Annotated in this window: 56 protein-coding genes (1 of these 56 running past the window's edge); 50 read left to right on the top strand and 6 right to left on the bottom strand. The window is 48.1% G+C overall.

Translation table 11 applies throughout. The annotated features are described in order from the left end of the window. Positions 1-1783 carry the 5' portion of a Na+/H+ antiporter subunit A gene (locus tag ACTRXH_RS09650; RefSeq protein WP_474281919.1) on the bottom strand. It extends 623 nt beyond the left edge of the window, so only the first 1783 of its 2406 coding nucleotides appear in the window; the start codon lies at positions 1781-1783; the stop codon falls past the left edge of the window. Between the two features lie 365 nt (positions 1784-2148). On the opposite strand from ACTRXH_RS09650, the gene ACTRXH_RS09645 reads away from it, so the two are divergent. The 12 genes from ACTRXH_RS09645 (at position 2149) to holA (ending at position 12868) form a co-directional block, all read left to right on the top strand. Beyond that, positions 2149-2667: a YqeG family HAD IIIA-type phosphatase gene (locus tag ACTRXH_RS09645; protein ID WP_474281967.1), complete on the top strand. Its 519-nt coding sequence runs from the start codon at positions 2149-2151 to the stop codon at positions 2665-2667. Further along, the gene (gene yqeH / locus ACTRXH_RS09640; RefSeq protein ID WP_474281917.1) at positions 2664-3767 is read left to right on the top strand and encodes a ribosome biogenesis GTPase YqeH; all 1104 of its coding nucleotides are present in this window, start codon (positions 2664-2666) and stop codon (positions 3765-3767) included. The genes ACTRXH_RS09645 and yqeH overlap by 4 nt, the downstream gene beginning before the upstream one ends. Next, positions 3768-4619, top strand: a complete 852-nt coding sequence (gene aroE, locus ACTRXH_RS09635) for a shikimate dehydrogenase (RefSeq protein ID WP_474281915.1) — start codon at positions 3768-3770, stop codon at positions 4617-4619. Beyond that, positions 4612-4905 carry a ribosome assembly RNA-binding protein YhbY gene (gene yhbY, locus ACTRXH_RS09630; RefSeq protein WP_322525738.1) on the top strand — a complete coding sequence of 98 codons (294 nt, stop codon included), beginning with the start codon at positions 4612-4614 and terminating at the stop codon, positions 4903-4905. The genes aroE and yhbY overlap by 8 nt, the downstream gene beginning before the upstream one ends. A 16-nt stretch (positions 4906-4921) precedes the next feature. Continuing rightward, the gene (locus ACTRXH_RS09625) at positions 4922-5497 is read left to right on the top strand and encodes a nicotinate-nucleotide adenylyltransferase (RefSeq protein ID WP_474261758.1); all 576 of its coding nucleotides are present in this window, start codon (positions 4922-4924) and stop codon (positions 5495-5497) included. Next, on the top strand, positions 5484-6047 hold the full coding sequence (yqeK, locus tag ACTRXH_RS09620; RefSeq protein WP_474281913.1) for a bis(5'-nucleosyl)-tetraphosphatase (symmetrical) YqeK: 564 nt from the start codon (positions 5484-5486) through the stop codon (positions 6045-6047). The genes ACTRXH_RS09625 and yqeK overlap by 14 nt, the downstream gene beginning before the upstream one ends. Positions 6048-6060: 13 nt before the next feature. After that, positions 6061-6417, top strand: coding sequence for a ribosome silencing factor (gene rsfS / locus ACTRXH_RS09615; RefSeq protein ID WP_474261760.1), 357 nt, complete (start codon positions 6061-6063; stop codon positions 6415-6417). Positions 6418-6483: 66 nt separating this feature from the next. Continuing rightward, positions 6484-7233 carry a class I SAM-dependent DNA methyltransferase gene (locus tag ACTRXH_RS09610; RefSeq protein ID WP_474281911.1) on the top strand — a complete coding sequence of 250 codons (750 nt, stop codon included), beginning with the start codon at positions 6484-6486 and terminating at the stop codon, positions 7231-7233. 127 nt (positions 7234-7360) lie between these two features. Beyond that, positions 7361-7984: a helix-hairpin-helix domain-containing protein gene (locus tag ACTRXH_RS09605; RefSeq protein WP_474261762.1), complete on the top strand. Its 624-nt coding sequence runs from the start codon at positions 7361-7363 to the stop codon at positions 7982-7984. Between the two features lie 72 nt (positions 7985-8056). After that, positions 8057-9346 (top strand): homocysteine synthase, encoded by a 1290-nt coding sequence (locus ACTRXH_RS09600; RefSeq protein WP_474281909.1) that lies wholly within the window; start codon positions 8057-8059, stop codon positions 9344-9346. Between the two features lie 114 nt (positions 9347-9460). Next, positions 9461-11758, top strand: coding sequence for a DNA internalization-related competence protein ComEC/Rec2 (locus tag ACTRXH_RS09595; RefSeq protein ID WP_474281907.1), 2298 nt, complete (start codon positions 9461-9463; stop codon positions 11756-11758). A gap of 90 nt (positions 11759-11848) precedes the next feature. Then, on the top strand, positions 11849-12868 hold the full coding sequence (gene holA / locus ACTRXH_RS09590; RefSeq protein WP_474261765.1) for a DNA polymerase III subunit delta: 1020 nt from the start codon (positions 11849-11851) through the stop codon (positions 12866-12868). Between the two features lie 30 nt (positions 12869-12898). On the opposite strand, the gene rpsT is transcribed toward holA, so the two are convergent. Beyond that, the gene (gene rpsT, locus ACTRXH_RS09585; protein WP_091611924.1) at positions 12899-13165 is read right to left on the bottom strand and encodes a 30S ribosomal protein S20; all 267 of its coding nucleotides are present in this window, start codon (positions 13163-13165) and stop codon (positions 12899-12901) included. A gap of 233 nt (positions 13166-13398) precedes the next feature. Here rpsT and lepA point away from each other — a divergent pair, with 233 nt between their 5' ends. From lepA to ACTRXH_RS09435, 30 genes are all read left to right on the top strand, one after another. Continuing rightward, positions 13399-15222: a translation elongation factor 4 gene (gene lepA, locus ACTRXH_RS09580; protein WP_474261766.1), complete on the top strand. Its 1824-nt coding sequence runs from the start codon at positions 13399-13401 to the stop codon at positions 15220-15222. 59 nt (positions 15223-15281) lie between these two features. Continuing rightward, the gene (gene hemW, locus ACTRXH_RS09575) at positions 15282-16424 is read left to right on the top strand and encodes a radical SAM family heme chaperone HemW (RefSeq protein ID WP_474261767.1); all 1143 of its coding nucleotides are present in this window, start codon (positions 15282-15284) and stop codon (positions 16422-16424) included. A gap of 79 nt (positions 16425-16503) precedes the next feature. After that, positions 16504-17538 (top strand): heat-inducible transcriptional repressor HrcA, encoded by a 1035-nt coding sequence (hrcA, locus tag ACTRXH_RS09570; protein ID WP_474261768.1) that lies wholly within the window; start codon positions 16504-16506, stop codon positions 17536-17538. A 93-nt stretch (positions 17539-17631) separates the two neighbouring features. Continuing rightward, positions 17632-18216: a nucleotide exchange factor GrpE gene (grpE, locus tag ACTRXH_RS09565; protein ID WP_474261769.1), complete on the top strand. Its 585-nt coding sequence runs from the start codon at positions 17632-17634 to the stop codon at positions 18214-18216. Between the two features lie 37 nt (positions 18217-18253). After that, positions 18254-20101, top strand: a complete 1848-nt coding sequence (dnaK, locus tag ACTRXH_RS09560; protein ID WP_474261770.1) for a molecular chaperone DnaK — start codon at positions 18254-18256, stop codon at positions 20099-20101. A 171-nt stretch (positions 20102-20272) separates the two neighbouring features. After that, a complete protein-coding gene (dnaJ, locus tag ACTRXH_RS09555) occupies positions 20273-21397 on the top strand; it encodes a molecular chaperone DnaJ (protein ID WP_322525752.1) in 1125 nt (374 codons plus the stop codon). A gap of 18 nt (positions 21398-21415) precedes the next feature. Beyond that, entirely contained in the window at positions 21416-22360 is a 945-nt protein-coding gene (prmA, locus tag ACTRXH_RS09550; RefSeq protein ID WP_474281905.1) for a 50S ribosomal protein L11 methyltransferase, read from the top strand. Between the two features lie 11 nt (positions 22361-22371). Beyond that, on the top strand, positions 22372-23130 hold the full coding sequence (locus ACTRXH_RS09545) for an RsmE family RNA methyltransferase (protein WP_474281903.1): 759 nt from the start codon (positions 22372-22374) through the stop codon (positions 23128-23130). Next, on the top strand, positions 23127-24461 hold the full coding sequence (gene mtaB / locus ACTRXH_RS09540; RefSeq protein ID WP_322525755.1) for a tRNA (N(6)-L-threonylcarbamoyladenosine(37)-C(2))-methylthiotransferase MtaB: 1335 nt from the start codon (positions 23127-23129) through the stop codon (positions 24459-24461). The genes ACTRXH_RS09545 and mtaB overlap by 4 nt, the downstream gene beginning before the upstream one ends. Positions 24462-24489: 28 nt before the next feature. Next, a complete protein-coding gene (deoC, locus tag ACTRXH_RS09535; RefSeq protein ID WP_474281901.1) occupies positions 24490-25158 on the top strand; it encodes a deoxyribose-phosphate aldolase in 669 nt (222 codons plus the stop codon). Between the two features lie 130 nt (positions 25159-25288). Further along, complete coding sequence (rpsU, locus tag ACTRXH_RS09530) at positions 25289-25462, top strand: 30S ribosomal protein S21 (RefSeq protein ID WP_022794945.1); 174 nt, start codon at positions 25289-25291, stop codon at positions 25460-25462. Between the two features lie 20 nt (positions 25463-25482). Further along, positions 25483-25929, top strand: a complete 447-nt coding sequence (locus tag ACTRXH_RS09525; RefSeq protein WP_474281899.1) for a GatB/YqeY domain-containing protein — start codon at positions 25483-25485, stop codon at positions 25927-25929. Positions 25930-26100: 171 nt separating this feature from the next. Beyond that, positions 26101-27453 carry an NfeD family protein gene (locus tag ACTRXH_RS09520; protein ID WP_474281897.1) on the top strand — a complete coding sequence of 451 codons (1353 nt, stop codon included), beginning with the start codon at positions 26101-26103 and terminating at the stop codon, positions 27451-27453. 1 nt (position 27454) lies between these two features. Then, a complete protein-coding gene (floA, locus tag ACTRXH_RS09515; RefSeq protein WP_022794948.1) occupies positions 27455-28465 on the top strand; it encodes a flotillin-like protein FloA in 1011 nt (336 codons plus the stop codon). A gap of 34 nt (positions 28466-28499) precedes the next feature. Further along, the gene (locus ACTRXH_RS09510) at positions 28500-29126 is read left to right on the top strand and encodes a hypothetical protein (protein WP_474261775.1); all 627 of its coding nucleotides are present in this window, start codon (positions 28500-28502) and stop codon (positions 29124-29126) included. Positions 29127-29285: 159 nt separating this feature from the next. Continuing rightward, a complete protein-coding gene (locus ACTRXH_RS09505) occupies positions 29286-30290 on the top strand; it encodes a PhoH family protein (protein WP_322525760.1) in 1005 nt (334 codons plus the stop codon). A 16-nt stretch (positions 30291-30306) separates the two neighbouring features. After that, positions 30307-30768 (top strand): rRNA maturation RNase YbeY, encoded by a 462-nt coding sequence (gene ybeY / locus ACTRXH_RS09500; protein WP_474261776.1) that lies wholly within the window; start codon positions 30307-30309, stop codon positions 30766-30768. Beyond that, positions 30752-31135, top strand: a complete 384-nt coding sequence (locus tag ACTRXH_RS09495) for a diacylglycerol kinase family protein (RefSeq protein ID WP_474281965.1) — start codon at positions 30752-30754, stop codon at positions 31133-31135. The genes ybeY and ACTRXH_RS09495 overlap by 17 nt, the downstream gene beginning before the upstream one ends. A 16-nt stretch (positions 31136-31151) precedes the next feature. After that, positions 31152-31547, top strand: a complete 396-nt coding sequence (locus ACTRXH_RS09490; RefSeq protein WP_474261777.1) for a cytidine deaminase — start codon at positions 31152-31154, stop codon at positions 31545-31547. A 29-nt stretch (positions 31548-31576) separates the two neighbouring features. Then, a complete protein-coding gene (era, locus tag ACTRXH_RS09485) occupies positions 31577-32479 on the top strand; it encodes a GTPase Era (protein WP_091611883.1) in 903 nt (300 codons plus the stop codon). 27 nt (positions 32480-32506) lie between these two features. Then, entirely contained in the window at positions 32507-33256 is a 750-nt protein-coding gene (recO, locus tag ACTRXH_RS09480; RefSeq protein WP_474281895.1) for a DNA repair protein RecO, read from the top strand. A gap of 299 nt (positions 33257-33555) precedes the next feature. Further along, positions 33556-34446 carry a glycine--tRNA ligase subunit alpha gene (glyQ, locus tag ACTRXH_RS09475; protein WP_474261877.1) on the top strand — a complete coding sequence of 297 codons (891 nt, stop codon included), beginning with the start codon at positions 33556-33558 and terminating at the stop codon, positions 34444-34446. Further along, a complete protein-coding gene (gene glyS, locus ACTRXH_RS09470; protein WP_474281893.1) occupies positions 34436-36520 on the top strand; it encodes a glycine--tRNA ligase subunit beta in 2085 nt (694 codons plus the stop codon). The genes glyQ and glyS overlap by 11 nt, the downstream gene beginning before the upstream one ends. Positions 36521-36564: 44 nt before the next feature. After that, positions 36565-37197: a transcriptional regulator CcpN gene (ccpN, locus tag ACTRXH_RS09465; protein WP_474281963.1), complete on the top strand. Its 633-nt coding sequence runs from the start codon at positions 36565-36567 to the stop codon at positions 37195-37197. Between the two features lie 15 nt (positions 37198-37212). Next, the gene (locus ACTRXH_RS09460) at positions 37213-38028 is read left to right on the top strand and encodes a pyruvate, water dikinase regulatory protein (protein WP_322525764.1); all 816 of its coding nucleotides are present in this window, start codon (positions 37213-37215) and stop codon (positions 38026-38028) included. Between the two features lie 12 nt (positions 38029-38040). Then, complete coding sequence (locus tag ACTRXH_RS09455; protein WP_474281891.1) at positions 38041-38508, top strand: DUF188 domain-containing protein; 468 nt, start codon at positions 38041-38043, stop codon at positions 38506-38508. A 24-nt stretch (positions 38509-38532) separates the two neighbouring features. After that, on the top strand, positions 38533-40359 hold the full coding sequence (gene dnaG / locus ACTRXH_RS09450; protein WP_474281889.1) for a DNA primase: 1827 nt from the start codon (positions 38533-38535) through the stop codon (positions 40357-40359). Positions 40360-40581: 222 nt separating this feature from the next. Next, the gene (gene rpoD / locus ACTRXH_RS09445; RefSeq protein WP_022794962.1) at positions 40582-41697 is read left to right on the top strand and encodes an RNA polymerase sigma factor RpoD; all 1116 of its coding nucleotides are present in this window, start codon (positions 40582-40584) and stop codon (positions 41695-41697) included. Positions 41698-41782: 85 nt separating this feature from the next. Further along, positions 41783-42502 carry a tRNA (adenine(22)-N(1))-methyltransferase gene (locus ACTRXH_RS09440; RefSeq protein ID WP_474281887.1) on the top strand — a complete coding sequence of 240 codons (720 nt, stop codon included), beginning with the start codon at positions 41783-41785 and terminating at the stop codon, positions 42500-42502. Next, a complete protein-coding gene (locus tag ACTRXH_RS09435) occupies positions 42499-43608 on the top strand; it encodes a Nif3-like dinuclear metal center hexameric protein (RefSeq protein ID WP_474281885.1) in 1110 nt (369 codons plus the stop codon). The genes ACTRXH_RS09440 and ACTRXH_RS09435 overlap by 4 nt, the downstream gene beginning before the upstream one ends. 38 nt (positions 43609-43646) lie before the next feature. Here ACTRXH_RS09435 and ACTRXH_RS09430 read toward each other — a convergent pair whose 3' ends face one another. Further along, complete coding sequence (locus ACTRXH_RS09430; RefSeq protein WP_474261784.1) at positions 43647-44591, bottom strand: 4-hydroxy-3-methylbut-2-enyl diphosphate reductase; 945 nt, start codon at positions 44589-44591, stop codon at positions 43647-43649. A gap of 248 nt (positions 44592-44839) precedes the next feature. Between ACTRXH_RS09430 and ACTRXH_RS09425 the strand changes: the two genes are divergently transcribed. Both ACTRXH_RS09425 and ACTRXH_RS09420 read left to right on the top strand, forming a co-directional pair. Then, positions 44840-46138: a DEAD/DEAH box helicase gene (locus tag ACTRXH_RS09425; RefSeq protein ID WP_474281883.1), complete on the top strand. Its 1299-nt coding sequence runs from the start codon at positions 44840-44842 to the stop codon at positions 46136-46138. 11 nt (positions 46139-46149) lie between these two features. Continuing rightward, positions 46150-47052, top strand: coding sequence for a deoxyribonuclease IV (locus tag ACTRXH_RS09420; protein WP_474281881.1), 903 nt, complete (start codon positions 46150-46152; stop codon positions 47050-47052). A gap of 128 nt (positions 47053-47180) precedes the next feature. Here the strand turns inward: ACTRXH_RS09420 and ACTRXH_RS09415 are convergent, their stop codons facing one another. Both ACTRXH_RS09415 and ppx read right to left on the bottom strand, forming a co-directional pair. Beyond that, positions 47181-49289, bottom strand: coding sequence for an RNA degradosome polyphosphate kinase (locus tag ACTRXH_RS09415; RefSeq protein ID WP_474281878.1), 2109 nt, complete (start codon positions 49287-49289; stop codon positions 47181-47183). 96 nt (positions 49290-49385) lie between these two features. Then, positions 49386-50963, bottom strand: a complete 1578-nt coding sequence (ppx, locus tag ACTRXH_RS09410; RefSeq protein ID WP_474281876.1) for an exopolyphosphatase — start codon at positions 50961-50963, stop codon at positions 49386-49388. Positions 50964-51155: 192 nt separating this feature from the next. Between ppx and ACTRXH_RS09405 the strand changes: the two genes are divergently transcribed. The 4 genes from ACTRXH_RS09405 to ACTRXH_RS09390 are packed head-to-tail and all read left to right on the top strand — an operon-like array spanning position 51156 to position 54140. After that, positions 51156-51932, top strand: coding sequence for a metal ABC transporter ATP-binding protein (locus ACTRXH_RS09405; RefSeq protein ID WP_474281874.1), 777 nt, complete (start codon positions 51156-51158; stop codon positions 51930-51932). Beyond that, complete coding sequence (locus tag ACTRXH_RS09400; protein WP_474281872.1) at positions 51932-52810, top strand: metal ABC transporter permease; 879 nt, start codon at positions 51932-51934, stop codon at positions 52808-52810. The genes ACTRXH_RS09405 and ACTRXH_RS09400 overlap by 1 nt, the downstream gene beginning before the upstream one ends. A 48-nt stretch (positions 52811-52858) precedes the next feature. Next, on the top strand, positions 52859-53719 hold the full coding sequence (locus ACTRXH_RS09395; protein ID WP_474281870.1) for a metal ABC transporter permease: 861 nt from the start codon (positions 52859-52861) through the stop codon (positions 53717-53719). After that, positions 53697-54140 (top strand): Fur family transcriptional regulator, encoded by a 444-nt coding sequence (locus ACTRXH_RS09390; RefSeq protein WP_462868963.1) that lies wholly within the window; start codon positions 53697-53699, stop codon positions 54138-54140. Before ACTRXH_RS09395 ends, ACTRXH_RS09390 begins: the two co-directional genes overlap by 23 nt. A 76-nt stretch (positions 54141-54216) precedes the next feature. On the opposite strand, the gene ispG is transcribed toward ACTRXH_RS09390, so the two are convergent. Beyond that, positions 54217-55344, bottom strand: coding sequence for a flavodoxin-dependent (E)-4-hydroxy-3-methylbut-2-enyl-diphosphate synthase (gene ispG / locus ACTRXH_RS09385; RefSeq protein WP_079476828.1), 1128 nt, complete (start codon positions 55342-55344; stop codon positions 54217-54219). A 315-nt stretch (positions 55345-55659) separates the two neighbouring features. Here ispG and ACTRXH_RS09380 point away from each other — a divergent pair, with 315 nt between their 5' ends. Both ACTRXH_RS09380 and ACTRXH_RS09375 read left to right on the top strand, forming a co-directional pair. Then, positions 55660-56559 carry a DUF1002 domain-containing protein gene (locus tag ACTRXH_RS09380; protein WP_474261793.1) on the top strand — a complete coding sequence of 300 codons (900 nt, stop codon included), beginning with the start codon at positions 55660-55662 and terminating at the stop codon, positions 56557-56559. A 194-nt stretch (positions 56560-56753) separates the two neighbouring features. Further along, the gene (locus tag ACTRXH_RS09375) at positions 56754-57401 is read left to right on the top strand and encodes an NfeD family protein (protein WP_474281868.1); all 648 of its coding nucleotides are present in this window, start codon (positions 56754-56756) and stop codon (positions 57399-57401) included. Positions 57402-57671 lie beyond the last annotated feature (270 nt).

Below are 57671 nucleotides of genomic sequence, written 5' to 3'. Positions count from 1 at the left end.
CTCTCACGAGCCCGGTCATATGCCAGGACATTAAGGCGTGAGAAGAGCGGTCAAGCCCTTCAAGAGAACGGTTGTACGCCTGATTAAACAGACGGTTTTCCGGAAAGATGGCGTGCATTTTATTCCATTTTTGCAGCGCCAGGAATATGGCCGTACCAAGCAGGACAACTCCGATAGTCATAAACAGTTCAAGGGAAAAGCCGTGCCAGAAGTAAATGTCCACCCCAAATGATCCTGTCTGGGCAAGCTCAGGCATAATAGACGCCATTGCTGGTTCGATAATCGTTGGCACGAGTGTGTTCGGGAAAAAGCCGATAAACAACACAAGAGCTACGAGAATGATGGGAGACAAAAGCATGCCAAGCGGAGCTTCATGTGGTTTGGTTGGAAGCTTTTCCTTCTGAAGCTTCCCGGTAAAGGTCCGGAAAATGATCATCATGGAGTAAACAAAAGTGAAAATACTCGCTGCCCAGGCGACGATTGGAAGCAGAATACCAATGGAATCTGCGCTGTACTGCGGGAAGTGAGTAATTTCAACCATGGACATGAAAAACATTTCTTTACTTAAAAATCCGTTGAATGGCGGCAGGCCAGCCATCGAAAATCCACCGATGACGGCAATGGTAAAGGAAATCGGCATTAATGTCATGAGACCGCCAAGCCGGCGGATGTCCCGTGTGCCTGTTTCGTGATCGATGATACCTACCATCATAAACAGGCTGCCTTTGTAGGTGGCATGGTTAATTAAGTGAAAAATGGCAGCTGCTACTGCAATCGTGTAGGCGTTGTTGTCGATACTGTCATAGTGAAGCGCTGCAGCCCCGGCGCCGAGCATCGACAAAATCATTCCGAGCTGACTGACCGTGGAGTACGCGAGAATGCCTTTTAAATCGGTCTGTCGTATTGCAGAAAGGGATCCCCATATGAGAGTAAGAAGCCCGAAGCCAGTGACAAGCCAGAACCAATAGGCACTGACCGCAAACAGGGGGGTCATGCGGGCGACTAAATAAATGCCCGCTTTAACCATTGTCGCGGAGTGCAGGTAGGCACTAACCGGCGTCGGTGCCTCCATTGCGTCCGGCAGCCAGATGTGAAACGGAAATTGGGCCGACTTTGTAAATGCCCCAAGCAGAATCAAAAGCATTGCCGGCAGAAACAGCGGACTGTCGGCGAGCTGATCCGAAGCTTCCAGGATGCCGCGAATGCTGTAGGTGCCGGTTACAGAAGCGATCAGCACAAAACCAACTAAAAGGGCAAAGCCGCCCATAACGGTGATAAGCAGTGATTTCAATGCCCCGTAGCGGGATTTTTCTTTTGTATACCAATAAGAAATCAGCAGAAATGATGAAATGCTCGTAATTTCCCAGAAAGTATATAAAACGATTAAATTATCTGACAACGTCAGGCCCAGCATGGCCCCCATAAAAAGCATCAAATATGTATAAAAATTATTTAACTGCTCCTTATGCTTGTCCAGGTAATAGATGGAGTACAGAACTACGAGAGCCCCGATCCCTGTAATCAGCAGGGCAAATAAAAGGCCGAGACCGTCCACATAGGCAATATAATTAATGCCCAGGGAAGGGATCCATTCGAATGTTTTCATGACGGAGCCCGTGCCGGAAACGTCCGGAAGGTAGCTCAAAAAGTAGCTGAAAAGAATAATAGGAACAATAAGTACGAACCATCCTGTATGTATACGCGGAATAAATTTATACAGAAGAGGCACCAGCACAGCAGCCAGAAACGGTGCAATGATGGCAAGGTGTAAAATAGTAAACATGAAGAACCTCCTTGTTAGTTTCGGTCGCCACTGAATTCTTTTCACATTATAGCGTATATCTAAACGCCTTGCATTAGAAGCGAATCCCGGAAACAGCAATCATTTCAAACACATATATAGGAAGAGACGGGGGCGCTTTTCACAATTTTTTTTCAATATTGCATGACGTCTCTAAAGAAAATTGAAAAAAAAGCTTCTGACGGTTATACTTGCTGTTTGTACGGCTTATGACGGAAAACAACGCCAGGTTATTGCGATATTTGAATAAGGGTTTGTTAAAATAGAAGAAATAAGTGCGTTTTATATTACAGTGAACTGCAGGCCGGAAGTTAAAGCGGGCCTGCTTGAAGGGGGACGGGATTTTGATTAAGCGATTTATGCCGAATGAATACTTGCCGAGTGTTTTAGATCTCGATTTAGAACACCTGCGTGAAAACAATATTAAAGGTATTATCACTGATTTGGATAATACTCTGGTAGAATGGGACCGGCCGGATATAACAAACGAGCTTGATGATTGGTTTTTCTTTTTACAGGAGCAGGGGTTTCAGGTAACTATTGTTTCCAACAACTCGGAGCACCGTGTGCGCTCGTTTTCAGAGCCAAACGGTATCCATTTCATTCATTCGGCTAAAAAACCGATGGGCCGGGCGTTTCGAAAAGCGACCAGACGGATGGGACTTAAAAAGCGTGAAGTGGTTGTAGTCGGTGACCAGGTTCTGACGGATGTATTCGGAGGAAACCGGGCCGGATTTTACACGGTGTTAGTTGTGCCTGTGGCCCAAAGCGATGGCTTTCTGACAAAAATTAACCGGAAGATAGAACGCCGGGTGATGAAGCGGTTAAAAGACAGAGGACTAATTCAATGGGAGGATACACAATGACCGAAGAGCTGTACTGCGCCGGATGTGGGGCGCCTATTCAAAATGAGGATAAAAATAAAGCCGGGTACGTCCCGACATCAGCGCTAGTAGACAGAGCGACAGTGATCTGCCAGCGTTGTTTTCGTTTGAAGCATTATAATGAAGTTCAGGACGTGGACATGGAAGATCAGGATTTCCGTGATAAACTGCATGAGCTCGGCAGAAAAAAAGCACTTATTGTAAAAATTGTTGATGTGTTTGATTTTGAAGGCAGCTGGATTCCGGGATTTCAAAGATATGTCGGTGATAACCCGGTGCTTTTGATGGTGAACAAAACAGATCTGCTCCCGCACTCTTTAAATGAAAATAAGCTTCTCCACTGGATTCGCCGTCAGGCAAAGCAGCAGGGATTAAAGCCAAAAGATGTTGTTTTGCTGAGTGCCAAAAATAAACACGGGATTAAAAAAGCTGCTTCAAGCATTGAAGAGCTAAGAAATGGCAGAGACGTGTACGTCACCGGGTGCACTAACGTTGGTAAATCTACATTTATTAATGCACTGATTGCTGAATTCGGCGAAAATGAAGAACAGGACATTACTACTTCTCATTTTCCGGGAACGACACTTGACATGATTGAAGTCCCTTTAGATGAACAGGCGAGTCTGTACGATACTCCCGGACTTATCAACGATAAGCAGTTCGGGCGCAAACGGAGTCTTAAGGAGCGGAAAGAGTTTATTCCTGAAAAGGAATTAAAGCCGAAAGTGTACCAGCTTGAAAGCGGACAGACGATATTTATCGGCGGTTATGTGCGCATGGATTTTGTTGAAGGCGACCCTAATTCATTTGTTGTGTTTATGTCTAATCGGCTTCCGGTGCACCGCACCAAGCAGGATAACGCTGACCGCCTCCACCCGGACAGGGTCGGAGACGTATTAAAGCCTCCGTACAGTGTGGAAGATGCGCCGGAATTAACGAAGCACCGAATTGAAATTAAAGAGGAAAAAACAGATATTGTTGTGCAGGGCCTCGGATGGATTACGGTAACAAACGCCCGTGCGTCCGTGGATATTTATGTGCCGGTTGGTACAGGAGTATCAAAACGGGAGGCGGTGATTTAATTGCCAAAAACGCTGCTTGGCTTAATCGGCCATCCGCTCGGTCATTCGCTGTCGCCGCAAATGCATAATGAGCAGTTCGGAAAACTAAGCATAGACGGGTACTACCATTTGTTCGATATGCCGGAAGAAGAGCTGCAAAAGGGTGTACAGGCGCTTCGGCAGCTAGGGGCTGCCGGCTTCAACATTACCATTCCCCACAAAGTACGGGTGATGGACTATATCGATAAGCTTGACCCCTCAGCCGAAAGAATCGGCGCGGTGAATACGGTCGTAAGAGAAAATGATGCGCTTGTCGGATATAATACGGACGGGGAAGGCTATCTGGAATCTTTACTGGCTGTACGTTCATTGGATCAAATCAAAAATGCAAACATTCTTGTGATTGGAGCGGGCGGGGCAGCTCGGGCCGTATGCTACGCGTTAAGCCTGCGGGGCCCTGAGAGCATTACTATTGTGAACCGCACGCAGGAAAAAGCAGAACAGCTGAAAAAACATCTGGAAGATATAGCAGCTATCAAAGTAGCGGCTAAAGAGGAAGCAGAAAGCAGGAACCATGAGTACGACATACTAATTAACACTACTTCGATTGGGATGAGCCCTGAGATAAACAATTCCCCCTGGAGCCTCAAAAATGTAAAAGCCTCTGCATTATGCAGTGACCTTATCTATAACCCTTGGGAAACCAGGTGGTTAAAGGATGCCCGGCAGGCAGGGATCGACACATTGAATGGAAGTGGAATGTTTGTTAATCAGGGAGCGCTTGCGTTCAAGTACTGGACGGGGGCGGAACCGGACCGTAAAGCAATGCAGGCACTTGTCGAAGACCATCTAAAAGGAGAAAACAATGCTTAATAATAAACAAAAGCGTACTTTGCGAAGAGAAGCACATTCGTTAAAGCCACTTTTCCAAATTGGAAAAGAAGGTATGAATGAACAAATTATTACACACGTAGATGAAGCGATTGAAAAGAGGGAAATTCTGAAGGTGAACCTTCTGCAGAACTGCATGGAAGACAAGCATGAAGTGGCGTCTGAGCTTGCTGAAGGTACCGGCTCTGAAGTTGTACAGGTAATCGGAAATACGATCGTATTGTACCGGAGATCGAAAGACAATCCTGGGATTGAACTTCCAAAGTAAACAAGGAGAAGCTATTATGAATGAACGTATCGGCCTGTTCGGAGGCACATTTGATCCGCCGCATTTAGCTCATCTGATTATGGCGGAAGAGGCAAAAAATGCATTAAATCTGGATGAAGTCTGGTTTATCCCAGTGCACACACCGCCACATAAGCAAAGGGAGAAAATGATTTCCGGGGAAGAACGTCTGAGGCTTGTAGAAGCAGCGATTGAGGATAATCCCGGATTTCGAACGTCCTCCGTGGAGATCGAACGTGGCGGACCTTCGTATACAATTGATACAGTACGCTATTTTAAGCAGCAGGCGCCCGAAACGGAGTTCTTCTTTTTGATCGGCGGGGATATGGCAGACCAGATGGATAAATGGAAGGATATTGAAAAGCTTCGTAGGCTGGTTGAATTTGTATTTGTAAACCGGCCCGGCTACAACGGCCGCAAGCCTTCGTGGCTGACCCAGGTGGAAGCTCCTGTGATGCACGTTTCTTCTTCGATGATACGCCGCCGGCTCAGGGACGGCGAAACCGTCCGCTATATTGTGCCGGGTAATGTATTAAAAGAGATTGAGAGGAAAAAACTGTATGGACAAAAATGAAGCTCTTCAAATCGTTAAAAAACAGTTGACGGAAAACAGATACAAGCACACACTCGGTGTCCGGGAGACCGCTTTATATTTGGCAGAACGGTTTGATATCGATTATAATAAAGTAGAGATAGCAGCTATTTTGCATGACTATGCTAAATACCGTCCTGTCGAAGAAATGCGTGAACTGCTCCGTGGAAAAGAAGAAGCCGGCAGGTTTATCGCCTACGGGGACGAATTGCTTCATGCCCCGGCCGGTGCTTATTTCATTCAGACAGAAGCCGGGATTGCAGACGCGGATATTGTTTCTTCTATTTACTGGCATACGACCGGAAAGCCCAATATGACAGCTTATGAAAAGGTGCTGTTTTTAGCGGATTATATAGAGCCAAACCGCACATTTCCTGGAGTGGAAAAAGTCCGGGAGGCGGCAGAAGCAGATATAGACGCTGCCATCATCATGGCTCTTGGAAACACGATTCAATTTTTAATTTCAAAAAATGTTCCTGTATTTCCAGATACGCTTGCCGCTTACAACGATCTGGTGATGGAGCACAAATAATGGAGGCCTGTAGATGAACGAAAAGGAACTGCTTGAATTAGCGGTACAAACTGCTGACAGCAAAAATGCACACGATATCGTAGCACTTGATATGAGAGGGGTTTCACCGATTGCAGATTATTTTGTTATCGGGCACGGCACTTCTGAAAAGCAGGTGCAGGCGATTGCCACAGAATTGAAAAAGGCTGCGCACAAGCAGGGTCTCGACGTACAGAGGCTTGAAGGCTATAACGAAGCCAAATGGGTGCTGATCGATCTCGGGGATGTCGTTGTACACATTTTTCATGAAGACGAAAGAAATTATTACAACCTTGAAAAATTATGGGGAGATGCCGCATACGTGGAACTCGAAACGGTGCTTTCCCAGTAATAATGTAAGCCAGAAAGGCCTGAAAAATCAGGCCTTTTTCTAATTTAAAATGAAGGGAAGTGCAGCATGGCCCACTCAATGTATAACGGCTTTGCCGAAGTGTATGACCGGCTGATGGCTGAAGCTCCGTATGACGCCTGGAAAGAAACCGTCATAAAAGAAGTCCCGGCCAATAATCCCAAAATGCTTGAACTTGGATGCGGAACCGGAGAGATCATGAAACGTCTCTATAACGAAGGATTTCATGCTGACGGCATGGATCTTTCAGCAGACATGCTTGCAGTAGCAGCGCAGAAATGGAGTGCTTCACGGGAAAGACCTGTATTGTTCCATCAGGATATGAGGTTTTTGGACGCGCCGGATACGTACCAGCTCATTTTTTGTTTTTGTGATTCCCTGAACTATTTAACAAAGCCGGAGGATGTTAAAGCTACCTTTGCCGGTGTGTATAATCATCTTGAAGCTGGTGGTACCTTTATGTTCGACGTTCATTCCATTCACTACATAGAGGATATTTTGTCTGAGGTTTCCTTTGCAGACAATGATGAAGAGATTTCTTTTATATGGGATGTGTATCCTTCAGAACAAATCTGGGAGGTTGAGCATGAGCTGACTATTTTTTCGAAAAATGCTGACGGCACCTACAGCCGGTTTGATGAAGATCATGTACAGCGTACGTTTGCCGTTAATGAATACAAAGAGTGGCTCGAGGAAGCGGGTTTTTCGACTGTCCGTATCACAGCTGACTTCACAGCGAATTTTCCGGATGAAGAAAGCGAGCGTATATTCTTTTTAGCGAAAAAAACAGACAAATAGTGTAAAATATTGTAATATATAGAAGTGAACATTCTCCTCGTTAATATGGGGGCCCTGCTCCCTTCCCCTCCTAAATTTTCCCTTTACTAATTAAACAAATAAAAAGAATCTGGAGTTGATGCTTTCTTTGACGAGCCGTTGGAAATTAATTGCAGTCAGCGCCGGCGGAGCCGTGTGCCTTGGAATTATGTTTCTATTATTTTGGAGCGGACTACCCGGGAAACAGGCGGAAAAGCAGGAATCTGTTCCATGGGAAAATCAATCGGACGAAACAGTGCAGGAAGAGGCCTCTGGAAGTGGTTCTGAGCAGGAAGCTGAAGAGCCCGGTGGAGTGGTCCAGGTCGATGTGAAAGGGGAAGTGCATGCCCCGGGTGTTTATAAACTTCAGTCAGATGAGAGAGTCGAAGAAGCGATCCAGAAGGCGGGCGGAATTACGGACAAAGCGGATATGCTTCAGGTGAATCTTGCAGAAAGAGTAGAGGATGAGATGGTTATTCATATACCTGGGGAAGGGGAGGAAACAGTTACTGGCCCGCTCGAAGAAAGCAGTGAGGAAGGGTCTGTGGTTAATGTGAATGAGGCGGAGCAGGTGGATTTAGAAACTATACCTGGAATTGGCCCGGCAAAAGCCGCAGCTATTTTAAGCTACCGGGAAGAGAACGGTTCCTTTGAAACGATAGAAGACTTATCCAATGTGAGCGGAATAGGTGAAAAGACGGTGGAGCAGCTCCGGGATTACATTTCTCTCTAATATTTACTTTTCGAAATAGTCTGATAAAGTTAAGGAAGAAAAACTATTGCTTTGAGAGAAAGGAGCTTTCCTGTGGAAGAACATAAAGACTGGAAACTTGAAACACTTTCTGTGCATGCGGGCCAAACCCCCGATCCGGCCACTAACGCAAGAGCGGTGCCTATTTACCAGACAACATCCTATGAGTTTAATGATACCGACCATGCCGCTGATTTATTTGGCCTTCAGGAATTTGGGAACATTTACACCCGAATCATGAACCCGACCTCCGATGTTTTTGAAAAGCGAATGGCTGCGTTGGATGGAGGTATCGGTGCGCTTGCTACTGCAAGCGGCAGCTCCGCTATTCATATTGCCGTATTGAATATTTGCAGCGCCGGAGATGAAATTGTCGCTTCGAGCGGCTTGTACGGCGGCACGTACAACATGTTTATGCATACGCTTCCGAAAATGGGTATCCAGGTTCATCTGGTGGATGGTACGGACCCGCGGGCGTACGAGGAAAAGATAAATGAAAATACAAAATTAATATTCAGCGAAATTATTGGAAATCCCAATGGCAATGTACTTGATATCGAAAAAATTGCCGGGGTGGCTCACGATAACGGGCTGCCTTTAATAGTGGACGCTACGACGGTTACGCCTATTCTGTGCCGGCCCATTGACCACGGCGCGGATATCGTCGTACATTCGGCAACAAAATTTATCGGCGGACATGGCACGACGATTGGCGGCGTGATTGTGGACAGCGGAAAATTCAACTGGGATAATGGCAAATTCCCAGGGCTTACAGAGCCGGACCCAAGTTATCACGGTCTCGTATTTACCGAAGCGGTTGGAGAAATGGCCTATATTTTAAAGGCACGTGTGCAGCTGCTGCGTGATTTAGGACCAGCTATTTCTCCAATGAACTCATTTTTGCTTCTCCAGGGGCTTGAAACGCTTCATCTGCGAATGGAGCGCCACTGTGAAAACGCCGAAAAGACAGCGTCATTTCTAGAGCAGCATGAGCTCGTGGACTGGGTGAACTACCCCGGACTTTCTTCACATGAGACGCATGCTACAGCGGAAAAGTATCTGCCGAAAGGAAAAGGGGCCATTCTGACCTTTGGCATCAAAGGTGGTCTCGCCGAAGGGAAAAAATTTATCGAAGCCTGCAATCTGCATTCGCACGTAGCGAATGTTGGAGACGCAAAGTCGTTAGTTATTCATCCGGCAAGCACCACGCATCAGCAGCTCTCTGAGGAAGATCAGCGTGCGGCAGGGGTATCGGCAGACCTTATCCGGGTTTCCGTTGGCATCGAACATATAGACGACATTCTTCGCGATTTAGAAGAAGCCCTCCAGGAAAGCCAGAAATAAACCACGAACGACAAAGCCTGCCTCGCTGGGCAGGCCCTTTCTTTTTCTTTTTCCTATCTTAATATTTAACATTTGGGGGTGAACACGATCCCCGTCCTATGGATACTTATATCTATGACAGCCCCAGTCGGAATGCTGCTCCGTGGAGATTTCTGGATGTGGGGGATTATTTGGCTTTGCTTCGGCGCCGGTTTTATCATATTGCGGCGCTTTCGGGTATTTGCTGCCGGTGCAGTATTAACACTGATCTTTGCCGGAAGCTCCTGGTACTGGGTGGAACACAACGATTCATTTTTTAACGGCACCGAATCAGAAATTACTGGTACCGTAGCCTCGCCTCTAACGTATGACGGCGGAAGGGCCCGTTTTGAACTTCGTACGGATACGGGGGAGTTCATACCGGTTACATGGTGGTTTGACACTGAAGAAGAAATACAGCAAAGCAAAAGTCTTCTTCCGGGAGAACAGTGCCGGTGGAACGGGGAAATGAAGGCACCGTCGACCGCTGGTAATCCCGGCGGATTCAGCTACGAGACTTATCTGTACTGGGAAAAAATACATTGGCTGTTTACGGTGGATAATAGTCAGAACGTTGAATGCTTTGCACGCTCAACGGGAGCCGTTGACACCCTCCAGCGGATCCGGGCCCAGCAGATGCAGCGTATTGAAAGGTTCTTTCCTCAACAGGCCGCTGGTCTGGCGGGCTCTCTGCTGTTTGGGGACCGTGCGTCAATGGCCGGCGAGGTGGAGGAAGCATACCGCTCGCTTGGTCTCGTGCACGTGCTCGTCGTTTCCGGCATGCATGTTGCCATTATTAGTGGGGCTGTATTTTTTCTGCTGAAGCGAATCGGGGTGACGAAGGAACGCTCCTATACAGTGATTCTCTGCCTTTTGCCCGTATATGCTGTACTGACCGGTGGAGCTCCCTCGGTGCTTCGTGCGGCCCTTGCTGCAGGATTTTTTATCGGCTGGCAGAAATGGGGGCCCCGCGGGCGGCATATGGATCCGGTAATTATTCTTTTGATGGTGATGGGGGTTATGCTCATTCTCAGTCCGGGCTATCTTTTTCACATCGGTTTTCAGCTCTCCTTTTTATTAAGCGCCCATCTGCTTCTGTGCAGAAAAAGAATGGCAGCCGCCGGGAAATGGATGAATATGGTCTGGGTTGCCGGTTCGTCAATGCTTGTTTCTCTACCTGTAATACTATGGAACTTCTATCAATTTTCTCTATGGAATGTACTGATTAATTTTTTGTTCGCCCCGGTTCTTCTATTCCTCGTTCTCCCCTTTTTGTTTTTGAATTACCTTCTTTCCTTTTTTATTGCTTCTCCTCCCGAAATCTTTTCTTTGGTTTTTTCAGCAATTGATTGGATGCACGAACTTTTTATCTATCTTGCCGGTATGCCGTGGTCCACAGTACTTCTCGGAAAGCCGGGTCCTGTTTTTATCGTTGTATATGCGGCAGGATGCATGGTGTTTATTACAGCGTGGAACAAAAACATGCGAAAGACAGCTATGTTTCTATCAGCAGCAGTCATGCTCGCGGCAGCAGTCTGGCAGTGGACGGCTCCTTATACAGATGGTCGGGGAAGAGTGACCTACCTTGACGTCGGGCAGGGAGACAGCACAGTCATTGAACTGCCTTACAGGCAGGGCGTGATGGTTGTTGATGGGGGCGGACGGGTAAGCTTTAACGACGAAGAGTGGAAGGAACAGGAGTCTCCCTTTGATCCCGGTGAGGCCGTCGTTGCTGAATATTTAAAATACCGGGGAATCCGCAAATTGGACACGGTAGTTGCGACGCACGGGGACGCTGACCACGTGGGCGGCCTGAAATACGTGGTGGAGCATGTGCCCACAGACGAACTATGGTATGGCAGAAGCGCCCAGTATGAGCCCGGGGAACGGGAGCTTTTGGCAGCGTTTGACAAACATACAGATATTAGGATCGTCGAAGGCGGGGAAAGTCACCATATTGGGAATACGCCTTTTTATGTTCTGCATCCCGGGGGTGAATCGGAGGATAAAAACGATCGTTCTGTTGTGTTGTATTTTGAGCTTGGCGGAAAGCGCTGGCTGCTGACCGGGGACGTTTCCACCGAACAGGAAAAACAGATAGTGCAGGCTTATCCTGGGCTGCAGGTGGACGTTTTAAAAACGGGTCATCACGGCAGCAGAACATCCACGGCCAAAGATTTTGTGGCAGCGGTTCAGCCGGAGCATGCGGTTATATCAGCAGGCTACTGCAACCGTTTTGGCCACCCTCATCCGGAACCTCTCGAAATACTTGAAAAAGCGGGCGTAAATATATGGCGCACGGATCTTCAGGGAGCTGTCCAGTTCATCACTTCTTCCCGGGAGACGCCCGGTATACTTACGGCAAGAGAGGAAATGCTTCCGGTGTGCAATTAAGTCAGGGTTTCTCGTAGGAATAAAAAAGAAAATAAGATAAAATAGAAAGAGAATACGTTCGGAAAGTGTGAGCAGATGGATTATATAACGATGGAAAAGCAGATACAGCAGGAGGACGTACAGCCGTTTTACCTTTTGCAGGGTGAAGAAGGCTATATGATTCAGGATATTCAGCAGAAAATTATTGGAAAAGCACTGGCGGAAGAGGAGAGAGAATTCAATCTGTCTACGTTCGACATGCGTGAGACACCGGTGGAAATTGCTGTAGAGGAGGCGGAAACTCTCCCTTTTTTCGGAGAGCGGCGGGTGATCGTGCTTAAAAACTGCTACTTTTTAACGGGGGCAAAAGAGAAAGAGAAGGTGGAGCATAAAATCGAAGCGCTTGAAACATATGCCAGGAAGCCGAATCCTACTACTGTGTTAATACTGTCCGCGCCTTATGAAAAGCTCGACGCCCGGAAAAAGGTAGTTAAGGAAATTAAAAAACAGGCTGTGGTACTAGAAGCAGCCGCCGCCGGAGAAGAGACGATGAAAAAATGGATGCAGCAGTTTAATCAGGCCCACCAGCTTACAATGAGCCGCGAAGTCATGGACCGTTTTATTGTTCTTGCCGGGAAAGACCTTCTGATGCTTGCCGAAGAAGCGAAAAAGCTGCAGCTTTATACGGGGAGCGGGGAAGTGATGATGGAAACAGTGGATAAACTGGTGCCGCGCTCGCTTGAGGACAACGTGTTTGAACTGGTGGACGCCGTAGTCAAAGGCCAGGCAAAGACGATGCTGCGCATATATTACGACCTGCTTAAGCAGGGAGAAGAGCCGATCAAGATTCTGGCTCTGCTTGCCCGTCAGATCCGTATTATTTATCATGTAAAAAACCTGAAGCAGCAGGGCTATTCGCGAAAACGCATGGCCGGTTCGATTAAAGTCCATCCGTATGCGGTACAGCTTGCTGAAAAGCCGGCGGCGGCATTTTCGCATTCGTACCTACAGGACGCTCTGAAGCTGCTTAGTACTACGGATTACCAGATGAAAGCCGGGAAAATGGATAAGCAGCTCGCCCTCGAGCTCTGTTTTATGAAGCTTGTCTCGGGCCAGAAAATTGGACAATAAAAAACGACTCGGGCCCGAGTCGTTTTATCCTTATTGTGCTACTGCGCTTAGGCGCTTGTGCATTCTGGATTTAGCGCGGTTGGCCGCGTTTTTGTGAATCATGTTTTTGCTGGCTGCTTTGTCTACTTTCTTCATCGCGAGCGCGTAGGAATTCTTCGCAGCATCAACGTTGTTTGCATCGATGTTTTTGTCGAATTCTTTAATAGCCGAACGCATGGAAGAACGGAAAGCCTGCTGCTTCACGCGTTGATTTTCGTTAATAATCACGCGCTTTTTTGCGGATTTAATATTTGCCATGGTGGTCACCTCCTTTAGTTACCGGTCGTTTCTTTTATCAGCACAAAAGGATTCTATCAAAAATCACGACTGAGCGCAAGATTCAGCAGGAAAGAGTTAAATGGATGAAATTTTCAGAATTAAAGCGAAGCGAACGCGAACATTGAAGGAAGAGCGGGGCATTGCTATAATAGACGTTAGTCTCTGCGAACGGAACGCACGGCAAAGTAGTAATAACAGGAGTGATCGAATCAATGAAAGAGCAGGAAAAAATTGAGCGCCAGAAGCGCATTCGTAACTTTTCGATCATCGCCCATATTGATCACGGGAAATCGACGCTTGCTGACCGGATTTTAGAATCGACCAGTGCGTTGACCCAGCGTGAAATGAAAGACCAGATGCTGGATGCGATGGATTTAGAAAGAGAACGCGGTATTACGATTAAACTTAATTCTGTACAGCTGAAATATACACATACAGATGGAGTGGAGTACATTTTTCACTTGATTGACACTCCGGGGCACGTCGACTTTTCCTATGAAGTGTCGCGGAGCCTGGCAGCCTGTGAGGGGGCCCTTTTGATTGTAGATGCCGCTCAGGGCATTGAAGCCCAGACGCTCGCCAATGTGTATCTTGCCCTCGATAACGATCTGGAAATTCTGCCTATTATTAATAAGGTGGATCTGCCAAGCGCAGAGCCTGAACGGGTGAAGCAGGAAGTCGAGGATGTTATCGGCCTGGACGCTTCGGAAGCAGTACTTGCCTCCGCGAAGGACGGAATAGGCACAGACGAAATTTTAAGGCAGATTGTTGAAAAGGTGCCGCCACCGCAGGGTGATCCTTCAGCTCCGCTGCAGGGCATGATTTTCGACTCTGTATATGATACGTATCGCGGAGTTATCGCCTATATCCGGATTAAAGAAGGAACGGTCAAGCCGGGGGAGAAAATCCGGATGATGCAGACTGGAAAAGAATTTGAAGTATCGGACGTCGGCGTATTTAATCCGAAGCCGGTCTCCTGCGATGAACTGACAGTGGGGGACGTTGGGTTTATAATTGCCGGTATTAAAAACGTTGGCGATTCAAGAGTCGGCGATACAATTACAAACGCCCATAATCCGGCCGCCGAGCCGCTGCCGGGTTACAAACGCATGAATCCAATGGTTTTCTGCGGCCTGTTCCCGACAGATGCAAGCAAGTATAACGCGCTCCGGGACGCACTTGAACGGCTGGAGCTTAACGACAGCTCACTGCAGTTTGAAGCAGAAACCTCCCAGGCACTCGGCTTCGGTTTCCGCTGCGGGTTCCTCGGCCTGCTGCATATGGAAATTATACAGGAGCGCATTGAGCGCGAGTATAATATCGAGCTGATCACCACTGCACCGAGCGTTATTTATCACGTGCAGATGGTGGACGGGGAAATGAAGGAGATCGATAACCCTTCCAACATGCCGGATGCCCAGCAGGTGGAATGGGTGGAGGAGCCGTTCGTAAAAGCGACCGTCATGGTGCCAAATGATTACGTAGGCGCCGTTATGGAGCTGTGCCAGGCTAAACGCGGCGAATTTAAAGACATGAAGTATATGGATGATACGCGTGTGAATATCGTCTACGACCTTCCGTTAACCGAAATTGTCTATGACTTTTTCGACCAGCTGAAGTCCCAGACAAAAGGATATGCTTCATTTGATTATGAGTTTATCGGCTTTAAAGAAAGCAATCTCGTGAAGATGGATATTTTGTTAAACGGGGAAAGCGTGGATGCGCTGTCCGTTATTGTCCACCGGGACGTGGCCTATGAACGCGGGAAAGCTATCGTTGAAAAATTAAAAGATTTAATTCCGCGCCAACAGTTTGAAGTGCCGGTTCAGGCGACAATTGGGAAAAGCGTTATCGCCCGTTCGACCATCAAAGCCATGAGGAAAAACGTTTTGTCCAAATGCTACGGCGGCGACATTACGCGGAAGCGTAAGCTGCTTGAAAAGCAGAAGGAAGGTAAAAAACGCATGAAAAGCGTTGGCAAAGTAGATGTTCCGCAGGAAGCATTTATGTCTGTATTAAAGATGGATAAAGACTAAGCAAAGCGGGCTGCCTTCCGGGCGGCCTTTGCTTTTTCCATAAAGAAGGAGAGAAAAGCGTGGCAAAAGGATTGTACGTCCACATCCCTTTTTGCGAATACATTTGTTATTACTGCGATTTTAATAAATTTCTCATTAACAACCAGCCGGTCGATGAGTATTTAGAAGCACTGGACCAGGAACTCGCCTCCTACACGATGGACCAGCTGCAGACGGTTTATATCGGAGGGGGGACGCCGACAGCTCTTTCGGCTGTACAGGTGGAGAAGCTGATGCAGATCATGAACCGGCACGTTCCGGTGACTCAGCTCAAGGAATATACGGTAGAGGTGAATCCGGGAGATGTAGGTGAGCAGAAGCTGTCGCTGCTGAAGGCAGGCGGAGTGGACCGGCTGAGTATTGGTGTTCAGACGTTTCACGATTCCCAGTTAAGCAGTATCGGCCGGGGACATTCTGCAGACGAAGCGAAAGAAACAGTCCAGGCAGCCAGACAGGCCGGCTTTGATAACATTTCAATTGATTTAATGTTTGGGCTGCCGGGCCAGACGATGAAGGACTGGGAAGAAACGCTTGATGAAGCAATGGCGCTTGCTCCTCCGCACGTGTCGGCTTATTCATTGAAGATCGAAAAGCAGACCCGGTTTTATAATTGGTGGCGTGAAGGAAAAATAGCTCCGCTGCCGGAGGAAGAGGAGGCGGATATGTATGAGCTGCTTGTGGATCGTCTCGAAAGCCACGGGCTTGATGCTTATGAGATCAGCAACTTTGCACGTGCCGGGTACAGCAGCCGTCACAACCGGATATACTGGCAGAATGAAGAATATATTGGTGCCGGTGCGGGCGCTCACGGCTACACCGACGGCGTGCGGTACGCCAACATTAAACCGTTGAACCATTATATTCAGGCAGTTCAGGAAAAAGGCAGCCCAGTACAAACGACGCATCCGGTAACGAGAAAAGAACAGATCGAAGAGGAAATGTTTCTCGGGCTTCGGTTATATGAAGGTGTATCTACGGAGCGTTTTTATCAGAAATACGGCTGTGCCGTGGAAGACATATATCCGGAAAGCATTCAAGAAGCGAAGCGGAAGGAGTGGCTCACAGAAGCAGACGGCCGTTTGTTTTTAACAGAAGAAGGAAAGCTGCTCGGTAATGAAGTGTTTGCTTTATTTTTATTGGACGATGAGCCTGAAAATAATTGACAAAGCAAAAATCCTTTGATAGCTTATAAAATAGATTTAGCACTCGGATAAAACGAGTGCTAACAGAGGAGAATGTGTAATGCTTACCGATCGACAATTACTCATTTTGCAATCGATCATTGAAGATTATATTCAATCGGCCGAACCTGTAGGTTCAAGAAGCATCTCCAAAAAAAACAGCATTACGTTCAGTCCGGCCACCATCCGTAACGATATGGCGGATTTGGAAGAGCTCGGTTTTTTGGAAAAAACCCACAGCTCGTCCGGACGCATTCCTTCCCAAAAAGCTTACCGGCTGTATGTGGACCGCCTGCTGCTGCCGTACCGTTTCAGTGAACCTGAGATGAACAACATTCAATCGCTTTTTGCCGGTAAAATACTCGAAGCTGAAGAAGCAGTAAAGGAAACAGCCGGCATTTTGTCTGAATTGACGAGCTATGCCTCTATTGTGCTTGGCCCGGAAATGTTTGAATCGAGACTCAGGCAGATTCAGATTGTTCCTATTGGAAAAGAAGCAGCTGTTGCTGTCATCGTGACAGATACAGGATATGTGGAAAACCATACGGTAGCTCTTCCCCCAACGCTTGAAGCAGGGGAGCTCGAACAAATTACGAACATTTTAAACGAGCGGCTGCGGGGAATTCCGCTTTATCAGCTGCAGCGGGCGCTGTTTTCTGAAGTGAGAGACGTTTTAAAGAGGTACGTGCTCAACTACGAAGCAGCTCTTTCGTTTACGGAAGAGGCTCTCCGGAAATCGAGGCATGAAAAGATCTTTTACGGAGGCAAAACCAACCTGCTCAACCAGCCGGAATTCAAAGACGTAGACCGTGTGCGGGCGCTGCTCGAATTAATGGAGGAAGAGCATCTGATTCACGAGCTCTTAAAACCAACCATTAACGGTATGACGATTAGAATTGGGCAGGAAAACCCCAATGAAGCGTTTGAGCACTGCAGCATCATCTCTGCCACGTATTCCCTCGCTGGGAAGCCGGTTGGAACCATTGGTATTGTAGGGCCAACGAGAATGGAATATCAAAAAGTTATCAGCCTAATTAATCATCTTTCTTACGGCCTTTCAAATGTGTTGGATGACTTGTACCGGAGAGACTCTTAATGATAGTATTTGTTATTGGTTGATGAACTTAATAAAGAGTCGGATATAGTATGGCTTTGAACGATAGCAACAGCATTAATGGAGGTGGCGCAGGTGAGCGAAAAGAACAAGCAGCAGGAAGAGGAAAAAAAAGATCAGGAAGCACCAAACGAAGAAGAAGTAACCGAAGAAGACGTCGAAATCCTCGAGCCGGAAGATGTTGAAGAGGATGAACTTGAAGAGGAATCCGGTTCGCGTGAAGCAGAACTCGAAAAAGAAATAAACGAATGGAAAGACCGTGCTCTTCGTGCTCAGGCAGATTTAGAGAATGTGCGCCGCAGAGCAAAAGCGGAAAAAGAGGAAGACGCCAAATACCGGGTCCAGCCTCTGGCAGAGGAGCTTCTGCCGGTAATGGACAATTTTGAAAGAGCGATGCAGACCAAGCCCGATAACGAAAGTGCCCAGTCATTTATTGACGGCATGGCCATGGTCTACAATCAATTCAGATCTGCACTCGAACAGCAGGGTGTGGAAGAAATCCCGGCACAGGGCGAATACTTTGACCCAACCATTCACCAGGCTGTCATGCAGGCTGATGAAGAAGGGTTTGAGTCTAATCAGATTGTGGAAGAAATGCAAAAGGGATACAGACTGAAAGATCGTGTGCTGCGCCCTTCAATGGTAAAAGTGAACAACTAATAATTCAGATATAGAGTACTGTATAGGAGGAAGAAAAATGAGTAGAACAATTGGCATTGACTTAGGTACAACAAACTCTTGTGTAGCCGTTATGGAAGGCGGGGAAGCGCAGGTTATTCCGAACCCGGAAGGCAACCGCACAACTCCTTCCGTTGTAGCATTCAAGGACGGAGAACGTCAGGTAGGGGAAGTGGCTAAGCGCCAGTCCATCACAAACCCTAACACGATCAGTTCCATCAAGCGTCACATGGGTACAGATTACAAGGTGGAAATCGAAGGCAAAGAATACAATCCGCAGGAAGTTTCTGCGATTATTCTTCAGAAATTAAAGTCGGACGCTGAAAGCTATCTTGGCGAGACTGTTACAAACGCAGTTATCACAGTACCTGCGTACTTTAACGACTCCCAGCGTCAGGCAACAAAAGACGCCGGCCGTGTTGCAGGTCTTGAAGTAGACCGTATCGTAAACGAGCCGACAGCTGCAGCACTTGCCTACGGCCTGGAAAAAGAAGAGGACCAGACTATCCTCGTATTTGACCTCGGCGGCGGTACATTTGACGTATCCATTCTTGAGCTTGGCGAAGGCTTTTTCGAAGTTCGTTCCACGTCCGGCGACAATAAGCTTGGCGGTGACGACTTTGACCAGGTGATTATCGACCATTTAGTGGATGAGTTCCGCAAAGAAAACGGTATTGACCTTTCCCAGGATAAAATGGCTGTGCAGCGCTTGAAGGATGCAGCAGAAAAAGCGAAAAAAGATCTTTCCGGCGTTACGCAGACACAGATTTCCCTGCCGTTTATCACAGCAGATCAGAGCGGACCGAAACACCTTGAGCTTACACTGACACGTGCTAAGTTTGATGAGCTTTCCTCGAAGCTGGTTGAACGCACAATGGGGCCTACAAGACAAGCAATGAAAGACGCTGGTCTCAGTGCTTCCGAAGTGGATAAAGTCATCCTTGTTGGTGGTTCCACACGTATTCCTGCTGTACAGGAAGGCATTAAAAACTTAACTGGTAAAGAACCACACAAAGGTGTTAACCCGGATGAAGTGGTAGCCGTAGGTGCTGCTGTTCAGGCAGGCGTACTAACCGGTGATGTAAAAGACGTTGTACTGCTCGACGTTACACCACTCTCCCTCGGTATCGAAACGATGGGCGGAGTAACAACGAAATTAATCGACCGGAATACTACAATTCCGACAAGCAAATCCCAGACGTTCTCAACAGCAGCTGACAATCAGCCTTCTGTGGATATTCATGTGCTTCAGGGTGAGCGTGAAATGGCCGCAGACAACAAAACGCTTGGCCGTTTTCAGCTGACCGATATCCCGCCAGCTCCGCGCGGCGTACCTCAAATCGAAGTTACCTTCGATATTGATGCTAACGGTATTGTGAACGTACGTGCGAAGGATCTTGGCACAAACAAAGAGCAGTCTATTACCATCACTTCTTCCTCCGGTCTTTCCGAAGAAGAGATTGAACAAATGGTAAAAGATGCTGAAGAAAATGCAGAAGAGGACAAAAAGCGTAAAGAAGAAGTAGAAGTGCGCAACGAAGCGGACCAGCTCGTCTTCACGACAGAAAAAACATTGAATGACCTCGGCGAAAATGTAACAGAAGACGAAAAACAGCAGGCTGAGGACGCAAAAGAAAAAGTAAAAACTGCGCTTGAAGGCGAAGATATTGAAGCCATCCGCACAGCGAAGGACGAGCTTCAGGAAATCGTTCAGCAGCTGACAACGAAAATGTATGAACAGGCAGCGCAGCAGGCTCAGCAGGAGCAGGGCGAAGCCGGCGGCGAAAGCAGTGACGACACTGTAGACGCTGACTACGAAGACGTTAAAGATGACAATGATAACAGTGATAACAACAAAAACAGCTAACGATCTGTAGCGCTGATGAATGGGGCTGTCCCGAATAGTGGTCACTTGACTGCTTCTATTCAAGGGGATGGCCCCTTCTTTCTGTAATGAATATGTTTTTCAGATTGAAGCGTCTTCTTGTAGAATGATAAGATAACACGTATGGACAAGAGCGAGGAGTGAAGATGAACGATGAGTAAACGCGATTATTACGACGTGCTTGGCGTCAGCAAAGACGCGGACGAGCAGGAAATAAAAAAAGCATATAGAAAACTGGCACGCCAGTATCACCCGGACGTCAACAAGGAAGACGACGCCGAAGAAAAATTTATTGAAATCAAAGATGCCTATGATACATTAAGCGATCCCCAGAAGCGTTCGAATTACGATCGTTTCGGCCATGAAGATCCGAACCAGGGCTTTGGCGGCGGCGGAGCCGGAGCAGGCGGCTTCGGCGGCGGATTTGGCGACATTTTCGATATGTTTTTCGGCGGCGGTGCTTCAAGAGATCCAAATGCTCCACGGCAGGGGGCGGATCTGCAGTATACGATGACGCTCACCTTTAAGGAAGCAGCCTTCGGCAAAGATACAGAGATCGAAATTCCAAAAGAAGAAAATTGTGAAACGTGCGGCGGCGACGGCGCAAAGCCAGGCACAGAAAAAAGAACTTGCCGCCAGTGCGGCGGGCAGGGTCAGATGAACGTAGAACAGAATACGCCGTTTGGCCGTGTCGTGAACCGTCGTGTGTGTGACCGCTGCAGCGGCTCGGGCGTTGAAGTGGAAGAAAAATGTCCTACATGTAACGGAAACGGCCGCATCCGCCGGAACAAAAAGATCAATATTCATATTCCGGAGGGCGTCGACCACGGCCAGCAGATCCGCGTGAGCGGTCAGGGCGAGCCGGGCGCAAATGGTGGACCACCGGGCGACCTGTTTGTCGTTTTCAACGTACAGCCGCATGAATTCTTTGAACGTGACGGAGATGACGTCTACTGCGAAATGCCGCTGACATTTGTTCAGGTAACGCTTGGCGATGAAATTGAAGTGCCGACACTGCGAGGTAAAGTTAAATTGAAAATACCGGCTGGCACCCAATCGGGAACAAAATTCCGTCTCCGGAATAAAGGCATTAATAACGTGCACGGACGCGGCCAGGGCGATCAGCATGTGAAAGTCCAGGTAGTGACACCGAAGAAACTGACGGACCGGCAGAAGGAACTGCTGCGGGAATTCGCAGAAATCAGCGGCGATGAAGAAACCGATGAACAGCACGGAAATTTCTTTGACCGTGTGAAACGGGCGTTTCGCGGAGAGTAAAAAGGGAGGAGCAGACATATGAATTGGATTGAAATTTCTGTTCACACTACCCAGGAGGCCATTGACCCTGTATCGTTTGTGCTTCAGGAAGCAGGAGCAAGCGGGGTCGTGATTGAAGATTCGGCCGACCTGGAGCGGGAATGGGAAGAGGCAGAAGACGAATGGTTCATGCTTTCTGAAGATAATTATCCGGATGAAGGCACGCTTGTGAAAGCCTATCTTCCGATGACAAGCTACGTCACCGATACTGTGGAGGAAATTAAGCAATCCATTAATGAACTGCTCCTTTACGATATTGATTTAGGACGAAACCAGGTAGTGCTTAAAGAGATTGCGGAGGAAGACTGGGCAGAGGCCTGGAAAAAGTATTACAAGCCTGTCCAGATCACGAATAAAGTTACTATTGTGCCTTCCTGGGAAGAGTATGAAAAAAAGAGCGGGGAAAAAATCATTACGCTGGATCCGGGCATGGCGTTTGGCACCGGCACCCACCCGACAACCGTACTCAGCATGCAGGCGCTTGAAGAGTACACACGTCCGGGTAATGCAGTGCTGGACGTCGGCACCGGGTCCGGCGTGCTCGCTATAGGCGCATGCTTATTCGAAGCAGGAGAAATTCTTGCGCTCGATCTTGATGAAGTAGCCGTCAGGAGTGCTGAAGAAAATATCAGCCGAAACGGGATGGCAAATAAAATCACCGTGGCCCAATCGGATTTGCTGGAATACCGGTCGATGCAGGCAGATATCATTGTGGCTAATATTTTGGCACCTATCATTATCCGCCTTGCAGAGGATGCGTTTAGTTCCCTTCAGCCGGATGGTGTGTTTATTACTTCAGGCATCATTGAAAGCAAACGTACGGATGTCGAACAGGCTCTGACGGAAGCGGGTTTTGTTATTGAAGATGTGCGGGCAGTCGAAGACTGGCTGTGCATTATCGCCCGCCGGCCGCAGACACTGTAAAGGAGAGGAATATGCAGCATTATTTTGTGGATCCCTCCTCCATACAGCATGAATATATACAAATCACGGGTAATGATGCAAAGCACATTGCCCGTGTTATGCGTATGGGCCCGGGAGAAAAAATTGTATGTAAAGACAATCAGGGACATGCCTTTGTGACTGAAATTGAAAGCGTGGAAGAAAAAAGTGTCCACGCAAAAATAATCAGCGAGTGGACAGGAGGAGCAGAGCTTCCTGTAAATATTATCGCTGCCCAGGCTCTGATTAAAGGAGAAAAAATGGACACTGTCGTGCAAAAAGCAACAGAGCTTGGAGCCTCGGCGATTTATTTTTATGAAGGGGACCATTCTGTGGTAAAATGGGATGCGAATAAACGGCAAAAGAAAATTGATCGTTTAAACCGAATTGCTAAAGAAGCAGCAGAGCAGTCAGAGCGGATGTATATACCGGAAATTGTTTATTTTTCCTCGGCACGTAAGGTTATAGAAAACACGGCTTCTGTCGGGAGCCGGATCGTTTTATCAGAAGCAGAAGCGAGAGCAGAACTGCCCGCAAAGCTCCCTGAGGTGTTTGCCGGGCATCCGGAAACGCTGCTCGCATTTATCGGGCCGGAGGGCGGGTTCTCCCGTAACGAGCTGTCCCTGTTTGAGGAACAGCACATTCCTGCGACGTCCCTGGGGAAGAGAATTGTTCGAAGCGAAACCGCTTCTTTGCTGCTGCTTGGAGCAGTGACATATTATTATGAAATTCAGGAGGGGAACATACAATGAGATCAGTGGCGTTTCATACTCTTGGCTGTAAAGTAAACCATTACGAAACGGAAGCCATATGGCAGCTGTTTAAAAACGACGGCTATGAAAAAAAGGAATTTGATCAGACCGCGGATGTCTATGTTATCAACACCTGTACGGTAACAAACACCGGAGATAAAAAAAGCCGCCAGGTAATCCGGCGCGCAGTACGTAAAAATCCGGAAGCCATTATATGCGTCACCGGCTGTTATGCCCAGACCTCTCCGGGAGAGATTATGGATATTCCCGGCGTCGATATTGTCGTTGGCACGCAGGACCGCAAAAAAATGCTCGACTATATTGAAGAGTACACGGTGTCCCGGGAACCAATTAACGGTGTAAGTAATATTATGAAAAACCGTGTGTACGAAGAACTCGATGTACCGGAGTTTACCGACCGCACGAGAGCGTCGCTGAAGATTCAGGAAGGGTGCAATAACTTCTGTACCTTCTGTATCATCCCGTGGGCCCGTGGCCTGCTCCGTTCGAGAAACCCGGAAGAGGTTATGCATCAGGCCGAACAGCTGGTTAACAAAGGCTACAAGGAACTGGTGCTGACAGGCATTCATACAGGAGGCTACGGTGAAGACCTGAAAGACTATAATCTCGCAGGGCTGCTCCGGGATCTTGAAACCATCGATGGGCTAAAACGGATCCGTATTTCTTCCATAGAAGCAAGTCAAATCACCGATGAAGTGATTGATGTGCTCCGAAGGTCAAACAAAGTAGTAAATCATCTGCACGTGCCGCTTCAGGCTGGCTCAAACACCGTGCTTAAAAGAATGAGAAGAAAATACAGTGTGGAATTTTATGCGGACCGCCTCGAAAAACTGCGCGAAGCGCTTCCGGAATGCGCCATCACCACAGATGTGATTGTAGGCTTCCCGGGGGAAACGAAAGAAGAATTTCAGCAGACGTACGACTTTATCCGGGACCAGCGTTTCTCAGAACTGCACGTATTTCCATATTCGAAGAGAACCGGTACCCCGGCTGCTAAAATGAGCGATCAGGTTGAGGATGAAGAAAAAAATGACCGGGTGCACCGTCTGATTGAACTATCCAATCAACTGGCAAAAGAATATGCTTCGCGTTTTGAAAATGAAGTCGTGGAAGTAATTCCGGAAGAAGAAGATAAAGAAAAACCAGGTTACTTTGTCGGCTACTCGACAAATTATATAAAGGTACGTTTCCCTGCGAACCCGGAATGGCGTGGTGAAATTGTGCGCGTGAAAATTACGAATGCAGGCTATCCATTGAATGAAGGGGAATTTGTACGCGTGCTTGACCATGATACAGCAACGCTTGTATAACTATAACAGCTAAACTGGAGGAGAAAGTATGGCAGATCTCGCGCAATATATTGATCACACACTGCTGAAGCCGGAAACCACATTTGAAGATATAAAACGTATCACAGCGGAAGCGAAAGACAATCATTTCAAATCTGTCTGCATTAATCCGTCGATGGTGCCTTTTGCAGCGGAAGAGCTAAAAGGCTCCGGCGTGCTTGTCTGTACAGTGATCGGTTTTCCACTCGGTGCCACAAATCCGGAAACAAAAGCATTTGAAGTGAAAAATGCCATCGCCAACGGAGCGAAGGAAGTTGATATGGTTATCAATATCGGCGCCTTAAAAAGCGGGGAAGACGATCTGGTCCGCGCGGACATTGAAGCGGTCGTGCAGGCTGCAAATCAGGAGGCACTGGTGAAAGTGATAATAGAAACAGCGCTGTTAACTGATGAAGAGAAGAAGAAGGCCTGCAGTCTTGCAGTTGAAGCTGGAGCGGATTTTGTAAAAACATCCACCGGGTTTAACGGAGGAGGAGCAACGATCGAAGATGTGCGTCTGATGAAAGAGACGGTGGGCGACCGTGCCGGCGTAAAAGCGAGCGGCGGGGTCAAAGACCGTCAGACTGCTCTTGCATTAATTGAAGCCGGAGCGTCCAGGCTCGGTGCAAGCTCTGGTGTGAAAATACTGCAGGGTGAAACCTCAAGCGAAAACTACTAACAATCTCTGCCTGCCAGCTCGTTGATTTTTTGGCACAGATGCTTTATACTATTTACCAAATGGCTAGTATTTGAGTAATAGTCTTTATTCATATATTAGTTAGATTGGTTGTTCGGAGGGAGGGAATCACATGGCAGAGACAAGAAAGAAAAAGAATGAAGATATTGATGCCGCTCTTCGCCGTTTTAAGCGTAGCCTTTCCAAAGAAGGAACAATGGCTGAAGTGAAAAAACGCAAACACTACGAAAAACCTAGTGTTCGTCGTAAGAAGAAAAGCGAAGAAGCTAGAAAACGTAAGTTTTAAGTAAAGAAGGTGCTGCATCCTTGGAACTCATGGACCGTTTAAGCAGTGACATGAAGTCAGCAATGAAAAACAAGGAAAAACAGCGTTTAAATGTTATCAGAGGCCTGCGGGCTTCGATGCAGAATGAAGCTATCAAGCTCAATAAAGAGCTTGATGAAAGCGAAGCAACAGCGGTTTTAAACCGCGAAATGAAACAAAGAAAAGATTCCCTCCATGAGTTTGAAAACGCAGGACGGGAAGATTTAGCAGAACAGACCAGGTTTGAAATGGACGTCATATCTGAATATCTTCCTGCTCCTTTATCGAATGAAGAATTGGAATCAATTGTGAAAGAAACTATTCAGGAGGAGAATGCCTCTTCGATGAAAGATATGGGAACAGTGATGTGTGCGGTGATGCCTAAAGTCAGCGGAAAAGCGGACGGTTCCCAGGTAAATCAATTAGTGAAAAAGCATTTATCTTCTTGATAATAAGAAAGCTAGAGATCGAATCAGGGTTCAGTTCCGGTTCGGTCTCTTTTTTTAAACATATGCCAGTCTTCCTCCCGAAATAAACGGGAAAAAATTGAAACGCTTTTATCTTTATCCTCGTACATAAGAGTATAGACATATAACTAATGAACGGGAGGGGGGATAGAGGTGGAGCAGAGAAAAAGCAGATGGCTGTCCGTTCTTCTTGCCATACTTTTCATGACAGCCGCCTGGCTTCCGGCATCTGTACAGGGGGCCGGTGAAAATCAGACCGTATATGTTATCCCGGTTGAACAGACCGTTGAACAGGGAATGGCTGCATTTTTGGAACGATCGGTGGAAGAAGCGGAAGAAGCTGATGCCGACAGGATTATTTTTGAACTGGACACGCCCGGAGGCGCGGTGGATGCCGCAGGTGAGATTGCCTCGATTATCAATGGTACATCTATTCCAACTACCGCATATGTAACGGACCAGGCTATGTCAGCAGGAGCGTTTCTGGCTTTGAGCGCTGACGAAATTGCCATGGCGCCTGAAACAGAAATGGGAGCAGCCCAGGTTATTGACGGCTCGGGCAATGCAGCATCTGACAAGGCTCAGTCAGCCTGGGTGTCTAATATGGTCAATGCAGCTGAATCCAATGACAGAGATCCAGTGTATGCAGAAGCAATGGCTGACCCTGGAGTTGAACTGCCGGATTATCGTGCCGGAGAAGGTGAACTGTTAACGCTTACGGCCTCGGAAGCAGCTTCTGAAGAAGTGGGCTATGCAGAATACATTGCCGACAGCAGAGATGATCTTCTCAGTCAGATGAACCTGGGCGATGCTGCAGTGGAAGAAGCAGATATCAGCGCAGCTGAGCAGATCGCAAGATGGGTGACCAGTCCGTATGTGATTCCTATTTTATTGAGCGTCGGCATGATCGGCCTAATACTTGAAGTATTTTCACCGGGATTTGGAATTTTTGGAGGCATCGGTCTCGCATCCTTAGGACTATTCTTTTTCGGTCATATGATTGCCGGGTTTGCCGGCTTCGAAGGACTGCTGCTGTTTGGCGTCGGTTTAATATTACTGCTGATAGAATTCTTTGTTCCTGGTTTTGGAATTTTTGGTATATTAGGTATAGGGGCAGTCGTTGGCAGCCTGTTTATGTCGTCGTTTTCTGTTTCCGTTATGGCGATCTCCGTCGTTCTGGCAGCAGTAGCCGCCATCATCGCAGCAGTAGTTATGGTGGTCGGGTTCGGAAAACGGGGGCCAATGAAAAAGCTGGTGCTTCAGGATACGTTTTCTTCGAAGGAAGGATATGTGTCAAATGAAGGAAGAACGGACTTATTAGGCAGAGAAGGAACGGCATTGACTCCGCTGCATCCGACCGGTGCAGTAGATATTGACGGGGAAAAAATCGATGTCGTTTCAGACGGCCGCTATCTTGACCGCGGAGACGCTGTGCAGGTAGTGCGTGTAGAAGGCACGCGTGTTGTAGTAAAGCCATACTCTAACAAAGAAAGAAGGGAATCATGACATGGGAATTGATATAGGTCTCGTTATTGTATTAGCTATTATTTTAATAGCGCTCGTCATTTTATTCACTTTTGTACCAGTTGCGCTTTGGATTTCGGCGCTTGCTGCAGGGGTGAAAGTAGGTATTTTCCAGCTGGTCGGTATGCGGCTCCGGAGGGTTATTCCGTCGAGAGTAGTAAACCCGATGATCAAGGCAGAAAAAGCTGGTCTTGATATTGAACTGAACAAGCTTGAAGGCCACTATCTGGCTGGCGGTAATGTGGACCGGGTGGTCAATGCACTAATCGCCGCCCAGCGTGCAAATATTGAACTTACATTTGAACGTTGTGCTGCTATCGACCTTGCCGGCCGTGACGTATTGGAAGCCGTACAGATGAGTGTTAACCCGAAAGTTATTGAAACACCATTTATTGCCGGTGTCGCAATGGACGGTATTGAAGTGAAAGCAAAAGCAAGAATCACCGTACGCGCAAACATAGACCGTCTGGTCGGGGGTGCCGGTGAAGATACCGTTATCGCCCGTGTTGGTGAAGGTATTGTTTCGACGATCGGTTCTTCGCAGAATCATAAAAAAGTATTGGAAAACCCGGACAGCATCTCACAGACTGTTCTTTCCAAAGGGCTGGATTCAGGTACGGCTTTTGAGATTTTATCCATTGATATAGCCGATATTGACATTGGCAAAAACATTGGTGCAGAACTGCAGACAGACCAGGCGGAAGCAGATAAAAACATCGCCCAGGCGAAAGCCGAAGAACGTCGCGCCATGGCTGTTGCTCAGGAGCAGGAAATGAAAGCACGCGTAGAAGAAATGCGTGCGAAAGTTACCGAGTCCGAAGCAGAAGTGCCAATGGCAATGGCAGAAGCCCTGCGTTCCGGAAACCTTGGCGTCATGGATTATATGAATATCCAGAACGTTATGTCTGATACGGATATGCGTGAATCCATCAGTAAATCCGGTAAAGACGACGACCAAAACGGTCCATATAACCGCCCGCACACCGATAAATAAGGGACTTTGTCCGTAGAAGAAGGTGAATGAAGCGATGGAGCAGCTGTTTGAACTAGTGTTTGAAAATCTGTGGATTTTACTGCTGCTCTTCGGCGGTTTGATTACGTTTATGGGCCGGGGAGACAGCAGCCAGCAGCAGGACAGCGGTGACGGTGATTCAAGGCGGCGCGGGGCTTTTGGAAAACTCGAAGACATATTCGAAGAGTTTGAAAATGCCCGCAAAGAAAATACGCCGAACCGTCCTCAGAATGATCCTTCTGGAAGTCCCGGCAATCATCCAACGCGCCGGGTGCCGGAAGCTGAGGCAGAGCTGTACAAAGAAGAGACAGATAATCCTCAGAATAAAAGCAGTGCTTTAAAAGAATACGAAAAACGCCGCGAAGAGCTTCAGCAGCAAAAGAAAAATGCAAGCCAGCGTCTTGAGCGTGCTTCGCGCCAGTCTGCTGAACGCGGAGGCGTTATGTCAGACGGGGAAATCGGCGGAGCGCGGAGAAATCCACGGTCGATAAATAAAAAAGAAGCAGCAAACGGACTCGTGTGGGCGGAGGTTCTCAGCCCGCCGGTCACAAGGCGCAGCGGTTATCCTTACCAGCGGCAGTCAACAATGTCACGTGAAAAAGTGACGCCGCACCGTTCCGCTAAAAAAAGCAGTAATGAGTGAGCCTGATCCTCGGATCAGGTTCTTTTTTTCCTGAGAATCGTAAAATGTCTGCTATTTTTTGCAACACCCTCAGCGTGGTGGTAGAGTAGAGTTAGCATACTAACGAAAAAACTGATAACAGCAAGGATATGATATTATACTCAAGGAGACTGAGCTATATTGACCGAAAAGAAAACGTTAGAATTACAAGTGAATGAAATGAACGACATCCAGCAGCTGTTTGGTCCAAACGATGTGCACATTGAGCGGCTTGAAGAAAAGCTGGACGTTTCGATTATTACCCGGGGCGGCTCGCTGATCGTAGAAGGAAACGAAAAGCAGGCAGCGCTGGTCGAAGAAGTGATTGAAGCTTTGGCAAGGCTGCTGAAAAAACGGGTGCGGATTTCAGAACGGGACGTTGTCTATGCCGCGCAGCTTGCCGAGGAAGGAAAGCTTGAAAAGCTTGAAGATCTTTTCCAGGAGCAGATTGCTGTAAATGCTGAAGGCAAGCCAGTGATGATTAAAACCTTGGGGCAAAAGGAATATATTGATCAGATCCGTCGTAAAGACATGATATTTGGCGTTGGCCCAGCTGGTACAGGCAAAACCTATCTGGCGGTCGTAATGGCGATAAATGCTTTAAAAGAGGGGCGGGTGAAGCGGATTGTACTAACCCGTCCGGCGGTGGAGGCTGGAGAAAGCCTCGGATTTCTTCCGGGAGACCTGAAAGAAAAGGTGGATCCATATCTGCGTCCGCTGTATGACGCCCTGCATAATATCTTTGGAGCGGAGCATACACAGCGGTTAATGGAGAGAGGGACGATCGAAGTAGCTCCCCTCGCGTATATGAGAGGCCGGACGCTGGACGATGCTTTTGTTATTCTCGATGAAGCCCAGAACACCACGAAAGAACAAATCAAGATGTTTTTAACGCGGCTCGGCTTTGGTTCAAAAATGATTGTTAACGGGGACCTCACCCAGATTGATCTTCCCAAAGGCCAGCAGTCAGGGCTGAAGGTGGCGGCACGCATTTTAAAAAACATCGATCATATTGGGTTCGTTTACCTTGAAGCCACGGATGTCGTACGGCATACACTCGTGCAGCAGATTCTTGATGCTTACGAACAGGAGGAAGGCGATCCAAAGCGTACGCTGAACCGGCCGGACAAACCAACAAACAACTAGTCAGGGGTGGACAGGTGTGAGTATTGAAGTAGATATGGTGGATGAAACGGAACGAGTAGAACCGAAGCACTGGGAGCTAGTGAAAAACATCCTGCAGTTCGCATGTGAAAAAGAAGGAGTCGTAGACGGCTCGGAGGTCTCTGTAAGTTTTGTGGATAATGAAATGATTCAGGCGGTCAACAGAGAATACAGGGAGATCGACCGGCCGACTGATGTAATTTCATTTGCGCTGAATGACGACGAAATTCAGCCCCAGGCTGAAGGCATACCGAACCTGCTCGGAGACATTATTATCAGCGTCCCCAAGGCGCAGGAGCAGGCCGGGGAATACGGTCACTCGTTTGAAAGAGAACTGGGCTTTTTGGCCGTTCACGGCCTGCTTCATTTGCTTGGATACGATCATATGGACAAAGAGGAAGAAGATAAAATGTTTTCGCGTCAGGAAAGGATTCTTGAAGCGTATGGATTACCGCGATAAATCGGTGCCTAAACGCTGGAAGGACGGCTTTATATTTGCTGGAAAAGGTATCCTCCTTGCCTTCCGGGAAGAGCGTCACATGCGCTTTCATGTCTTTTTCGGTCTGGCAGCCGTTCTTTTGGGATGGGTGTGCGGCATCGCTTTATGGCAGTGGGCTGTTCTTTTGCTGGCAATTGCCGGCATGCTTGTGCTCGAAATGGTTAATTCAGCGCTCGAGCGCCTGGTAAATTTAGTATCGCCGGAATGGAATAAAACCGCGGGAGATGTCAAAGACATTGCTGCCGGTGCGGTACTCATTTACGCTGTATTTGCTGTCATCATCGGTGTAATGATTTTTATGTCTTCCATATGGGAATGGCTGAACTGACAAAGGGGGAAGAACATTGGCTATAGAAAACGAACTGCTTGAACGGGCTAAACAGGCAAGAGAGCAGGCGTACGTCCCGTATTCCAAATTTCCGGTAGGAGCGGTTTTTGTAGGAGAGGACGACGAGTGGTACGAAGGGTGTAATATTGAGAACTCTTCGTACGGATTAAGCAACTGTGCAGAACGGACAGCCGTGTTCAGCGCGTTGCGTACGGGCATACGAAGCGGGAAAATGGTAGCTGTCATTGCTGATACGAAAGGGCCGGTCGCTCCGTGCGGCGCCTGCCGGCAGGTGCTTTCTGAGTTTCTGCCGAAGGATGCCCGGATTGTATTGGGTAACCTCCAGGGTGAAATGAAAGTAACAACGATGGAAGAACTGCTCCCGGGAGCATTCGGCCCGGAAGATTTATAGTATGAAAGCAGGAAAGAAGAGGGAAAATAATGAGTGAATCGTATCATTCCGGATTTGCCGCTTTAATCGGGCGTCCCAATGCGGGAAAATCCACATTAATGAATCAGGTGCTTGGCCAAAAGATTGCGATCATGAGTGATAAAGCACAAACAACAAGAAATAAAATCCAGGGCGTTTACACGACGGAAGACTCCCAGATTGTTTTTATCGATACCCCTGGCATTCACAAGCCAAAGCACAAGCTGGGCGATTTTATGGTTCGTGCGGCTCTGCAGACGCTGAACGACGTTGATATTATTTTATATCTGATCGATGCGTCAGAGTCATACGGCCCCGGCGAGGAATATATTATCGAAAAACTGAAGCGGACAGACACGCCGGTATTTTTAATCGTTAATAAGATCGATAAAGTTCATCCCGACGAACTGCTCAAAGTGATTGCCAGCTATTCCGAACGGTATGATTTTGCCGAGGTAGTACCGGTTTCTGCGTTGAACGGCAATAATGTGACGACGCTTCTCGAAGAGCTTACCAAATATCTCGAGGAAGGCCCGCAGTTTTATCCGGAAGATCAGGTCACTGATCACCCGGAACGGTTTATCGTGAGTGAACTGATACGTGAAAAAGCGCTGCAGCTTACTCGCGAAGAAGTTCCGCATTCGCTAGCCGTTGTTATCGATGAAATGAAAGAACGGGAAAACGGGGCGGTGTATGTGGCAGCTACGATTGTTGTTGAACGCCCGACCCAAAAAGGCATTATTATCGGTAAGCAGGGCTCAATGCTCAAGGAAATCGGACAGCGGGCCCGGGCAGATATTGAGTCGATGCTCGGCTCGAAGGTGTTCGTGGAGCTTTGGGTGAAGGTGGAAAAGGACTGGAGAAACAGCGCATATCTGCTTCGTGAGAACGGGTACCGCGAAGACGAATATTAAGAAATCGCCTGGGAGCGGAGGAACAGCATGATTCAGAAAACAGAAGGAATTGTTTTGCGGACTGCTTCCTACGGGGAATCCAATGTAGTGTTAACGGTTTATACAAGAGAGCACGGGAAAATGGCGATGATGGCCAAAGGGGCAAAGAAGCCAAGCAGCCGTCTGCGCTCGATCTCCCAGCCGTTTGTCTACGGAACGTTTGTGTACTATCCGGGCAAAGGAATGAGAACGCTCAGTCAGGGAGACGTAACGGATTCATTTCGCAGCGTGCGTGAAGACATCGTTCTTACTTCCTACGCTTCCTATTTGTCCGAACTTCTTGATAAAGTTACCGTGGATCAGGAGCGAAATCCTTATCTATTTGAGCTGTTTTGGCAGCTTCTGCGGCGTATCGATGAAGGCGAAGATGCCGAAGTGCTTATCCGTCTGTTTGAAGTGAAAATGACCGCAGTGGCAGGCATCCAGCCCGTGATCGACCGCTGTGTGAACTGCGGGCGGCAGGAGGGAACATTTCATTTTTCCATCCGCGAAGCGGGCTTTCTCTGTCATCTTTGCTGGGAGATCGATCCGTACCGTTTCCGCATTCAGCCGAAAACGGTGAGGCTTTTGCGGACGTTTTTCTACATTGATGTGCACCGGGTAGGCTCTGTTTCTGTATCGGCCGAAACGAAAAAAGAGCTGAAGGATGTGCTGAACAGCTATTATGATGCGTATGCAGGTATTCATTTAAAGGCAAGGCGTTTTCTGGAACAGATGGAAAAGTGGAACGTTGAATGAGTGCTTGACACACTCGTAAATGTTAAGTACTATTTCAATACAATCATAATGATGCGCAGGGAAAGAAAGTAGTAGCAATCTTCTTCAGTTTTAGCGAGTGCAGGATAGTGAAAGCTGCACGCTGACCGGTTGTGAAGGCGTTCTGGAGCGTAGAATGGATAAAGCGGCTTTTCGGCTGTAATGCCGAAATAGCAAGTAGGGTGGAACCGCGGTAATAACCGTCCCTATACCTGAGTGACAGGTATAGGGGCTTTTTTAATGAAAATAACCGAAAAACAAAAGGGGTGTTTAACATGGCAATGAATATTCAGGAAATGATTTTAACATTGCAGAACTACTGGGCGGACCAGAATTGCATTATTATGCAGGCCTACGATGTGGAAAAAGGAGCGGGGACGATGAACCCGATGACATTTCTGCGCAGTATCGGACCAGAGCCGTGGAACGCAGCATATGTAGAACCGTCAAGACGGCCGGGCGACGGACGCTACGGGGAGAATCCGAACCGTTTGTATCAGCATCATCAGTTTCAGGTAGTCATGAAGCCTTCGCCGGACAACATCCAGGAGCTGTATTTAAAAAGCCTGGAAGCAATTGGTATTGACCCGCTTGCCCATGATATCCGTTTTGTGGAGGACAACTGGGAGGCTCCGACGCTGAGTGCCTGGGGCCTTGGATGGGAAGTCTGGATCGACGGCATGGAAATTACCCAGTTTACGTATTTCCAGCATGTTGGCGGCATGGATGCCCACCCGGTGACAGCTGAAATTACATACGGCATTGAACGGCTGGCGTCGTATATTCAGGATAAGGAAAACGTATTTGACCTGGAATGGGTGCAGGGCGTTTCATACGGAGATATGTTTTTGCAGGCGGAATACGAGCATTCAAAGTATTCGTTTGAAATTGCGGATAAAGAGCTTCTTTTGAATCAGTTTGCCGCAAGTGAAAAGGAAGCAGAGCGGGCTATTGAGGAAAAACTGGTGCTCCCTGCCTACGATCACGTGCTGAAATGCTCGCATTTGTTTAACCTGCTCGATGCCCGCGGGGCGATTTCAGTGACGGAGAGAACCGGATATATTGCACGTGTGCGCAATCTGGCAAGAAAGTGCGGAAAAGCGTATTACGACGAACGGGAAAAACTAGGATTTCCGCTACGGAAGCAGGAGGCGATGAACGATGACAACTAATCATTTTTTACTCGAAATCGGCGTGGAAGAAATGCCCGCCCGCTTTGTGGAGGGTGCGGTCAAGCAGCTGAAGGAAAAAACGGAAATCTGGCTGCAGGAGCAGCGGCTCAGCTATAGCACTGTTCACATGTTTTCTACTCCGAGACGGCTAGCGCTCCGGATTGAAGACCTGGCCGATTATCAGGAGGATATGGTCGAAGAGGCCCGTGGACCGGCCAAAAAGATCGCACTCACAGAAGACGGGGAATGGAGCAAGGCTGCTTTAGGCTTTGCCAGAGGCCAGCAGGTCGATACGGAGGATCTGTACTTTAAAGAGGTAAAAGGCACTGAGTACGTTTTTGTGAAAAAAGAACACAAGGGCCGGCCGACCTCAGAGCTGCTGCAGGAGATGGAAACAATTATTACGTCTCTCGCTTTTCCGAAAAATATGCGCTGGGGAAGTCACGAACTCCGCTTTGTGCGCCCGGTTCAATGGCTCGTGGCGTTGTACGGAGAGACAGTGATCCCATTTACGATTACAGACCGCACAGCCGGCAATATTTCTTACGGACACCGGTTTTTGGGGGATGCCATTACTATTCATAAGCCGGAAACATACGAGCAGCAGCTGAAAGAGGAGTATGTGATTGCGGAGGCGTCTGAAAGATCAGAATTGATTCGCAGCCAGATCGAAGAGATTGAAGCGGAAAACAGCTGGCACATTCCGATAGATGATGAGCTGCTTGCCGAAGTGAATCAGCTCGTGGAATACCCGACCGCACTGCACGGCTCATTCGATGAAGCGTATTTGGACATTCCGCGGGAGGTGCTCGTTACATCCATGAAAGAACACCAGCGGTATTTTCCGGTAGAAAATGATGAAGGCAGTCTCCTTTCGTATTTCATTACAGTACGAAACGGTAATGCTGAGCACCTTGACCAGGTCCGGAAAGGAAATGAGAAGGTACTCCGGGCGCGTCTGGCTGATGCCCAGTTTTTCTATGACGAAGATCAGAAAATGTCGCCGGAGGAAGCGGTGGAGAAATTAAACCACGTAATTTATCAGGAAAATCTGGGTACAGTCGGTGAAAAGGTAATGAGAGTGGAGGCTGTCAGCACCCGACTCGCAGAATACCTGCAGCTGGATAGCACGAAGGTGCAAAATGTTAAGCGTGCCGCTCATATTTCCAAATTTGACCTCGTAACGTTAATGGTGGACGAGTTCACTGAGCTCCAGGGGATTATGGGAAGAGAATATGCCCGGATGGCAGGAGAAAACACCGCAGTTGCCGAAGCTATTGCAGAACATTATAAACCAAAGTCCGCCGGAGATGCTCTCCCGAAAAATGTCGAAGGCGCGGTTATCAGCGTGGTGGATAAAATGGACACTATTGTTTCGAGCTTTGGTGTAGGGATGGTGCCGACCGGGTCCCAGGACCCTCACGGGCTGAGAAGACAGGCAGCAGGTATTGTCCAGACAATCACTGGGCACCGGTTTCCGCTCACAGTTCAGCAGCTGATCGTTCTGGTGATGGATGAAATCAAAGAGCGTTCTCTTCTTCAGCGGGAAGAAGCGGATGTTCTGAAGGATCTCGAAGAATTCTTTACCCAGCGTGTCCGCCAAAAGCTGCTTGATGAGGGTGTCCGCCATGATATTGCGGATGCTGTGCTGCTTCATCTTGGTGAAAGAATTGATGTAGTGACAGAAAAAGCTGGATTTATTCAAGCGCGTGCTGAAGAAACAGACTTCAAAGAAACGGTGGAAGCACTCAGCCGGGTGACCAATATTGCAAAAAACACAGACCGTGGTTCGGATATTCAATCAGAGCTGTTCGAGGCTGAAGAGGAAAGAGAGCTTTACGAAAAAAGCAAAACCTTAAATCAGCAGCTCGATAAAACGCTTGGGCAGGCGGATGTTGCCGGTGCGTATCAAGCGCTACAGGCAGTTACGCCGGCGATTAACGCCTACTTTGATCATGTTATGGTTATGGCTGAAGACGAACAGGTAAAGCAGAACAGACTGCAGCAGATGGCACTGTTATCCAGGGAAATTGAACGGTTCGCCCGCTTTCGGAGCATTGTTTTTTCATCGTAAAACAATGCGTCCGTGCGAAGCGCCGATGAAGGTGGGGAGTCACTATCGAATTAACAGAGCGTCAGGAAACCATCCTGCAGATTGTTAAAGACAACGGGCCGATCACCGGGGAGCATATCGCAGACAGGCTTTCACTGACGAGAGCCACTCTGCGCCCGGATCTGGCCATTCTCACAATGTCAGGATTTTTAGAAGCAAGACCAAGAGTAGGATATTATTATACTGGGAAAACAGACACCGAAGAACTGAATAATCAGCTGCAGAAGTTAACCGTCAAACATTATCAGTCGATCGCAGTGGTCGTCTCGGAATCAGACAGTGTGTACGATGCTATCTGCACCATGTTCCTTGAAGATGTCGGCACTCTCTTTGTGGTGGATAAACAAGGCTATCTGGCCGGCGTCCTTTCAAGAAAAGATCTGCTGCGGGCGAGTCTCGGCCGCCAGGATACGGAAGCAATCCCTGTAAGTATTATTATGACAAGGATGCCTAACATCACGATCTGCAAAAAGGAAGATTTGGTCGTTTATGCAGCAACCAAGCTGATCGAGCGTCAGATTGACGCTCTGCCGGTAGTAAAAGACGCCGGCGGTGGAAAGTATGAAGTGGTCGGCAGAGTCACGAAAACAAATATAACTAAAGTATTGGTGGATCTGGCCAATAACCAATTATTTTAACCCGAGGAGGCAGACATGACCACAAAACAAGAGCGTCCAGTAGTATACGTAGTGTCCGATTCGGTAGGAGAAACGGCTGAACTGGTAGTAAAAGCCGCTGCGAGTCAGTTCGGGGAAGACGGAATGGAAGTACGCCGTATTCCGTACGTTGAAGACGAGGGCACGGTGGAAGAGGTCATTCAGCTTGCCAAGGAAGCCAGGGCAATGATTGCGTTCACGCTGGTGATTCCAGAGATCAATCAGTACCTCCGGGAGCACGCGGAAGAGGCCGGGGTAGACACCGTTGACATTATGGGCCCGGTACTCGATAAAATGGTGACGCTCACGAACCAGCAGCCAAGATATGAGCCTGGTCTCGTATATCGTCTGGACGAAGACTATTTCCGTAAGGTGGAGGCAATCGAATTTGCGGTCAAATATGATGACGGCCGTGACCCGCGGGGCATTGTCCGGGCAGACATTGTGCTGATAGGCGTTTCGCGAACCTCAAAAACGCCTCTTTCCCAGTATCTGGCTCATAAACGTCTGAAGGTGGCAAACGTGCCGCTGGTTCCGGAGGTGGATCCGCCGGAGGAATTGTTTAATATTCCTAGTGAAAAGTGCATCGGGCTTCGGATCAGCGCCGATAAATTGAACCGGATCCGTTCGGAACGCCTGAAGGCGCTTGGACTGAGACCGGAAGCAAACTATGCGAGTATGGAGCGTATCCAGGAAGAGCTCGACTACTCGGAAGCGCTGATGAATAAAATCGGCTGTACGGTGATTGATGTGTCCAACAAAGCTGTGGAAGAAACAGCCAATATTATCTCCAATATGTTTCAGCAGCGCTAGGAGAGAATCAGCATGACGAAAAAGGAACCCACAGTGTATGTGGACGCTGACGCATGCCCGCATAAAGAAACGATCGACACGTGGGGAGCGGGCAAAAGCATGCGGATCGTTTTTGTGGCGAGCAGCGCCCACGCCTCAAATAAAGTGTATGAAGCAGAAACCGTGATGGTGGAAAACGAGCCCGAAGCGGCGGATATGTATATTTGGAACCATGTCTCTGCCGGCGATCTGGTGATTGCCGATGATCATGGCCTGGCAGCAATTGCTCTTGAAAAAGGAGCGGCGGTTCTCTCTTTTCGGGGGAAGCGCTGGAAAAAGGGTGACGAAGAATGGCTGCTTGCCGGCCGGTATGCCGGCGTGCTGGCCAAACAGGGAAAGCACAGAGTTAAAGGGCCTAAAGCAATATCGCTTGAAGAACGCCAGCGTTTTTTTGAGGGCCTGGAGATCTTTGAAGCAGGCGGCAGTGAGTCCAAATGGTAATAGGCTCATCGGGGAGGAAACAAATTGGCAGCATTTATTCCAGAAGAAAAAGTTGCTGAAATTCGGGAAAAAATCGATATTGTCGAAGTCATCAATGATTACGTACAGCTAAAAAAACAGGGCAGGCATTATCTCGGCCTGTGTCCTTTTCATGGGGAAAACACCCCGTCATTTTCTGTTTCGCCGGAGCGGCAGCTGTATCACTGTTTTGGCTGCGGCGCAGGCGGCAATGCCATAACTTTTTTGATGGAGCACGATGGCCTGACATTTGTGGAAGCTATTCAATCCCTTGCAGCCAAAACGGGTACCGAGCTGCCCGAGCTTGAAGATCAATACCCCGGGGAACGGGAACAGCACCAGGCTAAAAAAGATGCGCATCAAATGGCGGCCAAGTTTTATCATCATCTGCTGATGAATACAGAACAAGGGAAAGAAGCCTATGACTATTTAACGGCGCGGGGAATCAGTGAAGAGATTATTGAAAAGTTTCAGCTCGGCTATGCACCGGAGCGAAATAATATGCTTGTACAGCTGCTTGAAAAAAGAGATTATGACCTGGAAGAAATGGAAGAAGCCGGACTGATTCTCCGCCAGGAATCCAGCTGGCAGTGGAATGACCGTTTTCGCGGGCGGGTCATGTTTCCTATTCATAACCAGCGCGGGCAGGTTATCGCCTTTGGCGGCCGCGCACTCGGAGAAGGTGCGCCGAAATACTTAAACAGTCCGGAAACGCCCATCTTTTTAAAGCATGAAACGCTCTACTCGTTTTCCAAAGCCCGCCAGGCAGTCCGCAAACAGGATGAAGCCGTTCTGTTTGAAGGCTATATGGACGTTATTGCTGCCTGGAAAGCGGGAGTGAAAAACGGGGTTGCGGGTCTTGGCACGGCTTTCTCTAAACGACAGGCCGAGCAGATCCGAAAAGCAACAGACAAAGCGGTAATTGCTTATGACGGTGACAGCGCCGGACGGGCAGCGGCGTGGAAAACCGGAGATATTCTTGAAAAGCAGGACATCAATGTACGGGTGGCGCTGTTTCCGGCAGAGATGGACCCGGACGACTATATACAGGCGTACGGGGCAGAAGCATTCAAGGTACAGCTGTCGGAGCGTGCGGTACCTTTTATGTCCTTTAAGGTTCAGGAGCTGCGTAAAAATAAAAACCTTCAAAATGAAGGAGACCGTCTTGCCTATATCGAAGAAGTACTCCGGGAAACATCTGTGATCAGCAGTGCTGTAGAACGTGAATTCTACATGAAGCAGCTGGCAGAAGAATTTGACCTGTCGATGGACGCTCTCCGGGAGGAAGAACGTAAAGTACAAAAAAAGGAACAGAAGGAAAAGGCAGCAAAGGCTCCTTCGTCTGTGGAAACAGGCAAACGGTGGCGGAGCGGAGCGCTTCCGAAAAAACAGGTGTCGATGCGATCGGCCTATGAGAATGCTGAACGGTCGCTCCTCGCCTTTATGCTTCAGAACCGGGAGGTCGCCGGGGAGGTTAAAGAGCGTATTGGAGGAGAATTCAACATTGATGCCCATACAGCGCTCGCGGCATATTTATATGCTTATTATGACGACGGCCATGATCCTGATGTAAGCCGGTTTATGGAATACGTTGAAGAGCAGGAGCTTGTGAACCTGGTATCTGAGCTGATGCACCTTGACATTCCGGCAGAAATATCAGATAATGAAATGTCTGACTATGTTGAACAGATTAAAATTCGACCAAAACGGGAAGAATTACTGCAAAGGCAGAAACAGCTTAAAGACGCTGAAAGAAATGGTGATTCAGAAACAAATCAGCGACAGTTGCTGACAAGAATCATGGAATTGATGATGCAGCTGAAGAAAAACTAGCCTGAAGCAATTTGCTTGCGCTTTTCCTTTGTGGTTGATAAGATATGATCACGATAGAAGGAAAGCGTGCCAGTTTGATGTGCACGCTCTTTCTATGTGCCTGCCGTCCTTTCAACCAGCTAAGAAAATACCAGGAAAAGAAATCGTCGGCACAGACAATTGCGGGCATGTAAAGAGACAGGGTAGGATTCAAGGTGTGAAGCTTGGAAGGAGGGAGATCGAATGGCGGAAAAACCAAGCCGTCCGCTGGCGGAAGGTGAAATGTCGGTCGATCAGGTAAAAGAACAATTGCTCGAAACGGGCAAAAAACGTGGAACGTTAACGTATGCAGAAATAACAGAAAAACTCTCCAGTTACGACCAGGATTCTGAGCAAATGGATGAGTTTTTTGAATACCTTGGTGAACAAGGCGTTGATATTATCAACGAGGGAGAAGAAGTTCCAAGCATGGAACAGGTGGAAAAAGAAGACACCCTGGACTTGAATGATTTAAGCGTCCCTCCAGGCATTAAAATTAACGATCCAGTCCGGATGTATTTAAAAGAAATCGGCCGTGTGCCGCTTCTTTCTGCGGAAGAAGAAATTAATCTTGCCACTAAAATTGAAGAAGGCGACGAAGAAGCAAAACGCCGTCTCGCAGAGGCCAACCTTCGTCTGGTTGTTTCGATCGCAAAACGTTACGTCGGACGCGGCATGCTTTTCCTCGACTTAATTCAGGAAGGCAATATGGGTCTGATCAAAGCGGTGGAAAAGTTTGATCACAGCAAAGGGTTCAAGTTCAGTACGTACGCTACGTGGTGGATCCGCCAGGCAATCACCCGTGCTATTGCCGACCAGGCGAGAACGATCCGTATTCCGGTGCACATGGTGGAGACGATCAACAAGCTGATCCGCGTGCAGCGTCAGCTGCTGCAGGACCTTGGCCGTGAGCCGCTTCCGGAAGAAGTTGCCAAAGAAATGGATCTGACTCCGGATAAAGTAAGGGAGATTCTTAAAATCGCCCAGGAGCCGGTATCGCTGGAAACTCCTATCGGTGAAGAAGATGATTCTCATCTTGGTGACTTTATTGAAGACCAGGAAGCGATGGCACCGTCGGATGCAGCTGCTTATGAACTGCTGAAAGAGCAGCTCGAAGATGTGCTTGATACGCTTACGGACCGCGAAGAAAACGTTCTCCGTCTCCGGTTTGGCCTTGATGACGGACGCACCCGTACCCTCGAAGAAGTGGGTAAAGTGTTTGGCGTCACAAGAGAGCGTATCCGTCAGATTGAAGCCAAAGCGTTAAGAAAGCTTCGTCACCCGAGCCGCAGCAAACGATTAAAAGATTTCATGGACTAATGAATTCATCATAGATACAAGGGGACGCATGCTTTAAATAAGCAGGTGTCCCCTTTTTTATTTTACATAGAAGAGAGAGGAAAACATGAAAAAAGCTGTATTGCCGGACAGACTGGCAGTTATCGTGGAACAAATTGACCAGGGAGCGGTGGTCGCAGATATTGGCACGGACCACGGGCTGGTTCCGGTCGAAGCAGTGGTGCACCGGAAGGCGGAGCATGCAGTAGCAGCTGATGTGAATGCAGGTCCGCTTCAGGCTGCATCAGACTACATTGCCTCCTGTGGATTAACAGATAAAATTGATACCCGCCTCGGGAGTGGACTCACTGTCCTGAGAGAAACTGATCGTATTGATACAGTAGTTATCGCGGGAATGGGCGGCACGCTGATCAAAGAGATTTTAGAGGAGGGAAAGACACATCTCCGCCCGGTGCAGAAGCTGATCCTGCAGCCTAACATCTCCGCGGGCCGAATTCGCCAGTGGCTGTTTGACAATGGCTGGAAGCTTACCGATGAGCGAATCCTGAAGGAGGACCGCCATGTGTATGAAGTACTGACGGCAGTGCCGGGGGAAGCGGAAGCGCCGTACCGGGAAAACCAGGAGCCGTTTGAAAAACAGCTGTTGTTCGGTCCGTATTTGCTCAAGGAGCGGAACAATGCTTTTAAGGATAAATGGATGAGGGAAAAAGATAACTGGCAGCAGATTTTACAACAGCTGGCAAACGCCGTTCCGACAGAACAGACAACGGCAAAGAAGCAAAAATTAAACCAATACATTGCATGGGCTGAGGAGGTTATTACATGAATACTGTACGTGACGTTATCCGGGTATTTGAAGAATGGGCACCGCCATCGCTTGCTGTGGAAGGCGACCGGGTGGGCCTGATGATCGGGGACTGGAACCAACCGGTCACAAAGGTGCTTACCACCCTTGATGTATCCGAAGAGGTGGTGGATGAAGCTGTCAAAACAGGGGCGGAGTTAATCATTGCCCACCACCCGCTGCTGTTTCGTCCAATAACGTCGCTCGATGTGGCACATGGACAGGGGCCGGTAATTGAAAAGTGCATTAAGCATGATTTAACCGTCTATGCCGCGCACACAAACCTCGATATTGCTCCCGGGGGTGTGAATGACATGATGGCAGAGGCGCTCGGTTTAACGAACACGGAGGTGCTGGCTGCGACAGGTGAAGACGAGCTGTATAAGCTAGTGGCCTTTGTACCGGAGTCCCACGCTGAAGAAGTAAGAAAGGCAGTGGGGGATGCGGGGGCCGGCTATATCGGCGGATACAGTCATTGCACATTTTCTGCTTCGGGTACTGGCACGTTTATCCCCGGCGATGACACAAATCCCTTTTTAGGCGAGCAGGGAAAGATGGAGTTCGCGGACGAAAAGCGGATGGAAACGATTGTACCGGCCTCTCTCCGGCAAACTGTAGAAGCCGCTTTGACCGCTGCTCATCCGTATGAAGAACCGGCTTATGATGTGTATCCGCTCGCTATTCCTGGTGAGCCCTACGGGCTTGGGAGAGTGGGAGAACTCCCGGAGGAAATGACGCTTGAAGCGTTTGTGGAGCAGGTGAAAAAAAGCTATGACGTGCCGTTTGTCCGCGTGGTGGATGGAAAAAGCGAGCGGGTTAAACGCGTGGCCCTGCTCGGGGGCGACGGCAACAAATACTGGAAGCAGGCGCTTTCCAGGCAGGCGGATGTGTACATTACCGGCGATATTTATTTCCATACAGCCCAGGACGCGGCGATGGATGGCCTTACGATGATAGATCCCGGCCATCACGTGGAAAAAATTATGAAAAAAGGCGTGCAGAAGGAAATGCAGCACCGCAGCCAGGGCCGGCTGCAGGTGGAATGGCTGGCTTCTGCTTTGTCTACCGAACCATTTCGGCTGGCATAATAGAAAAAATCCCTCCGCGGTTAAACGGAGGGATTTGTTTATGATTTTGCTTTGATCTTTGGGAGGATTTTTGATTTATCGATATGAGATTCGGTATCCCATGTGGATGAATCGTTTGGATCGTACTGGTCGATAAACAGGATGACTTCCTTTGTGATTAACGTTGGTGTGGAAGCACCTGCTGTCACACCTACAGAGTTGACATTTTCAAGCCAGCTTAAATCCAGCTCGGTTAAGTTGCTGATCCGGTAAGCTGTTGTGCCCGCGACCTGTTCAGACACCTGGGCAAGCCGGTTGGAGTTGTTGCTTTTCGGGTCGCCGACAACGAGAACGAGATCTACATCCTTCGCCTGTTCAGCTACCGCTTCCTGGCGTACCTGGGTGGCGTTGCAGATTTCATTATGGATTTCTGCATGCGGATAAATTTCTCTCGCCCGGTCCATAATGTCGGAAACGTCCCACTGGCTCATGGTCGTCTGGTTAGTCATGATAATCCGTTCCGACTTAATGTTTAAGCTTTCAAGATCGTCGAGCGTTTCCACTAAATGCACAATGTCCGGAGCGACACCGACAGCGCCTTCCGGCTCCGGGTGTCCCTTCTTGCCGACATAGATAAATTCATAGCCCTGGTCCCGTTTTTCCCGTATTAAGTCGTGCGTGACGGTAACATCGGGGCAGGTGGCGTCAATGGTGGTCAGTCCTTTTTCTTCAGCAAGTTGACGTACTTCCGGAGAAACGCCGTGAGCTGTATATACGACTGTCCCTTTATCTACCTGCCGGAGTATTTCAAGCCGGTTGGGCCCGTCGAGGGAAATGACACCTTCTTCTTCAAATGCGTCAGTCACGTGCTTATTGTGTACGATCATGCCTAAAATATAGATTGGACGCGGAAGCTCCTGGTTACCGGCGGCTTTTTTCGCCATTACCATCGCATCGACAACGCCGTAGCAGTATCCACGTGGTGAAATTTTTGTTACTTCCATAAAGGCCTCCTGTTTCATAATTTGAACCGTGAGGTCTTGCGTGTACGCGCTGACTTTACGTATGCAGTCATGTAAAACGATTCTGGATTCATTATACTACCTAAGTGTCTGGTTGAAAAGAAAGGACGGCTGAAGGGATGTATTCCTTTAATATTTTGTGAATAGAAGCAGAGGAGAAGCTATGGTTTCTATTTTAACTATGATAAAATATGGAGATGCAAAAAATGCGTAAATGAAAAGAGAGTTAGGTGAACAGCGTGGAAAACCGCTTTAAACAATACAATATTCCGGCATATGCCCTCAGGCTGCTGGATAAAAAACGAATTCAAAAACCAACGGATATTCAGGAACGGCTGATGCCCGCCGCGATTAATGGCAAGGATGTTATCGGCCAGTCTCAGACCGGATCAGGGAAAACACTTGCGTATCTGCTGCCAATTCTGAGCAGAATCGACACCTCCAAAGCGGAAGTGCAGGCAGTCATTACAGCGCCTACCCGGGAGCTCGCCGGCCAGATTTTCGGTGTTCTGAAGGAAATTACGGATGAAGATGAAACCTCTTCGGTACGTGCCAAGCAGGTATCCGGGGGAACGGACCGCTCCAGAGTGATGGAGCAGCTCCGTAACCCACCGCACATTATTGTAGCCACGCCAGGGCGGCTGAAGGACATGGTCGGAGAAAATGTTATCAATGTACACACGGTCAGCATGCTTGTCATTGACGAAGCAGACCAGATGCTTGATATGGGCTTCCTGGAAGAAATTGATCCGGTGGCCGGAAAAATGGCAGATAACCTGCAGATGATGGTATTTTCGGCAACAGTACCGGAAAGCCTGCAGCCGTTTCTGCGCAAATATATGAACAATCCCAAGCATGTGCACGTAAAGCCGGAGCATGCGACGCCAAAAGAAATGACGCATTACGGCATCGCGCTCAGACACCGCAGCCGTCTTGAGGTGACAATGGAGCTTGTGGACCGGCTGCAGCCATTTCTAGCTATCATATTTGCAAGTACGAAAGAGGAAGCGGACGAACTGGCCGGAGAAATGTTCAAAAAACAATATCCGGTAGAAGTGCTGCACGGCGGTCTGCCTTCGCGGCAGCGTAAACAGGTTATGAAACGGATTCAAAATCTTGAGGTTCAGTATCTGGTAGCTACCGACCTTGCTGCCCGCGGTATGGATATTCCGGGTATTTCCCACATTATTAACTACAGCCTGCCGAAGGAACTGGAATACTTTATTCACCGGACGGGCCGTGCCGGGAGAGCCGGACTGACAGGAGAGTCATACACTCTGATGGGAGAAGACGACCGGAAAGCCGTTCTTTCTCTTCAAAAGCAGGGTATCCGCTTTACGTTCATGGACTTTCGCAAAGGAACATGGACCGAGCTCTCCAAGCCGCTGTTTGCCTCCAAGCAGACAAAACGGAAGCCTGCGCCTGCTCCTGACGCTATGCCGGTGAAAAAACCGAAAAAAGTGAAGCCGGGCTATAAGAAGAAAGCGATGGCAGACCAGACGGCGTCCCGCCGCCGCAAACGAAAATAACAACTGAGGTGATGACTGTGCTTTTAGGCTCGCATGTATCGATGAACGGGAAAAAAATGCTTCTTGGTTCAAGTGAAGAAGCGGCTTCGTACGGAGCGACAGCGATGATGATTTATACAGGAGCGCCACAGAACACCCGGCGCAAACCTATCGAAGAATTAAATATCGAAGACGGGCACGCCCACATGAAAGAAAACGGCATTGAAGAGGTAGTGGTTCATGCGCCTTATATTATCAATATCGGCAATACGACCAAGCCGGAAACATTTCAGCTTGGTGTGGATTTTCTGCGCAATGAAATCAGCAGATCCGAGTCGCTCGGGGCAAAGCAGATTGTTCTTCACCCGGGGGCGCACGTCGGGGCCGGCACAGAAGCAGGCATTAAAAAAATTATCGAGGGCTTAAATGAGGTTATTTATCCGGATCAGAAGGTGCAGATCGCGCTTGAAACAATGGCGGGTAAAGGCTCGGAGTGCGGAATAAGCTTTGAAGAGCTTTCGGAGATTATCAGTGGAGTAACTCACAACGATAAGCTGAGTGTCTGCTTTGATACGTGCCACACGCATGATGCAGGCTACGATATCGTAGGGGATCTGGACGGCGTGCTGGAGTCGTTCGACCATTATGTCGGCCTCGACCGGCTGAAGGTGCTTCATATTAATGACAGTAAAAACGAACGCGGGGCAGGCAAAGACCGCCACGAAAATATTGGTTACGGCTATATCGGCTACAGTACGTTAGCAGAAATTGTGCATCACGAGGCGTTTGCTTCTGTGCCGAAAATACTGGAAACACCTTATGTCGGCACAGACAAGAAAAACAAAAAACCACCGTATAAGCACGAAATTGCGATGCTCAGACAAAAAGAATGGAAGCCGGACTGGCGGGATGAATTAATGCCGGCAGAGGTGTAAATGTCTTCTGCATGAATGCGCGTCACGCATTCATGCTCTTTTATTTCTGGAAGCCCAGGAAAAGGAACCAGAAACAAGGACAGCAAAAAGCACGCCCCGCATGAATGCTTGCGGAAGGCGTGCTTGTTTTATTCGTTGTTCATATCAAGAAATCTCGATGCCCACTCAAACAATACCAGCTGGCTGTTAACGGCGGGCTCTCCGGGCGCAGGCTCAACGTAATGATAATAACCGCTGCTGTCCTGCTCCCTTGCCTTCACATTATCCTGCAGGATCAGCTCCAAAATGGCATTGAGCCGCTTTTTTAAAATAGGTTCGTAGACAGGAAACATGATTTCGATTCGTTTTTCCATGTTTCTGGTCATCCAGTCAGCCGAGGACAAATAATAGTCGTCACGGGCGCTGTTGGCAAAATAAAAAATACGGGTATGCTCAAGGAAACGGCCGACGATGCTGCGGACGGTGATGCTTTCGCTCACTCCTGGGATGCCTGGCTTCAGGCAGCAGATACCACGAACAATAAGTTCAATGCGGACACCGGCCCGGGAAGCTTCATACAGTTTAATAATGAGTTCTTTATCTGTTAAAGAATTCATTTTGGCGATAATATGCCCGCTTCCGTCCTGGCGATGGCAGTCAATTTCCCGCTGGATTAAATGAATCAGCTCCTCGCGTATTCCTTCCGGAGAAGTGCTGATTTCATTCCAGTACGGCTGCTGGGAAAAGCCGCTTAAATGATTAAAAAAGTTAGTGGCGTCCTCACCGAAGGAGGGACGGGTCGTAATCATGCCCATATCGGTGTACACTTTAGCGGTGGAATCGTTGTAGTTGCCGGTGCCAAGATGCACATACCTCTTGATGCCATCTGCTGTCTTCTTGACGATCAGCACAATTTTACTGTGGGTTTTTAATGATGTAATCCCGTAAATGACGTGAACGCCGGATTTCTCAAGGGTTTTCGCCCATTGGATATTATTTTCTTCATCAAAGCGTGCCTTCAGCTCGACGAGGACCGTCACCTGTTTCCCCTGTTCCGCCGCTCTTGCCAGTGCGGCAATAATAGGGGAGTCCCCACTGACCCGGTAGAGAGTCTGCTTAATCGCTAAAACGTCCGGATCGTCGGCCGCTGTGGAAATAAAGTCGATAACGGGCTGGAACGATTCATAAGGATGGTGAAGTAAAATGTCCCGGTCATCGGAAGCATTAAACACATCGGACTCAGTAATCAAATCCTCCGGCGGCTGGGGAATAAGCGTCTCATACACAAGATGCTCCCATTCCGGGGCAAGCTCCTCACAGAGCGGAAATAAGAAAGTTAAATCGATCGGCCCCTTCAGTGTATAAACGTCGTCTGGGTGAATCTCGAGGGCTTCGAGCAGAAACTCAAGAATATAGTCATCCATCATGCCGTGCTGGCATTCCAAACGAACAGCGGCGCCCCATTTGCGTTTTTTTAATTCCTTTTCAATCTCGCGGAGGAGATCGCGGGCACCCTCCTCATGAATGGTTAAATCCGCGTTGCGGGTGATCCGGAACGGAGAAGCACTTAAGACAGTAAACCCCTTGAAGAGCATATGGATAAATTCTGCCAGTACCTGTTCAAGCAAAATGTACTCCCGGCTGCCGTCGGATGACGGAAGCACAAGGAAGCGGGGGAGCACCCCGGGTACCTGGACAATGGCAATGCTCTCTTTTTCATCACCGGCTTCTTTCTGGAGCCGGACGGCCAGGTTCAGGGACTTGTTTAAAAGCATGGGAAACGGGCGGTAGGCATCCACAGCCATCGGTGTGAGAACCGGCATAATACTCGCCATGAAATACTCCTGGATATATTGATACTGGCCGCTGTCTAATTCAAGCGTCGAAAGAAAGCGGATGTTTTCCGAGGCTAACAGCGGAACAGCCGTTTCCGTAAAAAAATGATCCTGCAGCCGCACGAGCTCCGAATTTTTTTCGGTGATGGCCGAGAGCTGCTGCTTCGGCGTGAGCCCGGCTTTGTTTTCAGGTTTATTGAACCCTGCTTTTACCTGATCTTTTAACCCTGCGACCCGGACCATGAAAAATTCATCCAGGTTGGAGCTGAAAATGCCTAAAAAACGCAGGCGTTCAAGGAGCGGATTGGTCTCGTCGAGGGCTTCTTCGAGCACCCGCTCATTAAACGCAAGCCAGCTGATCTCACGGTTGTTATAATATGCCGGATTTTCAAGGTCAATATGTGTCTGAGTCGTTTCGGTCATTGTAGAATCCGCCTTTCTTTACACCCTGGTCACTCCTGGGCCAATTGTATCAACGAAATGTTAAGCGCATGTAAAGATTCACGAAAAAAGCATTGTTCAGCTGGAAAAAGCAGAAACCGGCGACTGTTCGTGGAAGTGAAGCACAATCTCGCGGTTGATCATTTTTTCCAGGTGTTTTTTATACTTATCTGCTTTGGCTTCTTCAAAAGTGGAATGCATCCCCTCGCGGCAGTATATATGGAAATGAAGCTCTTTGCCTTCTTTTTCAATGCCAAGCCCCGAAACGATATTGCGGCGCGTGCGGTTAAGCGAATAAGAGAATTTTAAAATGCTGCCAAGGAATTCCAGCCGTTTCAGGCTGTTTTTCTGCATATACGGCCGGAACGGTTTCGCAAACTGTTTAAACATCGATTTAGATTTGAAGGAAGACACAAGTGACATGGCGATCCGCTCTTCATGCGTAATGCCATCGATGGAACGGTTGGTTAAAATATAGAAGGTGTGCTGGCTGCTTGCCTCCGAGCTGATGTACTCCCCGATATAAAGAACCTGGGCTGCGCGGTTCAGTAGGCGGTGGTTGTCTTCATGCAGATAGGATTTTGGAATATACGGCTCCAAGCTGTTGTACATGGAAGAAGCAATGTTTCCGACTTCATCCACATAGTCCGGGTTAATCTCGAATTCCCGGTTCAGCTGATAAAAGCTTTCCTCGATCACGTCCGGAAAATGGGGATATATTTTATCCCGGAGCAGTTCTTCAAACAACAGTCCGTCGCGGAGGCCCTTGTTGCTGATTAAATAGTAGGAGGCATCGATATGCTTATAAAGCTGGGAAATAATCCGCACCGCCGGAATAATGACGTCCGCCCGGTCTTTGGAAAGCCCTTCGATGTTTTCGCGTTCTGATAAGCTTGATTTTTCAAGAAGCTCCATTGTTTCAGCGATATCGTCACCGCTCATGGAATACTGATGCAGGCCGGCCAGGGGATAATTGATGGAAGCCTGGTGCACCAGCACCATGTTCCGGGAACTGCCGCCGATACCGACGACCGGAAGATTTTCCCCTTCTTCTCGCAGCCAGGACACTTTTTGAAATTGTTTTTCGATCCATTTATTCATCTGCTTCAGGTTGCTCGAAGTGATTTTGTCATCGTTTGGAAGAAACTTCTGCTTTAATGTCAGAGCGCCGAAGGGGAAGCTGTGGGTGCGCACGAGTTCCCTGTTTTTAAACATGGTTACCTCTGTACTGCCGCCCCCGATATCAATGGTAATTCCCTCCGGAAGGCTGGTGGAATTCACTACGGCAAGATACCCATAGGAGGCTTCTTCTTCCCCGGAAAGAACGCGGATGGGAAAATCGATGCGTTCTTCAATATACTGCAAAACCTCTTCGCGGTTGGAGGCGCCCCGCACAGCTGCGGTGGCTACAGCATGAATAGTCTGAACGTCGTGAAAACGGAGAACTTCTTCAAACTGCTGCAGAGTATGCAGCAAAATATCTCTCCCCTCTTCGGTGAGTGCGTTCTGGTCGTCGATATGGTTGCTCAGACGGGCGACGATTTTTAAGTTATGAAGCTCGCGGTACCCGCGCTTTTCGTCCACTTCATTAATTACCAGGCGGATCGAGTTGGAACCTATATCAATAACGGCGACTTTTTCTTTCGCTTGAAACATTCTCATCATTCCTTAGAAATGGATTTGATTTCGTTTAACTGCTTTACTACTAACTATCATACAAAGAATAACCATGAATTGTATACACGATTAAGCAAAGAAGATTTACAGAAGCAAAAAGGTTTTGTATACTTTTCCTATCAATAAATCGTAACGATTCTTAATTGTTTTTGGAAAGAAGGAGGCTTCTCGGTGGAAGATTCAACAAATACGCTGCTTGAAGTGAATCATCTTTCGTTTCGCTACGAGTCAGAGCTCGTGCTGGACGATATCAATATGAATATAAATCGCGGAGATTTCGTAGGTCTGGTCGGGCCGAACGGCTCGGGAAAATCTACGCTCGTCCGGATTCTTTTAGGGCTGCACAAGCATTACAGAGGAGAAGTACGATGGTTTGGAACGCCCGTACGCCAATTTCATCAATGGCCGAAGATCGGCTATGTTTCTCAAAAAGCGAATCGTTTTAATGCCGGCTTCCCGGTGACCGTGTATGAAGTCGTAGCTATGGGACTTTACGGTAAAAAGGGGCTGCTCCGTTTTTTGAATCGTAAAGACAAGCAGCGTATTCACGAAGCGCTCGAGCAGGTGGATATGCTCGGCTATAAAAAGAAGAATATGGGCCGGCTTTCCGGGGGGCAGCAGCAGCGGGTGTTTATTGCACGTGCCCTTGTGAGCGACCCGGAGGTGCTGATTTTGGACGAACCGACCGTCGGGGTGGATGCTGCATCCGCTCAGGCATTTTATGAACGGCTGAGCCACTGGAACAGAGAGAAGGGTATTACTCTTATCCTTGTTACCCATGATGTAGGAGCGATGACCAAATACGTGACAAAAGTAGCCTGCCTGAACCAGCAGCTTCATTTTCACGGAACGACACGGGAGTTTGAAGAAAGTGATCTTGCCGGCGCTTACGGACACGAGGTGCATATTATCCACCATGAGCACGATCACCATGCAGGAGGAGCCTGATGATTTTTCTGGAATTTGACTTTTTAAGATATGCGCTCATCATCGGTCTCATGATCGGCGCGGTTGCTCCGGCTGCAGGTGTGTTCGTGGTAGTCAGAAAAACGCCGATGATCGCCGATGCGATGTCGCATACAGCGCTGACCGGCATCGCCTTTCATCTTTGGCTCGCTTCATTCTGGGTATGGCTCAGCGAATGGAACCCGCTTTATACCGGTATTTTATTTACGTTCATCGTATCGTTTGTGATTGAGTATCTGCGTCGGCGTTTTCAAACGTTTCAGGAGCTTTCCATACCGGTAGTGATGGCTTCAGCCATTGGGCTCGGAGTCGTTTTTATTTCTCTGGCGGATGGCTTTAATAATGATTTGTTTAACTATTTATTTGGAAGCATTCTTACGGTGAATGCCGCAGACGCAGTGGTGATTGGTGCTATTTCTGCCGTGTCGCTCCTGTTGTTTCTGCTGTTTTATAAAGAATTATTATTCCTGGCTTTCGATGAAGAGCAGGCTGCCGTAAACGGGATCCCGGTGCAGAGAGTGAATTTATTATTTGCCGGTATCGCAGCGGTCATAGTTGCTTCTTCCATATCTATTTTGGGAGTGCTGCTCGTTTCCGCTTTAATTACCCTGCCGGCAGCAGCGGCGCTCCGGGTTGCTTCCACCTTCAAGAGCATGTTTTTATACGCGGTGCTTTTCGGGGAAACAGCCGTTCTGGCCGGCTTTTTTGCTTCATATTATTATGATCTGAGCTCAGGCGGCACAATCGCAGTCATTTCATTTCTTATATGGACATTCGTTGTACTGGCTGAAAAAGCCACTGGGCGAATACGTCAGCGTCCGTGGGAAAAGACGAAATGGACGGACAAAGCAAATCAATAGCACAGAAAAGCAATCCTTGTGTAAAATAAAGAATAGAGAGTGACGGCTATGTTTGATATTAATTTTGTGGAACGAAGCATTATAGCAGCGGTGCTGATCGGCCTGACAGCCCCTTTGATCGGCTCGTTTTTAGTAGTGCGCCGGTCCTCGCTGATAGCAGATTCCCTCGCTCACGTTACCCTTGCCGGAGTGACGGCAGGAGTGCTCGCCGGTAATCTGCAGGCTTTTTGGGATATCAATCCGTTATACAGCGGCTTTGTATTTGCATTTGCCGGCTCGTTGATCATTGAACGGGTACGTCACACCTACGGGGGCTTCCAGGAGCTTGCCGCCCCGATTTTAATGGCGGCAGCGGTCGGACTGAGCGCCGTATTTATGTCTATATCCGCTGACGGGGTGACGGAGTGGTACGGCTATCTGTTTGGAAGTGTAGTCTCCGTACAGATGGAAGATCTTTGGTTTATCGGAGTAATGACAATCGCTGCCCTCGGGCTGCTTGCAGCGTTTGGCAGAGAATTGATGTTTCTTTCCTTCGATGAAGAAATGGCAGCTGCTGCTGGAATACCAGTTAAGATGTTCAATGTACTGCTTGCTGTACTGCTTGCGATTGTTATTTCTGCATCGATGCAGGTGGTCGGCGTGCTGCTTGCCGGAGCGCTGATTACGCTGCCGGCAGCGGCCGCAATGCAGTGGGCCTCCGGCTTTAAACGAATGCTTCTGATTGCTGTTATTATCGGAGAAGCCTCTGTGGCGGCCGGTGTGACTGGATCCATATTTTTTGGCATTGCGTCGGGAGGCGGCACTGTAGTGACCGCTGCTTTTATACTTTTTGCCACTTTAGTTCTCAGAGCATGGATCAACTGGAAAAGAAACAGGAGGCTTAAATATGAACGTCACCAAAGCGCTTAATATTATGAAGGATCAGGGATTTAAATATACAGCCAAGCGTGAAGAACTGCTCCAGCTTTTTTCAGATGAAAAACGCTATTTGACAGCGAAGGAAGTACTGCATTCCCTGCAGAAAAATTATCCGGGAATGAGTGTGGATACTGTCTATCGCAACCTCTCCATATTCGAGGAAATGGATATTCTCGAGATGACAGAGCTTGAAGGAGAAATGCATTTTCGTTTTTCCTGTTCAACAACGGCCCATCATCACCACCTTATCTGTCTCGAGTGCGGAAAAACGAGAGAAATTGAGACGTGCCCGATGGACTGGCTGAATGAAAACGTTGACGGCGGCTTTGAAGTGACCGGGCATAAGTTTGAAATTTACGGACTTTGTGCCGAATGCAAAAAAGCGAAACAAAAGGAAGCAGCACCGGCATAACCATAGGTGCTGCAGCAATAACAGGTGAAACAAAAAAGCTCCGCCCTTAATGGGTGGAGCTTTTTGCGTCGAGAGTTTAATTTGTCAGTTCTTTTTCTTTAGCTTCCCGTTCTTTTTCTGCTTCTTTAGCGTAGTGCTCTTCAGCAATTTTATCAACTTCGATCTTTAGCTCTTCCACCATGGTTTCTTCCGGAACCTTCCGGATGATTTCTCCGTGGCGGAATAGAAGACCTTCGCCTTTTGCACCGGCAATACCGATATCGGCTTCTCGTGCTTCGCCGGGGCCGTTAACAGCGCAGCCGAGCACGGCTACTTTAATCGGAGCTTTAATGGTGGAAATATATTCTTCCACGTCATTGGCGATGCTGATCAAATCGATTTCAATACGTCCGCAGGTAGGACATGAGATAAGTGTAGCTGCGTTGGATGCGAGGCCGAATGTTTTCAGCAGTTCGCGTCCGACTTTTACTTCCTCTACCGGATCGGCACTGAGAGAAATACGCAGTGTGCTTCCGATTCCTTTACTCAGAATAGCTCCGAGTCCGGCAGAACTTTTGACTGTGCCTGCGAATTGAGTGCCTGATTCAGTAATCCCAAGGTGAAGTGGGTAGCTGAATGCCTGAGCCGCTTTTTCATAAGCTTCAATAGCCAGGTGGACGTCTGAAGCTTTCATCGAAACGATGATATCGTAAAAGCCGAGCTCTTCAAGGATAGAAATATGGTAGAGAGCACTCTCGACCATTCCGTCTGCAGTTGGGTATCCGTATTTATCAAGGATCCGTTTTTCGAGGGAGCCAGCGTTTACACCGATACGGATTGGAATGCCTTTGGCTTTAGCGGCCTCAACAACCTCTTCCACTTTTTCCCGTTTCCCGATATTGCCCGGATTGATCCGGATTTTATCAGCGCCGCCTTCAATAGCTTTCAAGGCCATATTATAGTCGAAGTGAATATCGACAACGAGCGGAATATTGATGCGCTGTTTAATTTTCGGAATTGCTTCAGCATCCTTCATTTGTGGGCATGCGACGCGGACAATCTGGCATCCGGCCTCTTCAAGGCGGTGAATTTCTGCGACGGTCGCTTCCACATCGTGAGTTTTTGTTGTGGTCATGCTTTGTACTACTACTTCATTACTGCCACCGATCGTCACATTACCTACTTTGACTGCTCGGGTTTCGCTGCGGTGGGTTATTTGGCTCATGTATCCATTCGCCCCTTTATATTGGTGAATTTATTTCGTGCCTCGTCTAGTGCAACAACAATAGTTAATAGTGGTCTATAACACATCGTAATTGTATCAGTGGGTGTGTACTCTTGGCAAGCAGTTGCTTCCAGAGAGCGGAAATCGGAAGTGTAAAAGACGGTATTTTGTAAAATGATGAGAAACTAACGAAAGAATGCGGGTGATGTAACTTTTTCCCCGGGCTTACGACTATAGATGCGACGAATATAAAAATATTGGTCATCAAAGTACGGGATTGGAAATGAAAGGGCATAAGAAGGAGAGTTGAACATAATGAAGTGGTGGCAGCAGACATTAGCAGCCGGGGTAGTTACGTTAGGGGTTCTTGGGGTAAGTCAGCAGGCGTCAGCGGACGCTGCAGCTGGGGATGTAACAGTGACACTCGGCCAGGATCTGTCTTCAGATCAAAGAAGTTCTCTGCTTGAAGAGATGGATGTGACTGAAGGGGAAGTACCGGTTGTAGAAGTCACAAATGAAGAAGAGTACCAGTACCTCGGAGATTATTTAAGCAGCTCTGAAATTGGCTCGCGCGCGTTATCTTCTGCAAGGATTACTGCAGCTGAAGACGGAGAAGGCATCGATATTGAAACGAACAAAATAGATACAGTTACAGAAGGAATGTATGCAAACGCGCTGGCAACAGCGGGTGTGGAGGATGCAGAGGTTTACGTGACAGCTCCGTTTGAGGTATCCGGAACGGCAGCACTGACCGGGATCTTAAAAGCCTACGAACAGCAGAACAATGTCAATATATCCGAGGATCAAAAACAGGTGGCAAACGAAGAGATTGCCAAAACTTCTGAGCTTGGCGAAGATATCGGCAAAGAAGAAGCAACAACACTGATTACACAGATTAAGCAGGAAATAAACAATACGGAGATTAATAATACGGAAGATATCCGGGTCATTGTGCAAAATGTGTCAGGCGATATGAATATTGAACTGAGCGAAGAGCAGACAGATGAGCTCGTTTCCTTATTTGACCGGATGCAGAATTTAAATATCGACTGGTCGCAGATGGAGAGTCAGCTTGATAAAGCTTCGGAAAACATCGACAGCTTTGTAAACAGTGAAGATACGCAGAATTTCCTTTCGCGCATCGTTGCTTTCCTCGAACAAATGCTTGATTCTGTGCAGGGGTGGTTTAACAGCGACTCTGAAGAATCAGCATAATATTAGTAAAAAGAGAAGAGGCCGCGGGGCCTCTTTTTTATGCGAAGAAGACGCTTACAGCTGACAACTGGCAGGAAGAAGAGTTACAATAATTGTGAAACGATTACGGGTGTTTACGCGTATATATGATTACCAAGCTTTTACGAGTCGTATTAGTCAGTGATTACAGAAGTTTATGGAAGGGAGTATATACAATGGAATGGTTAGCGAACCCGAGTGTCGGCTTTATTGTCGTTTTTCTTGGAACGATGTTTTTAATCTCAGAGTTTCTAGTTAAGTCCAAAAGCTTATTTTTTATTCTGGGAACAGCCTTTATGGTCTTATTCTTTTCCTATCATCTTGAAGGGGCAGCCGGTATCTGGGTGCTTGTATTATATGCAGCCGGTCTTGGGCTGATCCTGCTTGACGGGAAGCTTATTGGAGACGGAACTGTCTCTATTGTAGGTCTTTTGCTAATGGGAGTATCGATCGCTGTGCCGACTCCTACTATCATATACGGAGTACTCGTTATTTTCGGCTTTTTGGCCGGAGCCATTTCAGCGATGTTTTTCCTGAAGGTTTTTCCCCGCCGGGATCTATGGTCGAAGCTGATGCTTAAGGACAGTTTGACAAGCGAACAGGGCTATAACTCTATGAATCAGACGTATGAAGGACTGGTCGGCAAAACGGGGACCACCGTTACTCCTTTCCGCCCGACAGGTACGATTGATATTGAGGGAGAGCGTTACAGTGCTACCAGCGGCGATCAGTGGCTGAATGCTGAAGAAGAAATAGAGGTAACATCTGTGGATGGGACGCGCATCCGTGTCAAGCGTCTTGAGACAGCTGTAAAAGAACAGTAATTACCATATTTATGGTTAATCATGAAAAAAGAGGAAGCTGCGGCTTGCTCTTTTTTTTTACGAAAAAAACAAAAGCTAAATAACTTTGGGAAAAAGTAATATTTCCTTTACAAACCATTCAATTTACTTTAAAAATAGATTGGGTGTGGCAAAAAAGGACAGAATACATAAAGTGATTAAGGGGATGAGGGAGTTTGGATATTCAAACGCTGATATTTACGTTTCTCGGCGGCCTGGGGATTTTCCTGTTCGGGATCAAATACATGGGCG

The organism is Marinococcus sp. LNHM5E3-2.1, assembly GCF_056034365.1.
This window is presented reverse-complemented; position numbering and strand designations above follow the sequence as displayed.

Bases quoted from the DNA above. Each gene is read 5' to 3' on its own strand.
- yqeH (WP_474281917.1), top strand. From the start codon at position 2,664: ATGACCGAAGAGCTGTACTGCGCCGGATGTGGGGCGCCTATTCAAAAT.
- yhbY (WP_322525738.1), top strand. From the start codon at position 4,612: ATGCTTAATAATAAACAAAAGCGTACTTTGCGAAGAGAAGCACATTCG.
- ACTRXH_RS09625 (WP_474261758.1), top strand. From the start codon at position 4,922: ATGAATGAACGTATCGGCCTGTTCGGAGGCACATTTGATCCGCCGCAT.
- yqeK (WP_474281913.1), top strand. From the start codon at position 5,484: ATGGACAAAAATGAAGCTCTTCAAATCGTTAAAAAACAGTTGACGGAA.
- rsfS (WP_474261760.1), top strand. From the start codon at position 6,061: ATGAACGAAAAGGAACTGCTTGAATTAGCGGTACAAACTGCTGACAGC.
- ACTRXH_RS09610 (WP_474281911.1), top strand. From the start codon at position 6,484: ATGGCCCACTCAATGTATAACGGCTTTGCCGAAGTGTATGACCGGCTG.
- ACTRXH_RS09595 (WP_474281907.1), top strand. From the start codon at position 9,461: ATGACAGCCCCAGTCGGAATGCTGCTCCGTGGAGATTTCTGGATGTGG.
- holA (WP_474261765.1), top strand. From the start codon at position 11,849: ATGGAAAAGCAGATACAGCAGGAGGACGTACAGCCGTTTTACCTTTTG.
- rpsT (WP_091611924.1), bottom strand. From the start codon at position 13,165: ATGGCAAATATTAAATCCGCAAAAAAGCGCGTGATTATTAACGAAAAT.
- lepA (WP_474261766.1), top strand. From the start codon at position 13,399: ATGAAAGAGCAGGAAAAAATTGAGCGCCAGAAGCGCATTCGTAACTTT.
- hrcA (WP_474261768.1), top strand. From the start codon at position 16,504: ATGCTTACCGATCGACAATTACTCATTTTGCAATCGATCATTGAAGAT.
- dnaK (WP_474261770.1), top strand. From the start codon at position 18,254: ATGAGTAGAACAATTGGCATTGACTTAGGTACAACAAACTCTTGTGTA.
- dnaJ (WP_322525752.1), top strand. From the start codon at position 20,273: ATGAGTAAACGCGATTATTACGACGTGCTTGGCGTCAGCAAAGACGCG.
- prmA (WP_474281905.1), top strand. From the start codon at position 21,416: ATGAATTGGATTGAAATTTCTGTTCACACTACCCAGGAGGCCATTGAC.
- ACTRXH_RS09545 (WP_474281903.1), top strand. From the start codon at position 22,372: ATGCAGCATTATTTTGTGGATCCCTCCTCCATACAGCATGAATATATA.
- mtaB (WP_322525755.1), top strand. From the start codon at position 23,127: ATGAGATCAGTGGCGTTTCATACTCTTGGCTGTAAAGTAAACCATTAC.
- deoC (WP_474281901.1), top strand. From the start codon at position 24,490: ATGGCAGATCTCGCGCAATATATTGATCACACACTGCTGAAGCCGGAA.
- rpsU (WP_022794945.1), top strand. From the start codon at position 25,289: ATGGCAGAGACAAGAAAGAAAAAGAATGAAGATATTGATGCCGCTCTT.
- floA (WP_022794948.1), top strand. From the start codon at position 27,455: ATGGGAATTGATATAGGTCTCGTTATTGTATTAGCTATTATTTTAATA.
- ACTRXH_RS09510 (WP_474261775.1), top strand. From the start codon at position 28,500: ATGGAGCAGCTGTTTGAACTAGTGTTTGAAAATCTGTGGATTTTACTG.
- ACTRXH_RS09495 (WP_474281965.1), top strand. From the start codon at position 30,752: ATGGATTACCGCGATAAATCGGTGCCTAAACGCTGGAAGGACGGCTTT.
- era (WP_091611883.1), top strand. From the start codon at position 31,577: ATGAGTGAATCGTATCATTCCGGATTTGCCGCTTTAATCGGGCGTCCC.
- recO (WP_474281895.1), top strand. From the start codon at position 32,507: ATGATTCAGAAAACAGAAGGAATTGTTTTGCGGACTGCTTCCTACGGG.
- glyQ (WP_474261877.1), top strand. From the start codon at position 33,556: ATGAATATTCAGGAAATGATTTTAACATTGCAGAACTACTGGGCGGAC.
- glyS (WP_474281893.1), top strand. From the start codon at position 34,436: ATGACAACTAATCATTTTTTACTCGAAATCGGCGTGGAAGAAATGCCC.
- ACTRXH_RS09460 (WP_322525764.1), top strand. From the start codon at position 37,213: ATGACCACAAAACAAGAGCGTCCAGTAGTATACGTAGTGTCCGATTCG.
- ACTRXH_RS09455 (WP_474281891.1), top strand. From the start codon at position 38,041: ATGACGAAAAAGGAACCCACAGTGTATGTGGACGCTGACGCATGCCCG.
- rpoD (WP_022794962.1), top strand. From the start codon at position 40,582: ATGGCGGAAAAACCAAGCCGTCCGCTGGCGGAAGGTGAAATGTCGGTC.
- ACTRXH_RS09440 (WP_474281887.1), top strand. From the start codon at position 41,783: ATGAAAAAAGCTGTATTGCCGGACAGACTGGCAGTTATCGTGGAACAA.
- ACTRXH_RS09435 (WP_474281885.1), top strand. From the start codon at position 42,499: ATGAATACTGTACGTGACGTTATCCGGGTATTTGAAGAATGGGCACCG.
- ACTRXH_RS09430 (WP_474261784.1), bottom strand. From the start codon at position 44,591: ATGGAAGTAACAAAAATTTCACCACGTGGATACTGCTACGGCGTTGTC.
- ACTRXH_RS09420 (WP_474281881.1), top strand. From the start codon at position 46,150: ATGACTGTGCTTTTAGGCTCGCATGTATCGATGAACGGGAAAAAAATG.
- ACTRXH_RS09415 (WP_474281878.1), bottom strand. From the start codon at position 49,289: ATGACCGAAACGACTCAGACACATATTGACCTTGAAAATCCGGCATAT.
- ppx (WP_474281876.1), bottom strand. From the start codon at position 50,963: ATGTTTCAAGCGAAAGAAAAAGTCGCCGTTATTGATATAGGTTCCAAC.
- ACTRXH_RS09400 (WP_474281872.1), top strand. From the start codon at position 51,932: ATGATTTTTCTGGAATTTGACTTTTTAAGATATGCGCTCATCATCGGT.
- ACTRXH_RS09395 (WP_474281870.1), top strand. From the start codon at position 52,859: ATGTTTGATATTAATTTTGTGGAACGAAGCATTATAGCAGCGGTGCTG.
- ACTRXH_RS09390 (WP_462868963.1), top strand. From the start codon at position 53,697: ATGAACGTCACCAAAGCGCTTAATATTATGAAGGATCAGGGATTTAAA.
- ispG (WP_079476828.1), bottom strand. From the start codon at position 55,344: ATGAGCCAAATAACCCACCGCAGCGAAACCCGAGCAGTCAAAGTAGGT.
- ACTRXH_RS09380 (WP_474261793.1), top strand. From the start codon at position 55,660: ATGAAGTGGTGGCAGCAGACATTAGCAGCCGGGGTAGTTACGTTAGGG.
- ACTRXH_RS09375 (WP_474281868.1), top strand. From the start codon at position 56,754: ATGGAATGGTTAGCGAACCCGAGTGTCGGCTTTATTGTCGTTTTTCTT.